Origin of the sequence: Streptomyces sp. NPDC056296, assembly GCF_042268605.1 — a bacterium.
Taxonomy (GTDB): Bacteria; Actinomycetota; Actinomycetes; order Streptomycetales; family Streptomycetaceae; genus Streptomyces.
In genome coordinates, this window is the sequence record NZ_JBHJRX010000068.1 from 1 (window position 1) to 41,998 (window position 41,998).

A 41,998-nucleotide genomic window follows, 5' to 3' on the forward strand; every position below is an offset into this window, starting at 1 on the left:
AGCGGCATGGAATCGATGCCCAGCGGAGTGCACGCGGGCGGCAGCGGCGCCGCCGCCAACCAGAACTCCCCCGACCAGTGGCTGGCCTGGGCCGCCGCAGCCGGGGCCATCACGCTGACCGGCGTCCTGGTGGCCCGCCGAGTCGCCGGCCGGCGTGGCTGACACGGCGCGACGACTGACCGGACTGGCGATGGCGGCTGCCGCTCTGGCAGCCGTCCTCGGCATTGCGGGGCAGCCGTCCGAACCCGCCTCGGCGCCGCCCGACTTCGGAGCCCCGCCGTCGGAACGACGGGCGGCCACAGCGCCGTTGACCGGCACATCGGAGTCACGGTCCCACCCGTCTCCGGATACGCCACCCGAACATGTGCAAGTCCGCGATGTGGGCCTGGACGCCCGCGTGCGGCCGGTCGGCGTGACCGAACGGGGGGACATGACCATTCCCGACGACCCCGCCGTAGCCGGCTGGTACCGCTACGGCCCGGTCCCAGGGAGCCCCCAGGGATCGGCCGTCCTCGTCGGACACGTGGACAGCGAGACGGGTGCTCTCGGCGAGTTCGCCGCGCTCTACGAGATACGGCGCGGCGACCGCGTCGAGGTACGGCGAGCGGAGGCAGCGCCCGTGGCCTACCACGTCGTCTCCCGCGCCACCGTGCCCAAGGACGAGCTGCCACCCTCCGTGTTCCGGCGCACCGGCGACCCGGTCCTCACGCTGATCACTTGTGCGCCCCCGTTCGACCCCGAGGCGGGAGGGTACCGCGCGAACCTCGTCGTCACGGCCGAGCCGGTCCGAGAGTTCCGAGAGTGACAACACTCCGCCCCCCTGGGCCCGGCTTGTACACGCAGAGACAACGAAGCCCGAGACACAGGAGGGCGCAGTGGGCCACGTGGAGCCGTCGCACCTGGTGGAGCTGGCACTCGGCCACTCGAACAGCGACGAGGACGTCAGCGCCCTCTGGCACGTCGCGTCGTGCCCGCGCTGCCGCGAGGAACTGAAACTGATGACCCGCGTGGTGGCTGCCGCGCGCGGCACCGAGGCGTCGGACCTGCCGGCGGCTCCGCCCGAGCGCGTGTGGCAGCGCATCGCCCAGGAGCTGTCTACTGATGCCGACAGGATCCCCCACCCGAGAGGGCGGGCTGCCCGCCGGTCCGGTGCCCAGAGGTTCCGCGGCGTCCGGCGCATGCGGGCAGCCGGCACCGGAACGCGTGACGGCTTCCTCGTACTCGTTCTGGTCGCCGGCGTCCTGCTCGTCCGGTGGGCGCGGGTCAGGGCTGGTCGCGGGCCTGATCGGCGGCCTGGTCGACGGCCTGGTCGACGGCGGTCTCCGTGGTGGCGCCGCGCGTGCTGAGCCTGCCACCGCTGGACTCGGTCTGCTGATTGTCCTGCATGCTCATCCCGGGCACGGTGCAGGAAAGGTCCGAACGCTCTGACCGCACGCAGGTGCTCCTCACAGTCTGATGTTGGGGCCTTCAGACAAGCAGCCCCTCGTTCGTCCAGTTCGACGGCACCCTTTAGAAGCGAGGCCGCACGGGTACGCACGCGCATCGGCGAACCGGGCGTAACCGTGCTGGGCGAGACCGACCCGCTGGTCGTACTGCGGCACCGGGAACCCGGCGCGCTGGCCGCCCACCGGTTCGCGGACCTCCTCGCGGCTCCGCCCGGCTGTCCCCCGGTCACCCCTCACGCGGTCCTGTCGCTGCCGGACGACGGACACGGGGACGCACAGGCACCCGGCTCGGAGCACGTGTTCGCGGCCACGAGTGAGGGAGTGCACCGGGCCCGGAGGACAGGCGACGCGCTCACCGCCGAGGCGGTCATTCCGTGGGCATCGCCCACCCGGGGCTGGTACCTCCGGCTCGACACCCGGCGGCAGGCGCTGTGGACGACGCTGCGCGGCGGTGACCCGGACCCGCTGCGCTGGCCGGAGTGGACCAACCAGGCTTGGCAGCATGATCTGGGGACGGGCCGCACGCGGCTCACGGACCTCGGTCCCGGACTCGTCTTCCGGCTGGCCCTCGCCCGGCGCCACACCGCCTTCACCCGCGTCCACCCGGACGGCGACGAGCTGATCCTTCTCGGCGCTGACGACGTCGTCCGCCGCTGTCCCCTGCCTGCCATGGACGGCGCTCCGCGTCGCGGCGGCACCCCTTGGGAGGGTGTCCAACGCCGTGCGGTGGCCGCCTCACCGGGCTCCGACTGGATCGCCGTCACCCGGGGCGGCCATGGCGAGGTGCACATCGTCGACGCGGAGACCGGCGAGGAGGCGGCCCGTCCGCGGCTGAGCACACCGCTGCATCACGGCGGCCACATGACACTGCGTGTCCGGAACGACGGTGCCGACGGTGATCCTGTGGGGCGGTGACGTCGACTGGACGATCAGAGAACATGACGCGGCGGGGCACTTCGACAAGGCAACAGTGCTGAGGGGTCTTCGAAAAGGCGGTGTGAGTCTCCGGCCCCGCCACGCTTCGACGCCGAGATCTACGCGGAGCGCAACGTCGTCGAGTGCGTGTTGCGGCTACGCACCGACCTACAGGACAAGCCCTGACACGCCGGCCCCCCGCTCCTCGCCTGCGGCTCGGTCTCGCCTCCCCGGCTCGACCGCCGACAGCGTCACGGGCCGGTGCGGCTCAGCGGGTCCGGTAGCGTGCGTAGATCAGTCCGCTGTCGAAGGCACGCTCCTCGACCAGCTCGAGATCAAGGCGCACGCCGTCGGGGAAGAACCGCTTGCCGCCGCCGACCACGCTCGTGGTGACGAACAGGTGGTACTCGTCCACGAGGCCGGCCGCGATCGCCTGGGCCGCGAGGTTCGGGCCGTCGACGGTGAGGTCGTGATCAGCCTCGGCCTTGAGCTTGCGCACCGCGTCCGGGTCGAAGGCCGGCTCGATCCTGGTTTTCGCGCTGGACACCGACTCAAGCGTCGTGGAGTACACGATCTTCTCCGCGGCCTGCCAGTCGCGGGATGAAGGTGTGCACCTCCCGGTCCTCGGCCCCGGCGCCGAGGTCGCCCTCCGCCGCCTCGGCGCAGCCGTCGAGCGAGTGCCCGTCACTGACGGAAGTTCACGCGCATGGTCCGCTCCTGACTGCGTTTCGCTCGCAAGACCGCCGGTGCCCCGGCCCCGGGCGGGCCATGCGGCTTGCCCGTAAGCAGCAGCGTCCGTACACCGAAAACTTTCACCAAAGAAGTTCAAACTTTGTCCTTGACGAGTCGAAAGTGAACACCTTAGCGTCCAATTGACTTGCTTCGCACGGACTTTCACCTGGTTCAGCCCAGACCGAAGGAGTTCTCAGTGCGCATCAGACGGTTCGTCACCCTCGTGGGGGCGGCAACGCTGGCAGGGGCCTTCGGGCTCCTGCCTCTGTCCCCCGCGCAAGCCGCGAAGTCAGACCCCGCACCGCCGGCTCCGGCGGCCTTCCAGAAGGTCACCCTCAACGACCGTCCGGGCGAGCCCATGGCCCTCGCCGTCCTGCCCGACTCGCGGGTGCTGCACACGGCACGCACGGGAGAGGTTCGGATCCACGACCCGAAGAGCGGCGTGAACTTCCTCGCCGCCGACATGAAACAGAGCCCCGCCGGGCTCTACCAGCACGACGAGGAGGGCGTGCAGGGCATCGCCGTCGACCCCGACTTCCGCAAGAACCACTGGGTCTACCTCTACTACTCGCCCCGCCTCGACACCCCCATGGACGACCCGGCCACCCCGGGCGTCAACGAAGGCGACGCGCCGGAGCAGGGCACGGCCGCGGACTTCGCCGAGTACGAGGGCTTCACCCGGCTGTCGCGGTTCAAGCTGGAGGGCAACAAGCTCGCCTTCGACAGCGAGCAGAAGATCCTCGACGTGCCGGCCGACCGCGGCATATGCTGCCACGTCGGCGGCAAGATCGACTTCGACGGCAAGGGCAACCTGTTCCTGTCGACCGGTGACGACTCCAACCCGTTCGCCTCGGACGGCTACGCCCCGCTCGACGACCGCGCCGACCGCAACCCGGCATTCGATTCCCGGCGCACCTCGGGCAACACCAACGACCTGCGCGGCAAGGTCCTGCGCATCAAGGTAAAGCGGGACGGCAGCTATGTGGTGCCCCGCGGCAACCTCTTCAGGCCGGGCACCCCGAAAACCCGCCCCGAGATCTACGCCATGGGGCTGCGCAACCCCTTCCGCTTCGGGGTGGACGACAAGACCGGTGACGTCTACGTCGGCGACTACTCGCCCGACGCCAACGAGGCGAACCCCGACCGCGGCCCCGCCGGCCACGGCCGCTGGATGGTCATCGACCGACCCGCCAACTACGGCTGGCCGTTCTGCGTCACCCGGGACATGCCGTACCAGGACTACGACTTCGCCACCAAGAAGTCGAACGGCGCCTTCAACTGCGCCAAGCCGGTCAACGACTCGCGCCACAACACCGGCCTGAGCAAACTGCCGCCGGTCACGGACGCGGAGATCGTCTACGGCTACGGGGCATCCGAGGAGTTCCCGGAGCTCGGCACGGGCGGCATCGGCCCGATGGGCGGCCCCGTGTACGACTACGACAAGCGCAACAAGGCCCAGAACCGCTGGCCCGAGTACTTCGACGGCAAGCCGCTCTTCTACGAGTGGACCCGCGACCAGATGAAGGCCATCACCCTCGGCAAGAGGAACAAGGTCGAGAAGATCGAGGACGCGATCCCCTCGATCAAGACCGACGGCCCGATCGACGCAGAGTTCGGCCCGGACGGCGCGCTGTACGTCCTGGAGTACGGCACCGGGTACTTCGCCGAGCTGCCCGAGGCCCAGCTGTCCCGCATCGACTACACGCGAGGCAACCGCACCCCGGAGCCCAAGGCCGCCGCGGACGTGGTCAACGGCACCAGCCCGCTGACGGTCCAGTTCTCCAGCGCCGGAACGAAGGACGCCGACGGTGACGCCCTCAGCTACGCCTGGGACTTCGACGCCGACGGCAAGGTGGACTCCACGGAGGCGAACCCGAAGCACACATTCACCGAGAACGCTCTCTTCGACGCCACGCTGAAGGTCACCGACAGCACCGGCCGCTCGGCCTCCGCCTCGGTTCCGGTCGTCGTCGGCAACAAGGCGCCGGTCGTCTCGCTCACGACCGACCCGGCCGCGCACGGCGGCACGGAGTTCCACTGGGGTGACACGGTCACCTGGGAGGTCACCGTCACCGACGACCAGCAGGTGGACTGTTCGAAGGTCAGTGTCTCGTTCATCCTCGGCCACGACTCGCACGGACATCCGCTGTCCACGAGCACCGGTTGCTCCGGATCGTTCAAGACGTTCGTGGACGGCGGTCACGCCGGTGCGGACAACTTGAGGGCGGTCTTCAACGCCAGTTACACGGACACTCCCCCCGACGGCCTGCCGGCCCTCTCGGGCAGCGCCGAGGTCGCACTGGTGCCGGCCGACTGACCAGCGGCACACACAGAGTCGGGCGCCACCCACGGGGGTGGCGCCCGTCGCCGCTTGCGGCACGGCTGCACGCGCTGGGGCATGTTCTTCCGGACCCGGGTGCCATGAGTTGCTCGCGCCTCCGGGCATGCAGTCGGAGGCGGCCGTCGGTCAGAGCCAACGGCGCCATTTGAAGACGCCCCACAGCCCGACGCCGAAGCCGGCCATGAGCATGAGGGCGAACGGGTAACCCCACGTCTGCGGGACATCACCGCGGGCGACGGACCCCTCGTCTCCCCGCTGACCACAGTGGCCGAGGCCGAGCACGCAATGCGTCACCACCGGTCCGGGGCCCTGCCCGTGGTCGACGAACACGGCAACGCCCTGGGCGTTCTCGCCCACCCCCGCTGACCAGCCTCACCATGGTCGGTCCCTGCCCCTCTTCGCACCGTGAGGCATCATGCGCTGTGTCATCGCCCGCTTCCCGTTCGAGCTCGCCAAGCAGGTCGGTCAGGTCATCACCCGCCAGGACCGCCGTGACTTCAGCGGCGGCGAGGTTCTCCGCGTCATGGCCCGGCTCGGCTTCACCTGCCGCACCGCCCCCGAGGCTGCGACCGTGACCGCGAGGATCGTCGTCCCGCTCCAGCGGGCTTCCGCGATGCTCGGCGCCCCCTTGTCCATCTGACCCGGCGGTACAGTCACGAACCAACAGCGGTCAGGGTCCTCACCGGCGTACGCGGATGGGGGCCCTGACCGCGTGCCACGGCGTTCCCGGCCGGCGGCGGCCCCAGGGCGGGAGGCAGGTGGTGCTCAGTGATCGGAATAGCTGAAGTCGCCCACAGTCCAGGCGCTTACGTCCTCGATCGCCACACGGTACATCCCGCCTGTTTCCGGGATCCCCATGGCGCCCTGCAGAATCCTCGCAACATGGAAGTGCAGATGCGTGGGCGGCCCGTCTCTCTCCACAGGGGTATCGAAGACGGCAGAGAACTCGCCCAGGTCGGCGGAGCCCGCCAGTACCTCCGACACCCTCTGCCTCCACACGGCTTCGGGAGCAAGGCGACCGGTGAGGACAGCGCCACCGGTTACCACGGTCAGGGACATCCGACTGCTTTGCCCGGACTCCACGAGGGCGACGATGTCAACGATCAGCCCGTCAGACTTCGACATAAGACGGAACTCTATACATCCAGCGGCCCGGACAGTAACGCTACTCGGTCAGGGCGGGCACTCACGGCCCTGCCACCCAAGGCCAGGCATCACCGTTCCCAATCGTCTTTCCCCTCTGGCGTCGCTCACGCCGCAGGTTCTGATCGGTGCCTCCTGGAGGCGGCCCGGAAGGCAGACCCCCGCACGGCGATGCCCACTGTTTGTTCCGCCGGAGGTCAGGCTGCCTGAGTGAGGTCTGTGCGGCCGAAGAGGATCGCGTAGCCGGAGGGGAGCTGGGCGAGGATACGGTCGAGCAAGTCGGAACCGGCGATGCGCGTGACGACCCGCAGGACGGATCCGACGTCCCAGCGGGTGGGCGCCAGGGTGCCGCCGGTACGGGGTGCGAGGTCCCTGACGAAGGCCCAGCCGGTCATCGAGTCGGTGGCGGGTACCTGGGCGGCGAAGATCCGCGCGGCTTCGCGGGGCAGGCGGGCTGCCAGCTCTGCACGTTCCTCGCCGGTGACGCGACGGCCGAGGGCGGCCAGGACGGACGAGACGACCCCCGGGAGCGTCATGGCATGGTGGGCGTTCCGGTCTGAGAGCCCCCAGAACATCTGGTGGGCCCGACAACTGCACCGTTATGCTGCCTCGTCCTACAGGTCAGGGAGGTTCCGCACCATGAGCAGCAGTACGTTGCCGTTTCCCGATCGGATCGAGCTCACAGGGGAGGGGCTCGTCCTGCGTGACTGGACGGAAGCAGACCTGGCCGTGATGCCGGACCTGTTCGACCATCCCGACATCGCGTACTGGACGCCGATCGTCTCGCCCTTCGACGAGGCGGCCGCTCGCGCACGGCTGGACCGGGAGCGGAAGATACGGGCGGAGGGCACGACCATCCTGCTCGCCATCACCACCGACGGTCGCGCGCCCCTTGGCGAGGTGATGCTGCGGCGCGCTCCCGAAGGCACAGAGATCGGCTACGCGGTCGGCCCGGCGTACCGCGGCCAGGGGCTGGCCGCGCGGGCGGTGCGGGTGATGGCCGCATATGCCTTCGAGCAACTGGGTGTGGAAGAAGTGATCCTGGAGCTGGAGGCCGAGAACACCGCCAGCGTCGCCGTGGCCACCAAGGCGGGCTTCAGCCTGCTCGACGTGCCACTGATCGAAGGGGACGAGAAGGGACGCCCCTATGTCCTGCAGACGTGGGGCCTGCGGGCACCGGCGTCAGGCACGGAGCCGACCAACGTCGACTCTCCGTCCCCCTTCGTGCGCCACCTGCGGAAGAATGTGTAGACCCGGTCCCACGCGGGGAAGTCCGCCGGAAGCGTGCCCTTATGTGGTGGCCAGCCAGGCTAACGGTGCGGCCGATTGCAGAGGAAGCAGCCGTCCCAGAGCGGGAGCGCGCTGAGGACGCGATGGCGCACGCACGAGGCCATCGCGGCCTCGTTCAGGCCGGGGAAACCGCGTGCGGCACTGCTCTCGGCGGGTGGGATGCAGGACTCCGCCATGGTCGCGAAGCGGTGCAGGTAGTTGTGCACGCGGGACGGGTGGTAGCCCAGCTCGCTCCAGCGATGTCCGCTCGCCGCGAGTGCTGTGGCACGCAGCACGAAGTCCTTTGCGCGGGCGCGTTCCCGCTCCGTCGTACCCCAGTCGAACTCCGCCAGGTCGAACCCGACGGCACCGCGCCCCATGACGTTCTGATCCTGCAGGGTCAGCAGTGCCGCGAAGCGGAAGTCCCAGTCCTCGGAGGCGAGATCGGACACGGCCAGCATCAGCACGTCGATGAACACCGCGGTGGCGCCATTGGACAGGTCCAGGTCGTGGCTACCGCCGGAGAAGATGTTGCTCACCGACCTATGATGCGATCCCGGCCCTCCACCTGCTTGGAGAAGACGCATGACGGATGCCAGCACCGGCAAAGTGGTCGTGAACAGAGTGATGTCCCTCGATGGGTTCATCGCCGGTCCCGGCCACACGATGGACTGGATCTTCGAGCACATCACGTCGGCGACGTTCCCGGAGGTCATGGCCGCCACGGGCGCCATGCTCATCGGCCGGGGCACGTACGAGGTCGGCAAGCGCATGTCCGGCGAGAACACCGACTACGACGGCGGGACGCGGTTCGTTCTCACCCACCGCCCGCCCGACGAGCCGGACCCCAACGTCACCTTCCTCACCTGCGACATCGAGGAAGCCGTGGCCACGGCGCGCCGCGCCGCCGGCGACAAGAACCTGGAGATCCTCGGCGCCGACGCGGCCGCCCAGTGCCTGCAGCGCGGCCTCGTCGACGAGATCCTGGTGTACGTGCTGCCGGTACTGCTCGGCGACGGCGTCCGCCTCACGCCGCCGGGCCTCGACCGGATCGACCTGGAACCGTTCAGCAATGTCCAGTCAGGCGGGGTCACTATGCTGCGCTTCCACGTGCGCAAGTAGGCACGGTCGCGACTACCAGTCTGCGCGAGTTGGACCGGGACCAGGACGCGAGACTGCGACAACAGGGGCCCCCTGCACCGAGTCGGGTTTTACCGTCGTGCTGCACCGGAGACCCCGATTGCACCGCGCGGGTGGCGGTCTCTTCTCGCGCGATGTCGCCGCGCATCGCGAGTACGCCGGGACTCGTCCGGGAGAGTCGTGGTGTCAGGGCGTAGGTCGACGGCGACGACGCGGGCGCCCCGGGTGGGCGCGCATGCGGGCTGGGTTGTCCGGTGGGGGTTCGGTCATCCGCTGGCGGACGACGCTCATGCCCGGTCGCCCTTCATGGGCCAGCGCATGATGCCAGAACAGGCGTGCGCATGTGACGACCACCATGTTCAGTTGACTCTCACATCGATGTGAGACAGCAGTCTATGGCGCATGACGAACCAGCGATCAGCAAGCCCGCAGCACGTACCCGTTACCGTCATCGGCCTCGGCCTCGGCCTCGGCCGTATGGGCCTCGCCCTCGCCGAGACGCTTCTGGAACACGGCCACCCACGACCGTCTGGAACCGCACCCCGGAGAAAGCCGACAGCCTCGTCACCAAGAGCGTCCACCGCGCGGGGACCGTCGCCGAGGCGGTGTCCGCGAGACCTGTCACGATCACGTGCCTGAAGGACTACGAGACCATGTACGCGGTCCTCGACTCCGCTGGTGACGCCTTGAAGGGCCGCGCATTGGTAAACGTCAACTCCGGTACCCCGAATGAGGCACACGCAGCGGTCAGCTGGGCAACCGAGCGAGGCGCCGCCTATATGGACGGCGCGATCATGGTGCCGCCGCCGCTCGTCGGGCACCCCGACTCCGTCTTCCTTTACAGCGGTTCACAGAACGTCTTCGACGAGCACCGGGCGACGTTGGCGAGCATGGGCGGCCCCGGTACCTCGGCTCCGACCCAGCCTGGCGGTGCTGTACTCGAGCACATCACCCGCACCTGTGTGGAGCAGGGCATTCACTCCGACCAGCCGCGGCTGATGAAGGCGCGTCCCGGTTCAGTCCCATTCCCACTCGAGCCCGTACACCCCGGGCGGGCACTTGGCGGGGAGTACATGGGCGGCGTGGGAGGCGTCCAGTTCCACCCGGTGACGGTCACGCGGTTCGTCGCCGAGCCGTTCCCGGTACACCGGCGTGCTCGTCTCCACCCTGCTCGTCCGTTTCGCCCCCCACCGTCACCGTCTACGTACTGCTGGCGCCGTTGTTTCTCGCTCAGGCGATCGCGGCCGCCTTCACCACGGAGACGGCCCACCGCCACGCGGGAACGCTGCGGTCGCTGCGCCCGCGGGTCAGCGTCCCGCCCCCGGCCTGCCGCACCCTGCTGGCCGCGGGCGCCGCTGTCACCGCCGTCTGGGCGCTGGGCGGCTTCCACTCCTCCCTCGGCCCGGACCTCGTGCACCTGGTCGCCCCCGACGCCCCGCAAGCCAGCCCGCAGCATGGTCTCTTTCACCCTCAGCGCCACCGCCGCGCTCGCCGTATGGGCGCTGCGGCACAGGCCGCCCCGCGCCACGGCGATCGGTGGTTGCCTGTCCGTCCTGCCCGCCGCGGCACTGCCCCTGAGCGGTCTGCACGGCGCCGGGCTGCCCGCCGTCTACGGCGGCGCGGTGCTGGCCGGCATCGCCTTCGGCGCCGTTTCCCGGCGGGCCCGGCGGTGCCGGGCCCGCCCTCTCGTACAGGGCTACGTCCAGCGCATGACGCTGTCGAAGCGCTACTGAACCTCGGCCAGTACGCGCAGAATCGCGGCCTCGTCCTCAGCGGTCTGCAGCCGTGCTCTGAAGTCGGGGTCCATCAACTTCCGCGACAGCAGCGCGAGAATCCGAAGATGTTCGTCACCGGCGGCAGCCTCCGGCACAGAGATCATGAAGACGAGCTTTGCTTCCGTCCCGTCGAGCGAGCCCCACTCGATCCCCTCCGCGGACCGTGCGAAACCGACGACCGGTGCGGTGACGGCGTCCGTCTTGGCATGCGGAATGGCGATCTCCTCGCCGAGCCCGGTCGTGCCCTGCTCCTCGCGCCGCAGCGCGGTCTGCACGAGCTCTTCGACGTCGGCGACCTTGCCGGTGGCGGCGAGCAGGCTCGCCATCTCACGGATGGCGGCCTCCTTGTCGTGCGCGCCCAGCTGCCGCTTCACCGTCTGCTCGGTGAGGTACCCGGAGAGTACTTCGGGTTCGGCCGTTTCGGCGGTCGGCGCGGGGGCGGACGCGGTGACCTGAGTGGCGGATGCGGAGCCCTGTGCCGCCGCACTCGCTTCGACGGTGGCGGCGCCTGGCTCGGGTGCCGTGGCGGGGTGCGGCACGGAGGCCGGTCCAGCCTGCTTCTCCTGCTTGGCGGACTGACGGCTCGCCTTCAGCTCCAGGAGCGCGTTCGTGGCCAGGGCCGTGACGAGTACACCCGCGACGATCGCCACGAAGAACATGGCCACACCGTCGATCGCGGTGAACACGGCGACGATCGGCCCGCCGTGCGGTACCGAGTCCTCGACCCCTGCGAGGCCCGCGATGGCGCCGGCGACCGCTCCACCCAGCATGTTGGCCGGGATGACCTGCGCCGGTCGCGCCGCCGCGAAGGGGATGGCGCCCTCCGAGATTCCGAAGAAGCCCATGAACAGCGCCGCGATACCGGTGTCTCGTTCCTGCTGCGTGTAGAGCTTTCGTCGCAGCAACGTCGCCAGACCCTGTCCCAGGGGCATCACCGGGATCGCCGCCGCGGCCATGCCCATGACCGCGTTGTTGGTGCCGATCAGACCGGTGCCCACCAGGAACGCCGTCTTGTTGACCGGGCCGCCCATGTCGAAAGCGATCATCAGGCCGATGACGGCGCCGAGCACGATCGCGCTCGACCCGGTCATCCCGTTCAGCCAGCTGGTGAGGTGCGTGAACACCCAGGAGATCGGTGTGCCGATCACGTAGATGAAGAACAAGCCGACGATCAAGGTGGACAGGATGGGAACCACGATGATCGGCATGATCGGCTGTACGAACTTCGGCACACTGATCTTGCGTATCCACAGCACGACATAGCCCGCTAGGAAACCGGTGGCGATCGCGCCCAGGAAGCCGGCGTTGGCGTCAGCGCCGTAGATGCCGACGCCGTCGTAGGCGAGGAAGCCGCCGATCATGCCCGGGACGAGCGCGGGCCGGTCGCCCAGGGCGAAGGCGATGTAACCGGAGAAGATCGGCAGCATCAGCTTGAAGCCCAGGCCGCCCAGGGCGTTGATGTCGTACCAGAAGGAATCCTCCGGGATCTCGATACCGTCCGGCGTGGTATGCCCGCCGATCGCCAGCGCCACCGCGATGAGCAGCCCGCCGACCACGACGAACGGGATCATGAAGCTCACGCCGTTCATCAGCGCCTTGTATGCCGCGCTGCGCTCCTTGCCGCTGCCGGACGAGGCTGCGGAGGGAGTGGCGCCACCGTCGCCGCCGCCATGCACGGGCGCGCTTCGCACCTGCTCGATGAGCTGCTCGGGGTGACTGATGCCCTCGGACACCCCGACCGACAGGACCCGCTTGCCTTCGAACCGGCTGCGGTCGACGTCCTTGTCCGCAGCGATGATGACGCCGTCGGCACCTCTGACATCGTTGTCAGTGAGGACGTTCTCGGCCCCGATGGAGCCTTGCGTCTCCACCTTCATCTCGATGCCGAGGGCGTCCGCCGCCTGCTGCAGCTTCTCCGCCGCCATGTAGGTATGCGCGATGCCGGTGGGGCAGGCGGTCACTGCGAGCAGCTTCAATTTATTCTGCTGCGCGGCCGCCCCGCCGCCGGAGTGGGCGTCTGCCGGACTCGTCACGTGGTTCTCCTTTGCGCCTTCTCGCTTCAAGGCCGCACAGCGTGCGGGGCGGCCCTGCGTGCGTCCCTGCGATGCAACATGTTTGCACAGGAGCGAAAGTGCAAAGGTTTACGGTCGTCGCGGACCACGGTGCTGCTCGCCGCGCGATTGTCCCGCTGCCCCGGGCTGCCGGTGGTCGGAACAGCGCTCTCACGCCGTCCGGGCCAGGTCCTGGGGCCCCACACTGTGGGCGAAGGGCATGCCCCGGGCGTACCGGGAGATCTCGGCGGCGGCGTAGTCGGCCATGCGGCCGAGCTCGCTGCCCAGGGATCCCGCGGTGTGCGGGGTCAGGAGCACGTTGGGCAGCTGGTACAGCGGTGACTCGGCCGGCAGCACCTCGGGGTCGGTGACGTCGAGAACCGCGTGGATGCGGCCGGACATCAGGTGGGTGATGAGTGCTGCCGTGTCGACCAGGGAGCCGCGTGCGGTGTTGATCAGTGTGGCGCCGTCGGGCAGCAGGCGCAGCCGCCTGGCGTCGAACATGTGGTGTGTCTCGGGTAGTTGCGGAGCGTGGATGGAGACGACATGACTGCGCCGGGTCAGTTCGTCGAGGCCGACGGACCGCGATCCGAGAAGGGTGGCACCGGCCTCGTCCAGATACGGATCGTGGACCAGGACGGTGAAGTCGAACGGACGCAGCAGTTCGATCACGCGGCGACCGGTACGAGAGACGCCGACGATGCCGACCACGCGCCGGTAGTTGCCGTGGCAGACGAGCACCTGTCCGGCGCCGGGGACCGGACGCTCGACGTCCTCGTAGCACAGGACCTTGCTACTGCCGAACTCGTGAAAATGTATGGCCTTCAGGGCATTTCCTCCAGGATGTGTGATGCCGTCGCCGAGGGATGAGGCGATCAGGCGGGGGGGGAGCAGCACGTCGCCGTGCTCAGGTCAGATGCACCGACCGGATCGAGTTGCCCATCACCATGCGATCGATGGCGCTCACGGCGCTGCCAGGGTCATCGGCGGCGCCCACGGCCACCAGCAGCGGGACGTAGTGGTCGGCCGTCGGATGGGCGACGGCGACGCCCGGCGCCTTGTTGCGGTAGTCGACGAGGGCGTCGACGTCGCCCCCGGCAAGGGCGTCGACCACCCATGCGTCGAAGGCCGCAGTGGTGGCAGCGAGCTCCGGTCGGCGAAAGACGGCGAAACTGTGCGTCATGAACCCCGAGCCGAGAACGAGGACGCCCTCGTCGCGCAGGGGGCGCAGACGCGCACCGAAGGCCAGCAGAGAGCTGGGATCGAGACTGGGCATCGACAGCTGCACGACCGGAATGTCGGCTGCGGGATACATGGCCATCAGCGGGATGAAGGCACCGTGGTCGAGACCGCGGTCGCCGAACTCATGCACCGGCGTGCTTCCCAGCAGGCTCTTGAGCCGCCCGGCCAGGGCGGTTGCATCTGGACTCGCGTAGGGGAGGGTCTTGTAGCGCGGGTGGAAGCCGCTGAAGTCGTAGAAGAGCGGGGTGCCGGCCGCGGATGCCGAAATCGCCATCGGCGCCTGTTCCCAGTGGGCCGAGACGACCACGATGGCTCGGGGTTTGGGCATCGACCAGCCCCAGGCGAAGAGGTCGCTGAGCCACTGTTCGTCGTCGAGGGTGAAGGGGGCCCCGTGGCTGACGAAAAGACTCGGCACAGGGCCGTCCGACGGGGTCCACCGCTGCTGCCCGCGCGCCTGTGGCAGAACGCGGGCGAGGAGACGGTCGTAGGCCGCGGCCGGTCTGCTCTCCCAAGAAGGAGAACCCTTGCCGATCGAGGCGGTCGGACCGCTTGAGGCTGTCATCGAAATCAACTCCTTCACTTGCGCAGGAAAACGGGTAACTTTCCTGGGCAAGTGAACCTGGGACGGAACGTGCAGCGTGCAGGACGCCGCAAGGGCGCTCGGATCCTCAAGAGCACAGCGTCCCTGCTCCGTGTGCCGAGGCCTCGCCGGACTCCCGGCGGGGCCTCGTCTTCACACGGAACGCTGGGACGTCCCGCCAGGCGACACCGGTTCACAGCACGAACAGCACGCCTGCGAGTGCTGTTCGGTCAGGAACACGCAACCGATGGCGGCGGCAGCAGCGGGGCCGCCCGCTCCAACAGGGCGTAAGGAACAAGATCAGCACGCATCCCGGACACCCTGCCGACCAAGATCGTCGAGCACAAGTCAGCAGCTCAACTCATTCTCTGCGCAGGGCGGCGTTCTCCGACTCCAGCGGCGTGGGCGGCTCGGCGGGTGTCTCCGCGCGGCGTTCCCCGGGGCTGGCTCGGTCCGGCCGAGTCCGACCCCGACGAGGAGCGGGCTGAAGCCGACTTGGAGCGCGAGGAGTAGGCACGAAGCACCGATCACGGGCGCGGACGTGTCGGGCTCGTCCGGTCGCCCGGCACGGGGGCACCGGGCGGGTGTCCCTCACCCCCATGCTCGACGCGGCCGCCGACCACCACGGTTTCCGCCACGGTGTCCGGGATGTCCTCCGGCGCCGAGCGCAGGATGTCCCGGGACAGGACCACGAAATCGGCCGCCTTCCCGACCGTCAGTGACCCCCGGTCGTGTTCCAGGAAGTTGGCATACGCGGAGCCCATCGTGTAGCCGTGAACCGCGGTCTCCACGCTGATCGTCTCCTCGGGCATCCAGGGTTCTCCCCCGCCCAGAGGACGCCGGGTGACGGCGGTGTAGATGCCGACCATCGGGTCCATTTCAGCCACGTTCCAGTCGCTGGAGAGGGCGAGTACGGCGCCTGCGGTGTGCAGGCTGCGCAGCGGCCACGCCTTGTGCCAGCGTTCGGCACCGACGTTCTCGGCCCAGTCCTTTCCCGGACCCGCGACCTCGGGGGCGGCGTGGCGGGGCTGCATGCACGCGACCACACCGAATTCGGCGAAGCGCGACGTGTCCTCGGGGTCGAGGCACTCGACGTGGACCACCTGGTGCCGCGCGTCCCGCGGCCCGTTGACCGTACGGGCGTGCTCCACGGCGTCGAGGACGGTCCTGATGCCGCGGTCGCCGGTCGCGTGCACGAAGCACTGAAAGCCGCGTGCGTCCAGCTTGGCCAGCAGTGCCGCGAACTCCTGGGGTGGGTAGAAGGTATCGCCGCGGTGGTGGCGGCAGCCCGCGTAGGGTTCGAGAAGGGCCGCCGTACGCGGTTCGACGACGTCGTCGATGTAGAGCTTGAGAGGGCCGACGCGCAGCCGGTCGTCGGCGTGCGTGCGTGCGGCGGCGGCGGCAAAGTCGTCGAGGTCGGCGTCCGTGGTGCCGCGCGGATGGAACAGTGCGGCGACGATCCGGGACCTGAGCCGGCCCTCGGCGCGAGCGCGGTCGAACAGCGCGAGGTCGTCGAGAGAGTTCTGCGGTTCGACGACGGTGGTGATGCCGAAGGCGATGGCGTCGTCCAGGGAGGCGGTGAGCCGTCCGTACTGCCGGTCGGCCGAGGCCCAGGGCAGGCCTAGTTCCCGCAGGGCGCGGTGCCCGTCCCGGGAGAGGCCCTTGACGGCGAAGTCTTTGATGAAGCCGGTCGGTTCGCCCGTGGCCGGGTCGGTGACCGCCACGCCGAAGGGCAGGTGGGTGTGGTCCCGGTCGATGCCGAGCCGGTGCAGGGCGGCAGTGTTCACCCACGCGGTGTGGACGTCGTAGCTCAGGACGAAGGCGGGCACGTCGCCCGTGACCGGATCGAGGTCGGCGGTGGTGGGCATACGACCGTCGGGGATCGCCGAGTAGTCGAAGGCTTCCGCCTCGATCCACGGCGCGTCGGGGTGGGCCGTGTGCCAGGCGCGGATGCGGGCGTGAACCTCGTCGAGCGTGGCGGCGCCTGCGAGCTGTACGCAGGCGTCGTCGGAGCCGAGACGGACATGGTTGTGCGCGTCGATGAACCCGGGAAGGACCAGCTTCCCTGCGGCGTTGATCACCCGCGTGTGCGGTCCGGTCCAGGCCGCGGCGTCGTCGTCGGAGCCGAGCCAGGCGATCCGGCCGCCGGACACCGCCATGGCCTGTACCTCGGGGAGTACGGGATCGACGGTGTGGATTCGGGCGTTGCGCACGACAAGGTCAGCTGGGTGTGCGGCCAGGGTCATGTGAGGGAACTCCAATGGTGGTGCGGTGGTTCGGTTCGTGAGGACTTCCGCGCGGAGCGGAGCCGAGCGGGCGCCGCGGCCGCGGCTTCACCCGGGGGACGTGTGCGGGACGACCGTGCGCCGGGCGAGGACCCAGTACACGCCGCCGGAGACGAGGGAGCCGAGGAGGGTCAGGTCGGCCCCGCCCAGCGGGGCCACCAACGGCCCGGTCCACAGTTCCGAGTCGCAGGTGAGCGCGGCGAAGACCATGCCCGCGAGGAGCGCTGCCATACCGGCGGGGTGGTGCCCGGAGCGGTACCAGTAGCCGCCGTCCCGTCCCGCGTGCAGAGCCGGTGCGTCGTAACGGCAGCGGCGCATCAGCATGTCCGCGAGGAACACGCCGCCCCAGGGGGCGAACACGATGATCAGCAGGGAGAGGAAGGACAGCAGCGAGCTGGTGAAGTCGGTGAGGAAGAGCGCGTACAGCGATCCCGCGGCGGTGACGCCCGCGCTGATGAGGATGGCCTGGGAGCGGCTCCATGGGACGCCGAGGACTTGGAGGTTCAGACTCGACGAGTAGAGCGTGATGATCGAGTTGGTCACGGAGCCACCGAGGACGAGGGCGAGGAAGAGCGGCTGGAACCAGCCCGGCAGCAGATTCTCCGTGCCCGCCACGGCGTCGGTCATGTCCGTCTGGGTGGCCGCGGCCACCCCGGCCACGCCCAGGGCGACGGACGAGAGGAAGCCTCCCAGGGCCCCGTACCAGGTCAGCGACCGCAGCGAGGTCCTACTCGGCAGATAGCGGGTGTAGTCGGCCGGCATGGGAACGTAGCTGAACGGCCCGGCGAGCATCACGACGAAGGCCAGACTCCATCCGGAGGCACCGGGCGCGGCGGCCGTGGTGGCACCGGTCTCGGTGCCGGGCAGCAGAAAGACGAGGAACACGGCGAAGCCCGCGGCGAGGACGTACGCGATCCAGCGCTCGGCGAACTGGACCGTGGCGTGCCCCCAGAGTGCGACGGCGAACGTCAGCGCCAGCGTAATCAGGAGCGCCAGAGCCCGTCCGGCGTCATTCGACGCCCATCCGAGGTCCGCGAAGAAGGCTTCCAGAGCGAGCACGCCGACGACCGTGTTCACGATGGTGTAGCCGATGCTGACCACCCAGTTGAGCATCCCGGCCGGCCAGTTGCCGCGTACGCCGAACGCCGCACGAGAGACGACCAGGGTGGCCGTTCCGGTGCGGACACCGCTCAGGCCCGCCGCGCTGATCGCGAAGAACAACAGGCCACCGGCGACGACGACAGCGGTCGCCTGCCAGAAGGACAGGCCGAAGGCCACCGCCAGCGCGCCGTTGATGACGTACGTGAACGTGAGGTTGGAACCGAACCAGAGCCAGAACAGATCCCTCGCGCTGCCGTGGCGTTCCTCCACGGGGATGGGGTCGATGCCGTGCTTCTCCACCTGGAAGACCTGGTCGGTGGAGGCGTTTCCGTCTGCTGGGACCGCACTCGCGTCCTGCTGAGCCATACGGCCCACCTCTCATCCCTGCGCGTCACCGAACGGCCCCGATAGTTTGAATGCCGTTCTAGGAGTTAGAACGGCATTCAAGATGCGCTGCGGAGGTCCCGCCGTCAAGACCTCTGCAGAAAACGGAGGCTAAGGTCGTCTCCCGCCGTAGCAAGGAGGAGGGGCCACGTGGCAACGACTGCGCGACGACGCGACGGGCACGACGCCCGTGAACGGATGCTGAAGGAGGCGATGGCGGCCATCGCCGAGGACGGGCTGGCGACGCTCACCATGTCAGCCCTGGCCAAGCGTCTCGGCACCAGTGGCGGACACATCCTCTACTACTTCGGCAACAAGGACCGACTGCTGCTGGAGGCGCTGCGCTGGAGCGAGGACGCGCTGACCGCGGAGCGTCGAGCCCTGCTGGCGCGCCGAGTCGCCGCCGAGCGCAAACTCGACCTCTTCCTCGAGCTCTACCTTCCCGTCGGCCCGCGCGACCCGCGCTGGACCCTCTGGATCGAGTTGTGGGCACGCACGGGGGCGAACGAGCAGTTGCGCGCGGCTCAGGCCGAGATCGACGTCGGCTGGCACGAGGACCTCGGATCACTCCTCGCAGAGGGCGTGAGGCGGGGCCGTTTCGCCGCCGGACTCGACACCGCGGCCCTGGCCTCCGCGCTGCTGGCCCTGCTCGACGGATTGAGCACCAGGGTCGTGCTCGGCCAGCACGGCGCGGACCGCGCCGGCGCGCTGGAGACTGCGCGGTCCGTGGCGGCACGACTGGTGTCAGGGGACTGACCGACGGTTCGTCCCCGCGGCAGTACGGGAAGCCAGCCTGGCCCCGACACCCCTACAGGTCCGGAGATCCGAGAGGTCACCGACCGGGTCATCGGTGCCCGAACCGTCAAACGCATGGGGCATCTGCTGGACAGCGGGCGGGGACCAGGGTGCCGTCCGCGATGAGCGCGGTATCCCGTCGAGATCGGCGCCTTTTGCGACCTCGGTGCTTGGTGCTCGGTGCGTCGAGGAGGTGGAGAGCAGCCGTATGACCCTGAAACGAAATCCGAACCATCCTTCCGGACGTACACTCGGCCATATGAGTCGCACCGGCGTGAGCGGGAAGTGCCTGCACCAGGCAGCCCTTGGTGTGGTGGCGAGCTGCCGCACCGCCCTGCACGGGCACGTCTAGCGACCTTCCGCGGTTGCCGTCGGGGCGATCCCACACCGTTTCCGCGCCGTGCTTCGGCGCCCCTCGTGAGCACGGCGCGCACCGCTTCGACCTCGCACATCACACGCGCTCTACTTCCCCATGCGGCTTCGGCGCATCGCCGTTGCCGCGTTCCGGCGATGGCCGTATCACGGCCGAGCCACCCTCGAAGGGACCATCTTGAAGCTGAGCGAGCTGCTGGCCGGACAAATCCACCACATCCTTCAGGGTGACGCCGAGGAAACGCGCATCACCGCCGGAACGGCCTTCGACGCGGACCGGGTGGCGCCGGGATCGCTCTTCATCGCGGTGCCCGGACATCCGGAGGGCGGGCCGGACGCGGTCGCTCCTGCCCTCGCGCGGGGCGCGGCGGCGGTCATCGTGGAGGACGACTGCGTGCTGCCGACGACAGCGGGAGATGCCTGTGTCGTGCGGGTGCCGGACGTCCGCATCACAGCCTCCGTCGTCGCCTCCCGCTACTTCGGCGAACCTGGCCGCAGCATGGACATGGTGGCCGTCACGGGCACCAACGGGAAGACCTCGGTCTCGTACATGGTCGAGTCCGTGCTGCGAATCGCCGAGGGGGTGAGGGCCGGGGTCATCGGCACGGCCGGAAGCCGAATCGGTGACGAGCTGATCCCGATGCCCCGGTCGGTGCTGACGACCCCGGAATCGCCCGACCTCCAATACCTCCTGGGGTGCATGCGTGATCGCGGAGTCGGCACCGTGGTGCTGGAGGCCACGTCCATGGGCCTGCTGACCCACCGGGTCGACCGCACCTTCGTCGACGTGGGCGTCTTCACCAACCTGAGCCAGGACCACCTGGACGACCACGGCACGATGGACAACTACCGCGACGCCAAACTCAGGCTCTTCCAAGGACTGTGCCGGCACGCCGTGGTCAACGCGGACGATCCGGTGGGCGCGCGTATCGGCACGATGATGCCGGGCGCGGTGACCACGTACGCCCTCGACGCCGAGGCCGACTACCGGGCCACGGATCTGGTCGTGGACGCCTCGGGAACCCGCTTCAACATCCACCACGACGGTCGCAAGTACCCGGCCGCGATCCCCGCACCCGGCAGGTTCTCTGTAGCCAACGCGCTGGCCACGGTGGCGGCCTGCCACACCCTGGGGCACGACCTCCCCGGGCTGGTCTCCGCGCTCGAACGGATGCCGCAGATCCCGGGCCGGTTCGAGCGTCTCACGACATCTGGTGGTACCTCGGTGATCGTGGACTACGCGCACTCCCCCGACTCTTTGAACAAGGTGCTCGGCACCATCCGCGGCTTCGCCCGGTCCAAGGTCATCACCGTCTTCGGCTGCGGCGGTGACAGGGACACCACCAAGCGGGCCGAGATGGGAACGATCGCCGGGACGCACTCCGACCTCTGTGTCCTCACCTCGGACAACCCGCGCAACGAGGACATCGAGGCGATCCTGGACCAGGTCACCCCGGGCATCGAGGAGACGGGCACCCCGTACCAACGCATCGCCGACCGCCGCAGCGCCATCGGCTTCGCGCTTTCGGCAGCCGGCCCGGACGACATCGTCCTGATCGCGGGAAAGGGCAGTGAGCCCTACCAGATCGTCGGTGACGCGCTGCTGCCCTTCAGCGACATGGCCACCGTCCGGGAGCTCGCCGGAGTCCGAGCGGTTCGGAGTCACCCCACTCTGGGGTAGACGGGCGTCAAGCCGGGCTCCCGCTCCCCCCGGTGGAAGCGGACCTCCCGGACCGCGGTGGTGGAGTCACGCCCGTCGACGGGCGACCCGTCCGGCCGGTGCGGCACCCCGCACGCCGGCTGCGCGGCCGCCCCGGACCGAGCTCTCCCCCGGGCTGTGGGAATTGTTCACACGGTTGGAGCCGGGCTGCTGAACAAATCCGACGGGGTTGTACTCGTGGGAGCAGGCCACCAACAGCGGGAGAGGATCCATGCGTAAGTCGTTCGCGGCAGCGTTCTGCGCACTGACGGTGCCGGCGCTCGGTCTGAATGGTTGCTCGACCAGTCCTCCGATCGAGCGATCGAGCGGAACGAGGAGGAGCGTCGCGGACAATCGTCCCGTCCCCATCCTGCTCCACAGCGAAGAGAACAGCGTCCTCCAGCGCTGAAGCCACGCCCGAGATCTGCCGGACGGCCGATACCGCGACGTGCAACCAGTTGCTTGCCAACTGTCCGGGCCCTGCGTGAACAGACGAGCCTGAGTCGAATCTGCGATTGAGGAGGCGGTTTCCGTGCACACATCGGACATGCTGGAGGCTGAAGGGGTCTCGCTGGTCAACCGTGGCTTGGCATTGTGGAGCCAAGGTCTGCGCGAGGAAGCTGTGACCGTCATGCGGCAGGGAATCGCCGTATGCCGCCAACTGGCCGTGGCGGAACCCGCAAAGATCAACCATCTGGCGCTGGCCCTGAGCAACCTGGGTGGCATGCTCGTCGACTGGGGCCGACCGGCCGAGGCCATTCCCGTGCTCGAGCATTCGATCAAGATCACGCGGATCTACAGCGACAAGAGCCACGAGTTCACCGCCGACCTTGCGGGAGCGCTGAAAAACCTCGGCAGCGCCCTGAAGGAGTGCGGCTCCCAACAGGAGGCGATCGTGGTCTTGACCGAGTCGGTCGCGACGTATCGGCGTCTGGTGGGGCAGGGAAGGCCGCAGTACGAGGTCCCCTTGGCCCGGGCGTTGAACAGCCTGGGGAACGCTCGCGGCTTGGTCGCTGAGGCGAGGGACGACTTCGACGCGGCCATTGCTCTCCTGCGCCGAGAGGATCTCGCCGAGTCGGCGCTGCAGTTGGCCGCGACGCTGGCCAGTCAGTGCGGAATCCTGATGCATCTGAAGTGTCACGAGCGTGCCGTGGCCAACTCCGAGGAGGCGGTGGCGATCTTCCGGCGGCTCGGCGATACCAACCCCGCAGGTGTCGAGCCGTACTTGGCCCATGCACTTCCCACCATGGCCGAGGCCTTGGTGGCCGTCGGCCGGCTGGACGAGGCGCACACCGCCGCCACCGAGGCGATCGGCATCGTCCGTAGGCGCTCCACGGCGAATCCGGACGGGTGGCGACAGCATCTGATCCGGGCGCTCCGTCTGCTCGGTGACCTGCTTCCCACGCTGAACCGGCATGCGGAAGCGGCCGCTGTCGCCGAGGAACTCGCGCGGCTGGTCGCGGAGGACCACCACGACGACAAGGCCCTCCACCAGCCCGCCCCCGAGAAGCCGAAGGGGTTCTTCCTCTCCCGTTTCAAACGCAGGCGCTGACAGGCTGTGCCGGGTCCTTCGTGCAGGGGCAGTGGCCTCCCGCGAAAACAGGTGCGGCACAGGGGGGCGCAGGCGCCGTCCGCCTCCAACAGCTGCCCCTGCCGGGCTCTCAGGTCCGCAGCAGGGAATTGAGCCGAGCTGGGCTCGGCGGCGGCCTGGCCCCCGGTGCTGGACGCCACGACGGTCCGTGAGATCGCCGAGCCGTCGGACCCCTACGAGCAACACTGAGACTCCGACGCTCCCCTGCCGTCACCCGACCCCGTCCCGGCGGCGGCCTACCCGAGGAGCGCTCCCTCGGGCGCGGGTGACCCGTCCCAGCTCATCCGGGACCAGGGGAGGGACAGTTCGTCCGTGCCGCTCACCGCCTGAGGTGCCAGGTCCTCGATCCGGGCGGCCTCCCGATGCCGGGCGAACACGGTGTCGACGTAGCGGTGGCCGGTGTCGGCGGCGATGAACAGGGCGGTACGGCGGGGCTCTTCGCGGCGTTCCCACCGGGCGGCGAGGTAGGCGGCTCCGGTGGACAGGCCCGCGAACACTGCGTGCCGGCGCAGCAGGTCGACGCTGCCGGCGAGGGCGGCGTCGAAGGCGAGCCAGTGCAGGACGTCATAGAGGTCGTGGCGGACGTTGCCGAAGGGGATGGAGCTGCCGATCCCGGCGATGATGATCTCCGGGTCGGCGACGTGTTCGCTACCGAAGGTGACACTCCCGTACGGCTGGATGCCCACGAGTCGTACGTCGACGGAGCGTTTCCTCAGGTAGTGGGTGAGGGCGCCGGTGGAGGCGCCGGAGCCCACGCCACCGACGAAGGTGAGGGAGTCGCCACCGGACCGGTCGTGTATCTGTTCGGCGACGGCTTCGTAGCCGAGGTAGTGGACGTCGTCGTGGTACTGACGCATCCAGTGGTAATCCGGATGTTCCCGCAGGATCTCCCGGACGCGGACGACGCGGCGGTTCTGGTCGAGCTTGAGGCTGCTGCTGGGCGGCATCTGCTCCAGGTGGGCGCCGAGTATGTCGAGCTGGGTACGCAGGGTGTGGTCCACGGTGGTGGAGCCGACGATGTGGCAGCGCATGCCGTAGCGGTGGCAGGCCAGGGCGAGTGCGTAGGCGTAGATGCCGCTGGAGCTGTCGATGAGGGTGTCGCCGCGTCGTACGGCTCCGGTGTCGAGCAGGTGGCGTACGGCGGCCAGGGCGGAGACGACTTTCATGGTCTCGAAGCGCAGGCAGAGGAGTCCGTCGTCGAGGCGTATCAGGTCCGGCCGGCCGACGGCTTCCGAGATGTGTTCGTCCACGGGAACTCCTCACTGATGGGGGACGCGAAGGTGGTGAAGGTCCGGGTCGGTGTGATGCCCTCACGGCCCAGGGCACGAGTGCAGCGGCGCAGTCTGCGGTGCAGGCCGGGAGTGCGGGGGTCGAAGAGGATGCCGGCGACGTTCCCGCTGTGGGCGATCTGCACGCCCACGGCGCCCGTGCTGTCGGCGATGCCGGTGAGGGCCGGGAACTCCTGGTGGCGCAGGACGCGTTGGCGCAGGCGGGCGCTGGCGGTGCTGACCCGGCCGAGCAGGGCGGTGTCGGCGTCGGTCACCGCCCGGCGGAGCATACGGCGCAGGTGTCCGTAGGCGGCGAGGTCGTCGTCGTGGTGGAGGGCGGGGAGGGAGAGGGTGTCGACCGGTGCTCCTCCTGCGAGCGCGCACCCGACCACCACGGCGGGCGGCAGCGCGGCGCCCAGCACTTCGAGGACCCGGCCTTCGCGCTGTGCGAAGAGCAGGGGGCGTGAACCGTACATCAGGGGGTCGCTGGCGCCTTCGGCGCGCACCGCGATCCGGGCGATCGACCTCGGCGGCAACAGTACGCCCCAGGAGTCGGCGACCGCCCGCACGGTGGCGATGACGTCGCTGGTGGAGGAGCCCATGCCGAGCCCGACGGGGAGCTCCCCGGTGAGGGCCAACTCCCCGCCGCAGGGCTCGGCGTTGCGGTGTGCGGCGCACTCCCGTACCGCGAGGACGGCCGCCGTACGAGCCTTGGTGCGGCCGCCGGGCGTCACCGTCACGTCGTCCGCCGAGCTGCCGGGCCGGTGCGCGAACCGGGCGGTGCTGCCCGGCCCGTGCATCGGCAGCGTGACCAGGGCGTGGACGGTGCGCCGCCGCTCGTCGAGGAAGACGCCTTGCAGGATCTCGCCGTGATGGCAGGCGGCGCATCCGGTGCCCTCCGTGCCACGGGCCGGGGCCTCCGGCGGGCGGGTGGCGGCCGTCATGCGTCGGCCGCCACCCGGTAGCGGTACAGGGTGGTGGGTTCGGCACTGAACTGGGAGAACGGGAAGGGCTCCGCGGACAGGGCGGTCACGCCCCGTCCGAGGAAGGCGCGCGCCACGGCGCTGCCGGTCTGGGCGTAGACCACCAGAGGCACGCCTCGTTCGCGACAGCGGGCCAGGACGGTGTCGAAGCTCCCGTTGCTGAGCGTCATGCCGGTGGCCACGACAGCGTCGGCGGTGTCCAGCACCTCGTGCATGTCGTCGGTGACCGGGTCGCCCCATTGGGTGGTGCGCAGGTTGAAGTCGCAGAGCAGGGGATCACCGCCGCGCTCGCGGATGGCCGCGACGAGCGGGTTGACCACCCCGATCAGACCGACCCTGGCCCCGGCGTCGATGTCCAAGAGCCCGGCGATGGCCGCGTCCCGCGCCAGCGCCCGGGTCTCGGGTGTCCCGGCGGGCAGGGTGACCGGTTCCGCCTCGGTCGCCTCCCGGTGCGGGCGGACCGAGCTGAGGTAGGCGTCGAGCGCGGCGATCCGCAGCGGACCCGGCGCCTCGCGCAGCAGCGTGTCGACGGGGGTACCGGAGGCGTCGCGGCATATGGACGGGTCGACCTCACCCGCTTCGAAGGCGCAGCCGCCGAAGGAGTCGCCCAGGCGGACGAGGACGTACTGGTTGAGGTACGTGGTGTTCCCGCCGGCCAGCCGGGTGCCGTGGTGCACCCAGAACACGCTGGTGGCGATGAGGTCGGCGGGGCGGGGGCCGTGCTCGCCCGCCAGGACGGCGGCCAGGAGTTCCTCGGTGTTCTTCATCGCCGTCCTCCGGTGCGAGGCGTGTCGTGGGTGATACGGAAGAGGAAGGTCAGCACGCCGTCCTGCCAGTCGTGGAGATGGTCGATGTGGGGGCTGAGCCCGTGGTCCAGAGCGTGTTGGACCAGGGCCCGCAGGTCCGCGGTGTTGGAGGCGATGACGTAGATCTCGCCGCCGGGGGCCAGCAGGTCCTTCTCCGCGATCTGGGCGAAGAACTTCGCCAGCAGCGGCGCGCCCACGCAGACGTTGCGTACGACGTCGGGGTCGTCACTGACGGTCTGACTGACGGCGGGCGGGTTGAAGGTGATGACGTCCAGTTGGGCGTCCTCGGGGAGAGCGTCGAAGACGTCACTCACCGCAGGGAGGAACGCGGTGTCCGGGCGCTCGCCGACCAGGCGCCGGTAGTGACTGGTGGCGGCGGCCACGCTCTCCGGGTGGACGTCGAGCGCGTGGATCTCCCGAGCGCCCCGGACGGCCGCCGCGACGGCCTCGACACCCAGGCCGACGCCCATGGCGGCGTACCGGAGGCCGCGGGTCTCGATGCGGCCGTCGAGCACCCGCTCGTGGATCAGGCGGCTGGTCCAACCGGGTATGAAGACGCCGGGCGGAACGTCGAACGTCCAGCCGTTCCACTCGTAGGAACGAGTGGTGTGCAGATCCGCCTTGGGCTGGTTGAGGGCGATGATCCGTTCGGCGGGCAGGGGTGGGGGCAACTGCTCCAGGAGAGCGTGGCCGATCGAGTCACGGTCCATGTCCATGGGGTCCTTTCCTTGTCGCACGACGGGGTGGCGCTTGGTCACGCCGAAGTGCGGCCTGCCCGGCGGGCGTTCACTCCTGCCGGGCGGGCCGTGGTGTGCGGAGGCTCAGCCCTTGAGTTCGCGCAGGTAGGTGGCGAACTTCTCCAGGCCGTCGATGTTGCGGGGGCCGCTGATGCCCTCGTTGTAGTCGAGGACGAAGAAGTTGTTCTTCTTCACGGCCGGGAGTTCCCTGGTGTGGGGGGACTCCTTCAGGAAGTCGATCTTCTTCGCGGCGGGCAGGTCGCCGTAGTCGAGGATGACGATGACTTCGGGCTCGGACTCGGCCACGGATTCCCAGTTGACCTGGGTCCAGCGCTCGTCGAGGCCGTCGAAGACGTTCTTGCCGCCTGCCGTCCTGATGATGTCGTTGGGAGGCACCTGGTTGCCCGCGGTGAACGGCTGGTCGGTACCGGAGTCGTAGAGGAAGACGGGCACCGGATCGCCGTCCGGGGCCTTGGCCTCGACCTCCTCCACGCGCTTCTTCAAGCCGCCGACGACTTCCGTGGCCTTCTTCTCGACCCGGAAGATCTTGCCCAGCCGTTCGAGGTCGGTGTAGAGAGCTTCGAAGGGGCTCATCTTCTCGGGGTGGCCGGGGTAGTTGAAGCAGCTCTCGGTGTGCATGAAGCTCTGGATGCCGAGTTTGTCCAGGATCTCGGGCGTGATGCCCCGCTCGTCCTTGAAGCCGGAGTTCCAGCCGGCCACGACGAAGTCGGACTTGGCCTCGACCACGACCTCCTTGTTCAGAAGGTCGTCGCTGAGCATCTTCACCTTCGCGTACTCGGACGCCCAAGGTGACTCGCTCACCGGCGGGTTCGCGGGAGGCATCACGTAGCCGTGCACGTGCTCGGTCAGACCGAGGGCGAACAGCTTGTCAGCGCTGCCGCCTTCGTAGGCGACGGCCCGCTCGGGCACCGTGTACTTCACCGGTTCGCCGCAACGCTTGACGGTGACCTTGCTGGATTCCTTGGCGTCCGATTCGACCTCGGCACCACATCCGCTGAGTACCAGGGCCGCCGCCAGGGCGGAGCCTAGAGCGGCAGGCCGGCGGACCATGGCGAGGTTTCGGGTTGTACGCATGCGTGAGTGGCCTTTCAGCGGGTGGAGTTGAGCGAATACAGGAGCTGGGGATCCCCTGTCAGCGGGTGCGGGACGACGCTGGCCCTGACGCCGAAGACGTCACCGACGAGCTGTGTCGTGAGCACGTCCGCGGGCGCGCCGGAAGCGACCAGGCGGCCCCGGGAGAGCACGCCGAGCCGGTCGCAGGCCGCTGCGGCGAGGTTGAGGTCGTGCAGGACGACGAGGACGGTGAGACCGGACCCGCGCAGGAGCGAGAGCAGGTCGACCTGATGGCGGACGTCCAGGTGATTGGTCGGCTCGTCCAGGACGAGGATCTCCGGTTCCTGCACGAGCGCGCGGGCGAGCAGCACGCGCTGGCGCTCCCCGCCCGACAGCGTCATGACGCCCCGGTGCGCGAGGTGTCCGATGTCGAGCTGGTCCATCGCCCGCTCGCACAAGCCGCGTTCTCGGCCGCTGAGCGCCTGGTTGCCGCGCAGATGGGGCGCGCGTCCGAGCGCGACGACCTCCTCGACCGTGAAGTCGAAGTCGACGCCACCGTCCTGGGTCATGGCCGCGATGGTGCGTGCGCTGTGGCGCAGCGGGAGCCGGGTCAGGTCCTGCTCACCTACCCGGACGGTTCCGGAGCTGGGCCGCAGCGCCCGGTACACACACCGCAGCGCGGTGGACTTGCCGCTTCCGTTGGGTCCCACGAGCCCCACGACCTGTCCGTCCGGCACCTCCAGGGACAGCCCGCGCACGAGACTCTTGCCGTCCGTCACCACGGAGAGTTCGTCGAGTTTCAGGTCCATGTCAGCGACCTCCGAAGGTGTAGCCCCTGCGCCGCATCAGCGCGATGAATACGGGCACCCCCACGAGCGCGGTGATAACCCCGAGCGGCAGCTCACGCGGGGCCACCAGAGTCCGTGCCGCCAGGTCGACCCACACCATGAAGATCGCTCCGACCAGTGGGGCCACGGCGAGCACGCGGGCGTGAGTGGCGCCGACGACCATTCGCACCACGTGCGGCATGACGAGTCCGACGAAGGCGATGGCGCCGCTGACGGCGACCATGACGCCCGTCACCAGCGAGACCAGGACCAGCAGCACCTTGCGATGCCGGTCTGGATCGAAGCCGAGGCTCGCGGCGGTCTCGTCGCCGAGGGAGAGGACGTCCAGCGCCCGCCCGTACCGGTACAGGACCGCGAGTCCGGCCAGCACCACCAGGGAGACCACGGGCAGCGCGCCCCAGGTCGCGGCCCCGAAACTGCCCATGGTCCAGTACAGGACCATGCTCGTCGCCTCGCTGTCCGGGGCGAAGTAGATGATCAGGCTCATGACAGCCTGGAAACCCAGCGACATGGCCACGCCCGTCAGGACGAGGCGCAGTGGTGACAGCGCACCCCGACTGGAGGAGGCGGCGTACACCAGGATCGAGGCGACGAGCGCACCGATGAAGGCACCGACGGAGACGGCGTAGATGCCCAGTGCCGCGAACGCTCCGGTGACCGTGATCCCGACGGCGCCTACGGAGGCGCCTGAGGAGACCCCGAGGACGAAGGGGTCGGCCAGCGCGTTGCGCACCATGGCTTGAATCGCCACTCCGACCGCGCTCAACCCGGCCCCCACCAGCGCCGCCAACAACACGCGCGGCGTACGGATCTGCCAGATGATCTGATACGTCGTCACCTTGTCGGGGCCGATGCGCCCTCCACTGAGAGCCGCCCACAGATGGCGGGCGGTCTCGCCCGGGGTGACGACCGCCGGCCCGAGCCCGATGGCGACGACGACGGACACGAGCAGGATGGCAGCCAACCCCACACAGCTGAGGAACAGTACTTTCCGGGACGCGAGTCGAGTTCGCACAGCCCCAGCGGGTCGGGGCGCCAACGCCTCGGCCGGGTCGACCGCGTCCGCGTCAGCCGAGGCCACAAAGACCGAGGGGGGCGGCTTGTGCGGTACCTTCACTTTCCCTCGCTAATGAAAATCATGTTCATGTGCAGGAACCTAGCACGCCCTCCGGCCCGACGGACAGCCCAGACCAACTGACGGCACAGGGCCGCGGCATCCATCACAAGGGGGCGGCCGACAGCACTCTAATGGAAATGATTATCACTGCGATAGTGTGGCGCCTGCGCCGCGCTGCCCGCCGTGTGCCACGGCTGGTCCCGTCGCACAACCTCACTGCTGTACAGGGCTGTTGTAGCCGGTTCGCGTCCGATCCATCACCGCCAACAGGACAGGAGTACTCTCTCGTGCCCACCCCCGCCGCCCCTCCCACCGCCGCCGAGTCCCCTCCGGTGAAGCAGCGCTCGATTCTGCTCGACCTGGCCTTCCTCCGGCTCTGGACGGGCGCCACCGCATCGGGCCTGGCCACCTGGGCCCTGCCCTTCGTCCTCGGCCTCGCCGTCTTCGACCGGACCCTGGCCGCCACGGACCTCGGCCTGCTCCTCGCCGCGCGCACCGTCGGGTTCCTCGCCGCGGTGCCCGTGGCCGGGGTGCTCGCCGACCGGCACTCCCGCCGGGGTGTCGTGTTGTGGGCGGGGCTCGCCGCCGGAGCCGCAGCACCGGTGATCGCCGCAGGGCTGGGCCGCTCGGTGCTGCTGATGGCGGCGGCCGCCGCGGTGGCGGGAGCCGGCCAGGGCGCCTGCCGACCCGCCTACCAAGCCCTCACCGCCGAGGTGGTCGACGCCGGTCGCAGGCAGCAGGCCAACGCCGCCATGACCCTGGCGGTACGGGTCACCACCCTCGTGGGCCCCTCCCTGGCCGCGCTGCTCGCCGTCTCCCTGGACACCCGGGCACTGCTGTTGGGCATCGGGCTGCTCTGGCTCGTCGCGGCCTGTGTTCCCGGACGCGGCGCACGGCCTGGGGCTGCGGAAAATACGGCGGAGCCGTCGGCCGGGGCGGGCAGGGCGTCCTTCCTGACCGAGTTCACGGAGGGGGTCCGCGAGGCGCGCGGGCACCCCTGGTTCCTCGCCGGTCTGGGCGCACTGACTGCCGTCATAGCCACCGGCTACTCCGCGACCGGCGTCGCCCTGCCCATGGTCAGCAGGGACGAGTACGGGACCGAGGTCGTCCTCGCGGGTGCGATGACCGCCTACACCGCCGGAGCGCTGGGCGGTGCACTGCTCATGGCCCGCTGGCGCCCGCGCTCCCCCGGCTGGGCCGCCCTCGCCGGCCTGGCCTTCTACGGCTTCGCCCCGCTCAGCCTGGTCTTCCCCGTGCACCCGGTCTTCGTGATGGCCGCCTACACCGTCGCGGGCATCGGCATCGAACTGTTCAACGTGCCGTGGTTCACCGCCGCCCAGCGCGAGGTCGCCCCGGACAAACTGGCCCGCGTCTCCTCACTGGACTTCCTGCTCTCGTACGGCCTCGCCCCGATCGGACTCGCCGTCATCGCCCCCGCCATCGACGCCTTCGGCGCCACAGCGGTCCTCGCGGGCTGCGCGCTCATCTGCTTCGTGGCGCCCGCCACCGCCGCCCTCGTCCCCAGCGCCCGTACCTTCTCAACCGCACGAGAGCGCAGCGACGCCAACTGACGGCCACAGCGAAGAACAAACCCCCTGGCGGGGGCAGCCTGGAGTCATGCACGCACACGCACCTTCCCACCGCCCAGAGCAGGCGCAGGGCGGGGACTCGCCGATGCCACCCCTGGCGATGGTGGACGGGTTCGGCAGCCGTGCGTCCAGCTCGATGTGTGAGAGGTCGGCCAGCCACGATCCGGGAACCTTCTTGTCGAAGGCCGGTCGCCTCTCGTGCACGGGGGCACACAGGCCCACCGGCAGGCGGGAGGCGGCGGCAGGAACGCGGTGTTCACGTCCAGGCCCAGCGCGAACGGCTGTGCCGCCTCCTCCCAGGCGACCAGGTCCACGTCGCGCATCCAGTGGAAGACCTCTTCGTCCAGGAAGCCGCGCTTCCAGCCCTGGGCACCGGATGCTCCAGGGGGGCGCCTCCGGCGGGGCAGGCTCAATGGGTGCGGTGCCGGGCGAGCCGGGGTTGTGGCCGGAGCTCCAGGCGCCGGACGCCGGGACGCTCCCCGCGGCTCGCCGTCGCGGTCTCGCACTCACGGTCACCGCGGCACTGGTGGCCGACGCCCGATCGCGGGGCGCGGCCACCGTCTTTCTGTCTGCAGGTGACAACGACGTCGCGCAGATCTACGCGCGACTCGGCTTCCGCACGGTCGGTACGGCACTGATCGCCGAGCCCGCCGAATGGGTCCCCTCCGTCCGCCCCGGCCGACGGCCTCTGCCAGGGGGCGCCCGTGAATTCCTGGCTGCTGCCAGTACAGGTGCCTGAGCACCCCGATCAGCTCCGGGGAGTGGACAACGTCCGCCTCAGCGCCCAGCCTCTCAACCTGATGCAGCACGGTCTGCCACGAATCTCTGATCACCTCGGCCGCGATCACCTTATGACCTGCGAATCACCCGCCGCAGTTCCCGCAGAAGCCGACAGCCGACCTCCCGTGAAGCACAACGGGACTGATCGTCTTGGCTTGGCGGTCACCACCATCACGGGGAGACCCTGAAGGCGCGGAGCCGTACCGATCCTCCCACCGCCGTCACGAACTCGTCAGTCCGAACCAGCGAGGCGCGCACATCCACATCGCCCATCAAGCAATGGCTCCCCGGTTGTCGGCGTACACCTGCTTGCGAGTACGCCGACACCGGTGAGGGCGGGCCGCGCCTGCCCTCACACAGGCTTCGAAAGATCGCTAGGACTCCGTACCCATGTACTGGGTTTGGCTTCCGAGCCGGAGCCTCAGCTGTTGGCCAGGGTGCGGTCGAGGAGAGGGAGCAGGCGGTCCCAGTGGCGCCGCAGCGCGGCAGGGTTGAAGGCGTCGGTGTCGGACATGGTGAAGCCGTGGACGGTGCCGGGGTAGATCTCGGAGGTGTAGCCGACCCCCGCGGCGTCCAGGACCTGGTTGAGCTCACCGAGGGCCTCAGGCGTCATGTCGCCTTCGGCGTGGCCGAGGTGGACCTGGGCGGTGAGCTTGGAGAAGAGGTCAGGCCCGTCGACGCCCACGGGGCCGTGGAATGCGGCGAGGGCGGCCACTTGGCCGGGGTGGGCCGCGGCGGTACGCATCGCCAGGAGACCGCCTATGCAGTAGCCGGTCACCGCGACCGGTCCGGCGCCGACCTCGGGCTCGGTGGCGAGGAAGCTGAGGTAGGCGTCGGCGTCACTCCGGACACGTTCGGCGGTGTGCGCCTCGATCAAAGGCATCAGCTGGGCGAAGACCTCGGGCCGGACCTCTTCTCCGATGTGCTCGGGAAGTTCGATCACCGGTGCCGGGCCGTGCCGGTAGAAGAGGTTGGGGACGAGCACGTAGTACCCGTGCTCGGCCAGTTCGCGGGCCATCTTCCGCAGCACGGGCCGAATGCCGAAGCCGTCCGGGTACATCAGCACGCCTGGGTGCCGCTCGCCGTTGTCGGGGAAGGCGGCGAACGCGTCGGCCTGGCCGTCCGCGGTGGGAATCTGCAGCATCTTGGTGGGCATGAGTTCTCCTGTCGTGGTTGACGTGTCGAGCTGTGATCAACACGACAGGAGGCGGAGCCCGCGCAGCAGCACCGGGTCGTCGGCCCGACAACGGGCCGACTCCGGCCCGTACGGCGCTCAGAGGAGCGCCGGGTCACCAATCCGTGTGTGGCGCAATGCCGTCCCGGTAGTCATCGCCGCACAACGTAGCGCACCGGACAGGACCGATGCCAGCCCTCCCCTGTCCACAACGCTCTTCGCGGATCTCGGTCAGCACCTCTGATCCTGAACACGGTCGACGTCGTGCCCGCGACAGAGATACCTATCTTGCTTCTACACGGTCCTCACCACACTTCGAAGGCCCCGTTCGAATTCTGAGCTGGGCAAACGACGGAACTGAACAGAGAGTGTCACCGAATTGGGCGGGGCGCTGCCGGCCTGTAGATGTGTGCGGTCAGGCGCGGCCTCGTCCGTGTACTGGCGCAGCTGAGGGCTGGAGAAGTCGCCGGGCAGCGCCTCGCCGAGTTCGGGGGCGACGGAGACGACGACCACGTCAACCGGATCAAGATGCTGAAGCGGCAGATGTATGGACCCGCCGGCTTTGCGCTCCTCAGGCCCGTGCGGTTCACGCACCCCGAAGGCGACCCTGACACCTGACCGCTCATGCCCCCACGTTTGCCGCGAACAGGACGGTCACAGCCAAACCCAGCGGCTGGACCCGCGCTTTACTGGCGCAGAGGCAGTGTTCCGGCCATGCACTATTCCCGGCCGTGAGGCGGCACGGTGGAGATGACCGGCTGACCGCGAGGACAGGAGAGGATCGGTACAGTGACCCCCAGGGACCCCAGCCACCGCAGACACTCCCTCTCCCCCGGGCGCGGCGGGGCCGGAACGCCCGCCGTACTCAATCTCCGGCGGCACCTTGGTCGAGTGGGTCACCACGGCCATCGGCACCCGCGAGCGACCCCCTCGCCGCGCTACCGGGCACCCTGGCCCTTGTCCACCCCGACCAGCGCGGCCGCTACGCCACCGTCGGTCACGGCTCCAACTCGGACAGGTCGTCGAGCCCCGGGAAGAGACGCGGATCGGGAAGCGGCGCCTCGGCCGAGGGCAATTGCGTCAGGGACTGTTCCGTCCATACGACCTTGCCGGTCGAGGTGTATCGGGTTCCCCATCGCTCGGCGAGCTGTGCCACGAGGAACAGCCCGCGTCCGCCCTCGTCGGTCGTGGCCGCCCTGCGCAGATGGGGGGAGGTGCTGCTGCCGTCGGACACCTCGCAGATCAGCGCCCGGTCGTAGAGCAACCGTACGTGGATCGGTTCGGAGCCGTGACGGATGGCGTTCGTGAGCAGTTCGCTGAGCATGAGCTCTGTGGTGAACGCCATGTCGTCCAGGCCCCATTCGGTCAGTTGACGGCTGCACGCGTTGCGGACGGTGCCGACGGCGGCGGGGTCGCGGGGGACGTCCCAGTCGGCGACGTGGGAACGGTCCAGCAGTCTGGTGCGGGCGACGAGGAGTGCTACGTCGTCGTGACGGTGCTCGGGCAGCATGCCGTCGAACACCGCCTCGCAGATCTCCTCCGGAGTGCGCTCGTGTGCCCCGGTGAGTGTGCCGCGCAGCGCTTCCAGGCCCTCGTCGATGTCGCGGTCGCGCCGCTCGACCAGCCCGTCCGTGTAGAGGACGAGCGTGCTGCCCTCGGACAGTTGCAGCTCGGCGGTCTCGAACGGGAGGCCTCCCAGGCCCAGTGGCGGCGCGATGGGCACTTCGGCCATCCCCACGGTGCCGTCGGGATGGACCAGCATGGGGGCGAGGTGCCCTGCGCGCGAGATGCTGCACCGTCCGGAAACCGGGTCGTGCACCGCGTAGAGGCAGGTGGCGCCAGTGACCGCTTCCCCGCTCGAACCTTCGGGGTCCTCCTGGTCGAGGCGGCTGACCAGTTCGTCGAGATGGGTCAGGAGTTCGTCCGGGGGCAGGTCCAGCGTCGAGAAGTTCTGTACGGCGGTACGCAGCCGTCCCATGGTGGCCGCCGCGTGCAACCCGTGCCCCACGACGTCACCGACGACGAGCGCGACACGGGCACCGGGCAGGGGGATCACGTCGAACCAGTCGCCACCGACCCGAGCCTGGGCGGGCAGGTAGCGGTAGGCGATGTCAACGGCGCTCTGATTGGGCAGGACGTGCGGCAGGAGGCTCCGCTGAAGGGTTTCCGCCATCGTGTGCTCGCGGGTGAAACGGCGAGCGTTGTCGATCGCGACGGCGGCTCGGGCGGTCAGCTCCTCGGCGAACGTCAGGTCCTCCTGGTCGAAGGGCGCCGAGCCCTCCGTACGCCAGAAGTGGGCCACGCCCAGAGGGATGCCGCGCGCCTGCAACGGCACCGTGACGAGCGAGTGGATGCCGTACGCGCGGACGGCGTCGGCCCCTTCCGGGTCCTGAGCCGGCCACGTGTGGAGGGCTGTCAGGTCGGCTTCCAGCACCGCCCGTCCACTGGTCAGCGCCGAGGCAGCGGGCGTGCCCGTGACGTCGAGCGGAACGACGCCTCCGACGGGCCGGAACGGGTGGTCTTCCCGAATGCCGCGCAGGGCGGTGCGCCGCATCTGCGTGGGCGTGCCGGACGGCTCCTCGCCCCGCGCCACGGCGTCCAGCAGGTCCACTGTGACGAAGTCGGCGAACCGCGGAACCGCCACACCCGCCAGCTCTTCGGCCGTCTGGACAACCTCCAGGGTCGTACCGACCCGTACCCCCGCCTCATGAAGGATGTTCAGCCGCTCACGGGCCACCTCCGCCGTGCCGGCCAGTGCTCGCAGCTCCGTGCTGTCCCGGAGGGTCGCCACGTGGCCGGAGGGTCGGCCGGACGGGGCGGTGCGCCTGGTGTTGACGGCCACCAGCCGGCCCCCGGCCAGGTGTACCTGGTCCGTGACGGGGCTATCGGAGCAGAGCAGTTCGACCGTGGCGGAATCGAGGCCCAGCTCCGTGATGTGCTGCCCGTCGGACTCCTTCGGCAACTGCAGCAGCCGCCGCGCCTCGTCGTTGGCCAGAACCAGACGACCGTCGCGGCTCGTGATGAGTACCCCCTCGCGGACGGCGTGCAGCACCGCGTCGTGGTGTTCGTACATCCGAGTCATCTCACTGGGCCCGATGCCCCGTGTCTGACGTCGCAGGCGTCGGCTGACCAGCGCGGCGCTGCCGACGGCGAGAAGCAGCGCGACACCGGCCGAGGCCATGATCACCGGGATCTGGTCCTGCAGTGACTGCCCGACGGTTCGGAGGCTCACCCCTGCCCCGACGAGCCCCACGACCGCGCCGTCACCGTTGGTGACCGGGACCACCGCTCGTGCCGCATCCGTCGGATCGCCCTCGTAGATCTCGGTGAACGGCTCGCCGCCCGCCGCCCGCTCGACGCCCTCCGCCCGCTTGCCGATCAGATCCGGGTCGGTGTCGGCGTAGCGGGTGCCGTCCTTCGCCATGACGACGATGAAGTCCACCCCTGTGCCCCCGTGCGCCGCGGCCACGTACGGTTGCAACGCCGCTGTCGGATCGTCCGACTCCAGTGCTGCGACGAGCCCCGGCGAGTGCGCGAAGCTCTCCGCGACTGCCCGTGACCTCTCCTGCGCATCCTGTTCGGTGTCGTTGCGTGCTTGCAGGGTGAGCCCCGCGACGGCCGCCGCGATCAGGAACACCGCGACCACGATCTGGAGAAACAGCACCTGCCCGGCGACGCTGCGCCCACGCAGCTCCCACCAACGGCCCGGGCTCCTTCCCTCACCGGTCAGGTCGACCGAGAGCTGACCGGCACGGTTCGATCGAGCGGAACGCCCCTGCATACACCTTTTCTAGCATCTTTGGATTAAATAACGTGTTTCGGATGGTCGTGCGACAGGCGGGCCACCCCGGTGGCCCTGCCGAAATTCCAGATGGCGTAGCTGTCACGAAGTGACGCAGGGCGCGGCTGCGGGAGATCCGGGCCAGGAACAGATCGACGAACGACGCCCGCCCATCGACCCGGCCTGCGCTTCACATCGGGTGGGGTCGGTGATCGGCACCGGGAAGTGCCCGGTTTCCGGGTTCGGCGGCGAGTTGCTCCCAACGGCTCAGCGTGCCGGCCCAGCCGTGGCCGGGCGAAGGTCACCCCTCGGCAGTCCGGCTGCCGGCAGTGGGCGATCGCCTTGACGTTGGCCAGCTCCTCGCCGGTCAGCTCCGCGGTGCGGTACGCCGGTACACCAGCCGCGAGCGCACGAGTCAGCAGCGCTTTACGGCCGTTCCGCAGGAGCGGTACGTTTCCTCGCTCCGCGACGTCGCGGAGATTCTGCGCGCCACGCGCAGCGGAGTGGCCTGGCAGGCCCTCTATGTCATGATCGGCGCCTACTGTCTTGGACCACGAGGTCGCACGCTTCTTCGCGGACGCGGAGGCCATCTACTCCTTCGAGGGCACCAGGGAGATGAACACTCTGGTCGTCGGCAAGGCGATCACCGGGGAGAGCGCCCCCGTCTGACCGTCCGGCCCGGGCCGGTCCCAATCCGAAGCTCTTCGCTTGCACGGCGTCCTCGTGTTCCCACCGCACTCGCAGGACCACCGACTGAAGCAGGCCGGTGGACCTGTGGGTTGAAACTCCGGACCCAGCACGAGGGGCGGCGGTTCAGCGGTCCCGCGTCGGAGGTGTTCCACTGGGACGTCGCGCCGCCGAGTGGGGGCGCCACGAGATCCACAGGATAATAGCCATGGACATAGTCGCCATGTAATCTATCGTCATGGGTAAGGGTGCACCGGGTCCTACGCCTGGTTTCTTGGTATGGCGGCTCGCCAACAAATGGCGCGTCGCGGTCGATCGCGCGGTGGCTCCACTGGGCCTCACCCACGCGCAGTACTCACTGGTCGCGTCGCTGCACGGCATGCAGCGGGCCGGCGAGCGGCCCAGCCAGCGCCGGCTCGCCGACCATACTGGCCTGGAGGCGCTGTACGTCTCGAAGCTGGCGCGCGCCCTGGAGTCGGCCGGTCTGATCGAGCGCACCCGCGACCCGAGTGACCCGCGAGCCGTACAGCTCGCTCTCACCGAGCAGGGCCAGGCCGTCACGCGGCAGGCCGTCGTGGTGGTCCAGGAACTACTTCAGCAGTTGCTGGAGCCGCTCGGCGGCCTCGACGCCCCGCGGACGCGTGCGTTCACCGACGAGCTGACGACCCTGCTCTACGTACCCCTCGCTCCGTCCGTACCGAACGACGACACCACTCAGGGGAGAACACCATGACCACCACTGCGGCCACCCCCACGGCCCCCGCCGCCGACTCCCGCGTCCTCGGCCTGGCCCACTACGCCGCCCGCGGCGTCCTGGAGCACGTCCTGGCCCGGCACGGTGTCACGTTCCGGCAGCAGATCGTCCTGCGCGCCGTCGTCACCACCGACGCGCCGCAGACACCGGATGACGTCGTCACCCAGGTCCGGAGCTCCCTCAAGGCCGATCCGGTCGATATCCGCGCCACTCTCGACGAGCTGCTGGCCCGGCAGTTGCTCGTTACGGACGCCGCGTACCTTCGCCCCACGGACGCGGGGCGCGAGCTGCTCGCCGCCGTCGGCGCGGAGGTCGCCCCCATCTCCGCCCGCATCTGGTACGGGATACCCGCCGAGGACCTGGCCGCCGCCGGCCGTGTCCTCGCCCTGGTCACCGAGCGTGCCAACGCGGAGCTTGCGGCGCTGACCACCTGATCGCGAACGCCTGCTGCACCCACGTCACCAGGGACCACGCCGCCGCGGGACCGGCGGGACTCGGTGTCGGAGGAGATCGGCGCGTTCCTGGCGGGCGATGGTCCTGGTCAGAAGCTCCTCGTCCGCGGCTTCGACCGTAGGCCCTCGGGACGAGTGGTGTCGGGATCCCGTCGGTAGCACCAGGCCGAGTCCACCCGTGGGTCTTCGTGCCGCTCGCCCTGCTTCCGTACACCCCCGGCAGCCAGTGCGTCGGCTGGGGTCGTACGGCCTCGGCGCTGCTCGTCGCGGCGTGGTTCGTCCGCTCGGTCTGTGGGCGAACCGGGCAACGGCGACGCCGGTGGCCCTTCTGGCCGCGCGTCCCACTCGCCGGACGGGGCCGGCTTGTTCTCCTGCCGTTCTAACGGCAGGCAGGTCGTCGTCGAGATGGCCGTGTCCGCCGTAATAGACGAGGATTGTCGCGGTGGCTTCGGCGGCTGCCCGTCGGACGGAGTCGATGAACTCGATGGCTGTCTGGGATCGGTGACGACCGTACGGTGCTCCGACGGCAGGCCTCAGCCCGGTGCTGAAGTGGAGAACTCGGCGAGTGCCACGACGTTGTTCCGGACGGTCGGGGCGGCAGGTGATCGTAGTCCGCGACACCGATCAGGACCACCCGTGAGGATTCCGGGCGGGGAAGCGGCATCCGGTGACTACTCACTCTCCAGCGCATGCCTGGTCCCCTCCACGTGCCCCCGTCCATCGCGGGTGCGGACCGGCGTTCCGGCATTGAGCCGGCCGGTCCTTGAGACCGTGCGGGGTACCGTGCCGATGAGGTGCCGCGCGCAACTGGGTCTGCCGACGCGGTGCGCTTCGTCCCGGCTCTGACGGTCGACGGAACCGGGCCGGCCGGCCGATCGATGAGTTCTGGGTCGTGCGGAGGTCACATCTGTAGGGCCGCCGGCAGACTGACGCGGTCGTACTCGAAGGAGACGCATGGCAAAGCTCATCTACTCGATGATCACCTCGCTCGACGGATACGCCGAGGCGGCGGAGGGCGACCTTGGCACCGGGGCCGAGGACCAAGAGGTGCACACCTTCATCAACGACCTCTTCCGCCCCGTCGGCACCTACCTCTACGGCCGACGGATGTACGAGACGATGGTCTACTGGGAGACCGCGCACACCGAGCCCGACCAGCCGCCGCACATCCTGCAGTACGCCCGCGACTGGCAGGCCGCGGAGAAGATCGTGTACTCCACGACGCTTGAGTCGGTATCCAGCGCGAAGACCAGGATCGAGCGGACCTTCGACCCGGACGCGGTGCGCAAGCTCAAGGCCGAGGCTGATCACGACCTCACCGTCGACGGCCCGAACCTCGCGGCCCAGGCGATCGCGGCCGGCCTGGTGGACGAGTACCACCTGTTCGTCACCACGAGCGTGGTCGGCGGCGGCAAGCGGTTCTTCCCCGACGGCGTCCGCCTCGATCTCGAGCTGGTCGAGGAACGTGCCTTCGACAGCGGACTGATCTACGCACGCTACCGGACCCGCTGAGCCGCACCGGCCCGTGACGCTGTCTGTCAGCGGCCGAGCCGGGGCGGGGCCTGTGACAACGGCCAACACAATGAAGCGCCGAGGACGCCGTTGGCGCGACAAGGTCCTTACTGATCGTCTTATTCAGCGGCCACCCTCGGCTTTCGAGACGAACAGCTTGTGCTTCGGGTAGCCGGGCACGGCGGACCCACGACCGACGAGACCGGCTTCGCCCCCAGCAACGACTGCGAGGCACCCGCCAGTGGCAAGGGCCAGGCCTCCACCGCCAAAACCGATCGACAGCACGAGGACACTGCCTGGGTCCAACGCGATCAGACCGTAAAGGGGGAACGCGGCGACCAGGCAGGCAAGGGCCGCGATCCAGCGGTGGGCACGCCTGCGCCGCGTCGCCGCAGGGCTGTGCACGGTATAGGACAGCGTTTTCGCACACACCAGGCACTTGACGGAGTATCGACGGGCTGGTTCGCCGTCCTCGGGCCGTTCAACCACCCAGGTCCGGCCGCGGTAGTCCCAGGCAACGGTCCCGTACGACGCCGAACGGCCCACGAAGTTCTGGCGATGGCCAAGCGTGGTGCGCTGCTCACGTTCAATTGCCAGCGCCACGCCGTGACTCCTCCGAGCTGCCCTTTCACCCGATGCCAACACGCATCCTGGACGGAGCTATACCCGAGGTCAAGCGCCCGACGGCATCGTTCGAGCCGCCACAAGGGCACGGAGACACGCGGGGCCGGAAGCATCCCGCGGTGCTCTGCTTTCAGCGGCTGGACTCGGTGATGCCGAAGACCAGGACGATCAGCACGGTCAGCTTCTCGTCGTTGCGACTGCGCGGTCCGCCGACGCAGCCGCACGACCATGATGACCGCCATACCTGCCAGATCGACCGGATAGGCCGTCTTGCCTCCGACGGGCCCCGCCCGCAGCCGCGCTCACATCTCGTCCGGCCACCGGCCCCCTGCAGCGCCAGCCTCCTGGACGGCCAGGACGACCAGGCCCGCTTCCGCCCTGGCCGTGGGCCGCGTGGGGCGACCCCTTCCGCGTACGGATATTTGGGGAGCCTTGGCCAGTTGGTGCGGGCTGGGGCCGTGCGCCGGCAGACCCGTGCGCCCAGCCCGCACCAGCTGAAGCTGCGGCGTACCCTCCGCAACCGGCCGAGCACGATACGGCGTGATCAGGCCGTTCAGCGTGCCCCACGGAGCCGTCGTGCGGGCCCACCGGAAGCTTCCTCGCGGAGGGCAGGGCCAGCAGGACCGGGCGCGCGCTGCCCGCATCTGCTGGTGGGTGCGAACAGGGAGCGCCAGCAGCGACACAGAACGTCCCGGGCCAGACTGTGAGGCGGACGCCTGTGCGATCACCACGCCGAGCGGAACTCCGGAGATCGCAGACGCGATCCTCCCAGCGCCCTGACCAGTACAAACCGATCCTCGAGACACGCAGCGTGACGGCGGTCAGTAGACTCACTGGCCGACTCCGGGAGGAACTGAGGCTCTTCGGCACTTTCCGTGAAGCGAGCTGGTCAGTGCGCCAGGAGGATGCGTCTTCGCAGGAGGTCGAAGCCGGCCCGGCCGTAGTGCTGGCG

At 69.4% G+C, this 41,998-nt stretch carries 34 protein-coding genes and 7 pseudogenes; 18 read left to right on the forward strand and 23 right to left on the reverse strand.

Translation table 11 applies throughout. The features are described 5' to 3' along the window. The first annotated feature begins 379 nt into the window (after positions 1–379). Complete coding sequence (locus ACFCZF_RS35070) at positions 380–805, forward strand: class F sortase (protein ID WP_376675113.1); 426 nt, start codon at positions 380–382, stop codon at positions 803–805. 458 nt (positions 806–1,263) lie between these two features. Here ACFCZF_RS35070 and ACFCZF_RS35075 read toward each other — a convergent pair whose 3' ends face one another. Then, positions 1,264–1,392, reverse strand: coding sequence for a hypothetical protein (locus ACFCZF_RS35075; RefSeq protein ID WP_376675084.1), 129 nt, complete (start codon positions 1,390–1,392; stop codon positions 1,264–1,266). A 125-nt stretch (positions 1,393–1,517) separates the two neighbouring features. Between ACFCZF_RS35075 and ACFCZF_RS35080 the strand changes: the two are divergent. Then, positions 1,518–2,360: pseudogene (locus tag ACFCZF_RS35080) on the forward strand (hypothetical protein); the annotation flags it as partial. A gap of 268 nt (positions 2,361–2,628) precedes the next feature. Here ACFCZF_RS35080 and ACFCZF_RS35085 read toward each other — a convergent pair. Continuing rightward, positions 2,629–3,037: pseudogene (locus ACFCZF_RS35085) on the reverse strand (dihydrofolate reductase family protein); the annotation flags it as partial. A gap of 251 nt (positions 3,038–3,288) precedes the next feature. On the opposite strand from ACFCZF_RS35085, the gene ACFCZF_RS35090 reads away from it, so the two are divergent. The 3 genes and pseudogenes from ACFCZF_RS35090 (at position 3,289) to ACFCZF_RS35100 (ending at position 6,073) form a co-directional block, all read left to right on the forward strand. After that, positions 3,289–5,409, forward strand: a complete 2,121-nt coding sequence (locus ACFCZF_RS35090; protein WP_376675085.1) for a PQQ-dependent sugar dehydrogenase — start codon at positions 3,289–3,291, stop codon at positions 5,407–5,409. Between the two features lie 234 nt (positions 5,410–5,643). Next, positions 5,644–5,799, forward strand: a pseudogene (locus ACFCZF_RS35095) (CBS domain-containing protein); the annotation flags it as partial. 49 nt (positions 5,800–5,848) lie between these two features. Then, a complete protein-coding gene (locus ACFCZF_RS35100; RefSeq protein WP_376675086.1) occupies positions 5,849–6,073 on the forward strand; it encodes an SCO5918 family protein in 225 nt (74 codons plus the stop codon). Between the two features lie 125 nt (positions 6,074–6,198). Here the strand turns inward: ACFCZF_RS35100 and ACFCZF_RS35105 are convergent, their stop codons facing one another. Both ACFCZF_RS35105 and ACFCZF_RS35110 read right to left on the reverse strand, forming a co-directional pair. Beyond that, positions 6,199–6,558 (reverse strand): hypothetical protein, encoded by a 360-nt coding sequence (locus ACFCZF_RS35105; protein ID WP_376675087.1) that lies wholly within the window; start codon positions 6,556–6,558, stop codon positions 6,199–6,201. A gap of 215 nt (positions 6,559–6,773) precedes the next feature. Beyond that, on the reverse strand, positions 6,774–7,112 hold the full coding sequence (locus tag ACFCZF_RS35110; protein ID WP_376675088.1) for a DUF2267 domain-containing protein: 339 nt from the start codon (positions 7,110–7,112) through the stop codon (positions 6,774–6,776). Between the two features lie 103 nt (positions 7,113–7,215). Here ACFCZF_RS35110 and ACFCZF_RS35115 point away from each other — a divergent pair, with 103 nt between their 5' ends. Next, positions 7,216–7,827, forward strand: coding sequence for a GNAT family N-acetyltransferase (locus ACFCZF_RS35115; RefSeq protein WP_376675089.1), 612 nt, complete (start codon positions 7,216–7,218; stop codon positions 7,825–7,827). Positions 7,828–7,886: 59 nt separating this feature from the next. On the opposite strand, the gene ACFCZF_RS35120 is transcribed toward ACFCZF_RS35115, so the two are convergent. Further along, positions 7,887–8,384 carry a hypothetical protein gene (locus ACFCZF_RS35120; RefSeq protein ID WP_376675090.1) on the reverse strand — a complete coding sequence of 166 codons (498 nt, stop codon included), beginning with the start codon at positions 8,382–8,384 and terminating at the stop codon, positions 7,887–7,889. 46 nt (positions 8,385–8,430) lie between these two features. On the opposite strand from ACFCZF_RS35120, the gene ACFCZF_RS35125 reads away from it, so the two are divergent. Then, a complete protein-coding gene (locus ACFCZF_RS35125) occupies positions 8,431–8,967 on the forward strand; it encodes a dihydrofolate reductase family protein (RefSeq protein ID WP_376675091.1) in 537 nt (178 codons plus the stop codon). A gap of 234 nt (positions 8,968–9,201) precedes the next feature. Here ACFCZF_RS35125 and ACFCZF_RS35130 read toward each other — a convergent pair. Then, positions 9,202–9,311: pseudogene (locus ACFCZF_RS35130) on the reverse strand (XRE family transcriptional regulator); the annotation flags it as partial. Positions 9,312–9,380: 69 nt separating this feature from the next. Here ACFCZF_RS35130 and ACFCZF_RS35135 point away from each other — a divergent pair. Next, positions 9,381–9,824: pseudogene (locus ACFCZF_RS35135) on the forward strand (NAD(P)-binding domain-containing protein); the annotation flags it as partial. Positions 9,825–10,001: 177 nt separating this feature from the next. Here the strand turns inward: ACFCZF_RS35135 and ACFCZF_RS35140 are convergent. Beyond that, a complete protein-coding gene (locus tag ACFCZF_RS35140; protein WP_376675116.1) occupies positions 10,002–10,151 on the reverse strand; it encodes a hypothetical protein in 150 nt (49 codons plus the stop codon). 288 nt (positions 10,152–10,439) lie between these two features. Here ACFCZF_RS35140 and ACFCZF_RS35145 point away from each other — a divergent pair, with 288 nt between their 5' ends. Continuing rightward, positions 10,440–10,718, forward strand: a complete 279-nt coding sequence (locus ACFCZF_RS35145; protein WP_376675117.1) for a hypothetical protein — start codon at positions 10,440–10,442, stop codon at positions 10,716–10,718. Here ACFCZF_RS35145 and ACFCZF_RS35150 read toward each other — a convergent pair. The 5 genes and pseudogenes from ACFCZF_RS35150 to ACFCZF_RS35170 all read right to left on the reverse strand — a co-directional run bounded on the left by ACFCZF_RS35150 (position 10,712) and on the right by ACFCZF_RS35170 (position 18,385). Next, on the reverse strand, positions 10,712–12,793 hold the full coding sequence (locus ACFCZF_RS35150; protein WP_376675092.1) for a fructose-specific PTS transporter subunit EIIC: 2,082 nt from the start codon (positions 12,791–12,793) through the stop codon (positions 10,712–10,714). The genes ACFCZF_RS35145 and ACFCZF_RS35150 overlap by 7 nt on opposite strands. A 189-nt stretch (positions 12,794–12,982) precedes the next feature. Continuing rightward, positions 12,983–13,537, reverse strand: a pseudogene (locus tag ACFCZF_RS35155) (NAD(P)-dependent oxidoreductase); the annotation flags it as partial. A gap of 181 nt (positions 13,538–13,718) precedes the next feature. After that, entirely contained in the window at positions 13,719–14,468 is a 750-nt protein-coding gene (locus tag ACFCZF_RS35160) for a DODA-type extradiol aromatic ring-opening family dioxygenase (protein ID WP_376675114.1), read from the reverse strand. Positions 14,469–15,160: 692 nt separating this feature from the next. Continuing rightward, a complete protein-coding gene (locus ACFCZF_RS35165) occupies positions 15,161–16,879 on the reverse strand; it encodes an amidohydrolase (protein WP_376675093.1) in 1,719 nt (572 codons plus the stop codon). A gap of 87 nt (positions 16,880–16,966) precedes the next feature. Next, positions 16,967–18,385 (reverse strand): purine-cytosine permease family protein, encoded by a 1,419-nt coding sequence (locus ACFCZF_RS35170; protein WP_376675094.1) that lies wholly within the window; start codon positions 18,383–18,385, stop codon positions 16,967–16,969. Positions 18,386–18,553: 168 nt separating this feature from the next. Between ACFCZF_RS35170 and ACFCZF_RS35175 the strand changes: the two genes are divergently transcribed. The 3 genes from ACFCZF_RS35175 (at position 18,554) to ACFCZF_RS35185 (ending at position 22,821) form a co-directional block, all read left to right on the forward strand. Then, positions 18,554–19,159: a TetR/AcrR family transcriptional regulator gene (locus ACFCZF_RS35175; protein WP_376675095.1), complete on the forward strand. Its 606-nt coding sequence runs from the start codon at positions 18,554–18,556 to the stop codon at positions 19,157–19,159. Between the two features lie 589 nt (positions 19,160–19,748). Continuing rightward, a complete protein-coding gene (locus ACFCZF_RS35180) occupies positions 19,749–21,251 on the forward strand; it encodes a UDP-N-acetylmuramoyl-L-alanyl-D-glutamate--2,6-diaminopimelate ligase (protein WP_376675096.1) in 1,503 nt (500 codons plus the stop codon). Positions 21,252–21,801: 550 nt separating this feature from the next. Beyond that, a complete protein-coding gene (locus ACFCZF_RS35185; protein ID WP_376675097.1) occupies positions 21,802–22,821 on the forward strand; it encodes a tetratricopeptide repeat protein in 1,020 nt (339 codons plus the stop codon). Positions 22,822–23,096: 275 nt separating this feature from the next. Here the strand turns inward: ACFCZF_RS35185 and ACFCZF_RS35190 are convergent, their stop codons facing one another. From ACFCZF_RS35190 to ACFCZF_RS35220, 7 genes are all read right to left on the reverse strand, one after another. Further along, positions 23,097–24,110 (reverse strand): pyridoxal-phosphate dependent enzyme, encoded by a 1,014-nt coding sequence (locus ACFCZF_RS35190; RefSeq protein WP_376675098.1) that lies wholly within the window; start codon positions 24,108–24,110, stop codon positions 23,097–23,099. Then, positions 24,068–25,072, reverse strand: a complete 1,005-nt coding sequence (locus ACFCZF_RS35195; RefSeq protein WP_376675099.1) for a GHMP kinase — start codon at positions 25,070–25,072, stop codon at positions 24,068–24,070. The genes ACFCZF_RS35190 and ACFCZF_RS35195 overlap by 43 nt, the downstream gene beginning before the upstream one ends. Then, positions 25,069–25,878: a Rossmann-like domain-containing protein gene (locus tag ACFCZF_RS35200; protein WP_376675100.1), complete on the reverse strand. Its 810-nt coding sequence runs from the start codon at positions 25,876–25,878 to the stop codon at positions 25,069–25,071. The genes ACFCZF_RS35195 and ACFCZF_RS35200 overlap by 4 nt, the downstream gene beginning before the upstream one ends. After that, positions 25,875–26,633, reverse strand: a complete 759-nt coding sequence (locus ACFCZF_RS35205) for a methyltransferase (protein WP_376675101.1) — start codon at positions 26,631–26,633, stop codon at positions 25,875–25,877. Before ACFCZF_RS35205 ends, ACFCZF_RS35200 begins: the two co-directional genes overlap by 4 nt. A gap of 105 nt (positions 26,634–26,738) precedes the next feature. Further along, the gene (locus ACFCZF_RS35210) at positions 26,739–27,749 is read right to left on the reverse strand and encodes an ABC transporter substrate-binding protein (RefSeq protein ID WP_376675102.1); all 1,011 of its coding nucleotides are present in this window, start codon (positions 27,747–27,749) and stop codon (positions 26,739–26,741) included. A gap of 14 nt (positions 27,750–27,763) precedes the next feature. Then, positions 27,764–28,537, reverse strand: coding sequence for an ABC transporter ATP-binding protein (locus ACFCZF_RS35215; protein ID WP_376675103.1), 774 nt, complete (start codon positions 28,535–28,537; stop codon positions 27,764–27,766). A gap of 1 nt (position 28,538) precedes the next feature. Next, on the reverse strand, positions 28,539–29,591 hold the full coding sequence (locus ACFCZF_RS35220) for a FecCD family ABC transporter permease (RefSeq protein WP_376675104.1): 1,053 nt from the start codon (positions 29,589–29,591) through the stop codon (positions 28,539–28,541). A 389-nt stretch (positions 29,592–29,980) separates the two neighbouring features. Here ACFCZF_RS35220 and ACFCZF_RS35225 point away from each other — a divergent pair, with 389 nt between their 5' ends. Beyond that, on the forward strand, positions 29,981–31,264 hold the full coding sequence (locus tag ACFCZF_RS35225; protein WP_376675105.1) for an MFS transporter: 1,284 nt from the start codon (positions 29,981–29,983) through the stop codon (positions 31,262–31,264). A gap of 430 nt (positions 31,265–31,694) precedes the next feature. Next, complete coding sequence (locus tag ACFCZF_RS35230) at positions 31,695–32,021, forward strand: GNAT family N-acetyltransferase (protein WP_376675106.1); 327 nt, start codon at positions 31,695–31,697, stop codon at positions 32,019–32,021. Between the two features lie 462 nt (positions 32,022–32,483). Here the strand turns inward: ACFCZF_RS35230 and ACFCZF_RS35235 are convergent, their stop codons facing one another. The 3 genes from ACFCZF_RS35235 to ACFCZF_RS35245 all read right to left on the reverse strand — a co-directional run bounded on the left by ACFCZF_RS35235 (position 32,484) and on the right by ACFCZF_RS35245 (position 37,541). Then, positions 32,484–33,218 (reverse strand): dienelactone hydrolase family protein, encoded by a 735-nt coding sequence (locus ACFCZF_RS35235; RefSeq protein ID WP_376675107.1) that lies wholly within the window; start codon positions 33,216–33,218, stop codon positions 32,484–32,486. A 1,015-nt stretch (positions 33,219–34,233) separates the two neighbouring features. After that, positions 34,234–37,017 carry a SpoIIE family protein phosphatase gene (locus ACFCZF_RS35240; protein ID WP_376675108.1) on the reverse strand — a complete coding sequence of 928 codons (2,784 nt, stop codon included), beginning with the start codon at positions 37,015–37,017 and terminating at the stop codon, positions 34,234–34,236. A gap of 23 nt (positions 37,018–37,040) precedes the next feature. Further along, the gene (locus tag ACFCZF_RS35245) at positions 37,041–37,541 is read right to left on the reverse strand and encodes a DUF6003 family protein (protein WP_376675115.1); all 501 of its coding nucleotides are present in this window, start codon (positions 37,539–37,541) and stop codon (positions 37,041–37,043) included. On the opposite strand from ACFCZF_RS35245, the pseudogene ACFCZF_RS35250 reads away from it, so the two are divergent. The 4 genes and pseudogenes from ACFCZF_RS35250 to ACFCZF_RS35265 form a co-directional block, all read left to right on the forward strand. Next, positions 37,464–37,686 (forward strand): annotated as a pseudogene (locus ACFCZF_RS35250) (hypothetical protein); the annotation flags it as partial. The gene ACFCZF_RS35245 and the pseudogene ACFCZF_RS35250 sit on opposite strands and share 78 nt — an antisense overlap. 256 nt (positions 37,687–37,942) lie before the next feature. Next, complete coding sequence (locus ACFCZF_RS35255) at positions 37,943–38,437, forward strand: MarR family winged helix-turn-helix transcriptional regulator (RefSeq protein ID WP_376675109.1); 495 nt, start codon at positions 37,943–37,945, stop codon at positions 38,435–38,437. After that, on the forward strand, positions 38,434–38,892 hold the full coding sequence (locus tag ACFCZF_RS35260; protein ID WP_376675110.1) for a MarR family transcriptional regulator: 459 nt from the start codon (positions 38,434–38,436) through the stop codon (positions 38,890–38,892). Before ACFCZF_RS35255 ends, ACFCZF_RS35260 begins: the two co-directional genes overlap by 4 nt. A gap of 972 nt (positions 38,893–39,864) precedes the next feature. Continuing rightward, a complete protein-coding gene (locus tag ACFCZF_RS35265; RefSeq protein ID WP_376675111.1) occupies positions 39,865–40,422 on the forward strand; it encodes a dihydrofolate reductase family protein in 558 nt (185 codons plus the stop codon). 123 nt (positions 40,423–40,545) lie between these two features. Here ACFCZF_RS35265 and ACFCZF_RS35270 read toward each other — a convergent pair whose 3' ends face one another. Further along, on the reverse strand, positions 40,546–41,025 hold the full coding sequence (locus tag ACFCZF_RS35270) for a hypothetical protein (RefSeq protein ID WP_376675112.1): 480 nt from the start codon (positions 41,023–41,025) through the stop codon (positions 40,546–40,548). Positions 41,026–41,998: the final 973 nt, after the last annotated feature.

Bases quoted from the DNA above. Each gene is read 5' to 3' on its own strand.
- ACFCZF_RS35105 (WP_376675087.1), bottom strand. From the start codon at position 6,558: ATGTCGAAGTCTGACGGGCTGATCGTTGACATCGTCGCCCTCGTGGAG.
- ACFCZF_RS35215 (WP_376675103.1), bottom strand. From the start codon at position 28,537: ATGGACCTGAAACTCGACGAACTCTCCGTGGTGACGGACGGCAAGAGT.
- ACFCZF_RS35075 (WP_376675084.1), bottom strand. From the start codon at position 1,392: ATGAGCATGCAGGACAATCAGCAGACCGAGTCCAGCGGTGGCAGGCTC.
- ACFCZF_RS35145 (WP_376675117.1), top strand. From the start codon at position 10,440: ATGGTCTCTTTCACCCTCAGCGCCACCGCCGCGCTCGCCGTATGGGCG.
- ACFCZF_RS35110 (WP_376675088.1), bottom strand. From the start codon at position 7,112: ATGACGCTCCCGGGGGTCGTCTCGTCCGTCCTGGCCGCCCTCGGCCGT.
- ACFCZF_RS35125 (WP_376675091.1), top strand. From the start codon at position 8,431: ATGACGGATGCCAGCACCGGCAAAGTGGTCGTGAACAGAGTGATGTCC.
- ACFCZF_RS35195 (WP_376675099.1), bottom strand. From the start codon at position 25,072: ATGACGGCCGCCACCCGCCCGCCGGAGGCCCCGGCCCGTGGCACGGAG.
- ACFCZF_RS35165 (WP_376675093.1), bottom strand. From the start codon at position 16,879: ATGACCCTGGCCGCACACCCAGCTGACCTTGTCGTGCGCAACGCCCGA.
- ACFCZF_RS35205 (WP_376675101.1), bottom strand. From the start codon at position 26,633: ATGGACATGGACCGTGACTCGATCGGCCACGCTCTCCTGGAGCAGTTG.
- ACFCZF_RS35100 (WP_376675086.1), top strand. From the start codon at position 5,849: ATGCGCTGTGTCATCGCCCGCTTCCCGTTCGAGCTCGCCAAGCAGGTC.
- ACFCZF_RS35265 (WP_376675111.1), top strand. From the start codon at position 39,865: ATGGCAAAGCTCATCTACTCGATGATCACCTCGCTCGACGGATACGCC.
- ACFCZF_RS35255 (WP_376675109.1), top strand. From the start codon at position 37,943: ATGGGTAAGGGTGCACCGGGTCCTACGCCTGGTTTCTTGGTATGGCGG.
- ACFCZF_RS35200 (WP_376675100.1), bottom strand. From the start codon at position 25,878: ATGAAGAACACCGAGGAACTCCTGGCCGCCGTCCTGGCGGGCGAGCAC.
- ACFCZF_RS35170 (WP_376675094.1), bottom strand. From the start codon at position 18,385: ATGGCTCAGCAGGACGCGAGTGCGGTCCCAGCAGACGGAAACGCCTCC.
- ACFCZF_RS35260 (WP_376675110.1), top strand. From the start codon at position 38,434: ATGACCACCACTGCGGCCACCCCCACGGCCCCCGCCGCCGACTCCCGC.
- ACFCZF_RS35240 (WP_376675108.1), bottom strand. From the start codon at position 37,017: ATGCAGGGGCGTTCCGCTCGATCGAACCGTGCCGGTCAGCTCTCGGTC.
- ACFCZF_RS35230 (WP_376675106.1), top strand. From the start codon at position 31,695: ATGGGTGCGGTGCCGGGCGAGCCGGGGTTGTGGCCGGAGCTCCAGGCG.
- ACFCZF_RS35210 (WP_376675102.1), bottom strand. From the start codon at position 27,749: ATGCGTACAACCCGAAACCTCGCCATGGTCCGCCGGCCTGCCGCTCTA.
- ACFCZF_RS35115 (WP_376675089.1), top strand. From the start codon at position 7,216: ATGAGCAGCAGTACGTTGCCGTTTCCCGATCGGATCGAGCTCACAGGG.
- ACFCZF_RS35235 (WP_376675107.1), bottom strand. From the start codon at position 33,218: ATGCCCACCAAGATGCTGCAGATTCCCACCGCGGACGGCCAGGCCGAC.